Here is a 56313-nt window from a genome sequence, read left to right on the forward strand (position 1 = left end):
CTTTTGCCAGTCGCTGGCCGCAGTAGCGGCCGTCGTCGTAATCGCGCAGGCCTATCGGGTCGGAGAGCCCGCCTTTGTCGCGGTCTGCGAATACTCTTTCCTCGTCTTTGCGGCGATCTGGACCTTTCTGCTCTGGGGAGAAACGACCAATGACCTCGCTGTCGGAGGCATCATTGCCATCCTCGTCGCGGGTATCTCGATGTTTTTCCTAAGCCGAAACGTCAAAGCAAACCCGGCAAACACATCACCGAATACCTAGGAGAATAACCATGGAACTCAAGTTTTCCGAACGCGCATATGTCCCGTTCGTCTCGGTCGAGAATATGATCCGGCTTGTACAATCTGTCGGCGCCGAAACATTCATGTCCGAGCTGGCCGATGTTATCGAAGCTGATTTCAAAAGGTGGGAGCTTTTTGACAAGACCCCGCGCGTGGCGTCGCACTCCGACGTCGGCGTGATCGAGCTGATGCCTACCTCAGATGGTGAGCTTTATGGCTTCAAGTATGTCAATGGTCACCCCAAGAACACAAAAGAGGGGCTTCAGACGGTGACCGCGTTTGGTCTGCTGGCAAATGTCGACACCGGCTACCCGATTCTGCTGACTGCCATGACCTTGCTGACCGCACTTCGCACGGCTGCGATGTCGGCGCTTGTCGGGCGTCATCTGGCGCCCAAGGGCGCTACGACGATGGCTATGATCGGCAACGGCGCGCAATCCGAATTTCAGTGTCTGGCATTCCGGGCAATCTGCGGTATCGAAACGGTCCGCCTTTATGACTCCGATCCGGCGGCCACCGAAAAATGTGCGCGCAATCTGGCTGCGGCGGGGATGAATGTTGTGTCATGTAAAACTGCCGAAGAAAGCATGGAAGGCGCAAAGATCATCACGACCTGCACCGCCGACAAGCAATATGCCACGATCCTAACAGGCAACATGATTGGTGATGGGGTGCATATCAACGCGATCGGCGGCGACTGCCCCGGCAAGACCGAGATCGCGCCAGACATTCTGAACCGTTCGGATATTTTTGTCGAATACCCTCCTCAAACCCGGATCGAAGGTGACATCCAGCAGATGGCTGACGATCATCCTGTGACCGAACTATGGCAGGTGATGCGCGGTGAAGCGGCTGGCCGCACCGGTGAGTCCCAGATCACCATGTTCGACAGCGTCGGGTTTGCAGTCGAAGATTTCAGCGCTCTGAAATATGTGCATGAGAAAATCAAGGATACAGATTTCTTTGAAAATCTGGACATGCTGGCAGACCCGGAGGATCCGCGTGATCTGTATGGAATGCTGATCCCGTCCGGGACCTGACCCATGGAGTTGTCTGCGCGCGAGATACTACAGAATCTGATCGCTTATCCGACTGTAAGCGATCAGAGCAATTTCGATTTCATCAGCTTTGTCGAAGAATATCTGTGTTCACATGGTATCGATGCGGTTCGTGTTCCGGCCAACAATCAGCACAAGGCAGCGCTTTATGCGCATGTCGGCCCTACAGTCGAAGGAGGTGTGGTCCTATCAGGTCACTCCGACGTGGTACCGGTCGAAGGGCAGAGCTGGAGCAGCGATCCTTTCTCGCTGACCGAGCGGGACGGCAAACTGTTTGGGCGCGGCACATGTGATATGAAGGGCTTTGTCGCTTTGGCATTGGCGGCGGTTCCAAAGGCTCTGGCAGCACCCCTCAAACGTCCGCTACAAATCGCCATCAGCTATGACGAAGAGGTTGGTCTGACCGGCGCCGCGCCGATGATCGACCATATGTTGAACTACGGTATGCCAAAGGCGGACGCTGTTATTGTCGGCGAGCCTACATCCCTTGATGTCGTCCATGCGCATAACGGCGGGTTTGGCTACGTGGTGCAGTTTCATGGTTATGAGGTGCATTCTTCGATCATGCACAAAGGAGTTAGCGCGGTGATGATGGCCGCGCGGCTGATCGAATGGGCCAATCAGATGAATGAGCGTGGGGCCAGCCGCACGCCCAACGATCTGGCAGCTGCGTTCGACCCGCCATACACCACCATCCATGTGGGCAAGATCGCAGGCGGTACGGCGCTTAACATCACGGCGAAGGACTGCGGCTTCGTTATTGATTTCCGGGTTGTTCCGGGCGACGATTTTGCCGAATGGATTGCCGCGTTCGAAACGGAAGTCGCGCGGTTGGATGAGCAAATGAAGTCTGTCCGCGCCGAAGCCGGCATCACCTGCGTCCGCGATTTCTATGCGCCTGGCCTGATGCCGGAAACCGAGGGCCCAGCAGAAAAGCTGGCACACAGGTTGACCGGCCAGACCGCATCAAGGGTGGTGAGTTTCATGACAGAAGGTGGTCTGTTTCAAGATCGCGGCTATTCAACCGTGGTCTGCGGGCCGGGGGACATAGCGCAGGCACATCAGCCCGACGAATTTATTTCGCTCGATCAGTTTCGGCAGGGCGAAGTCTTTATGGACAAACTGATCGGAACACTGACGGAATAAACCCAGCCTTTGAACGCAACCGAACGGAAATCCGGTATGACAATCAAGCTTCTTGGTTTGCCGCAGGACAACAATTCGAGCTTCTTGCTAGGACCGGCCCTGGCGCCGGATCGTATTCGCGAAGCGTTGCACAGCGACAGCGCCAATATGTTCACGGAAACCGGTCACGACCTGGGGGATGCGTCGCTCTGGTCTGATGCGGGAAATGTTTTGCTGGCCGGACTTGAAGGGCTGGCAGCTTTTGAAGCGATCCATACCAAGGTGGCACAGCTGATTGGAGCCGGTCATCGGGTTCTCAGCCTCGGCGGGGATCACTCTGTCGCCTACCCGGTTATCGCTGCCCATACTGCCGCCTATTCCGGATTGAACATCCTGCATATCGATGCGCATCCGGATCTGTACGACAACATGCTGGACAATCCGTATAGCCATGCCTCGCCATTTGCACGTTTGATGGAAAGCGGTGCGATTGCGAAACTGGTACAAGTTGGAATTCGCACACTAAACGCCCACCAAAGAGAGCAGGCCGAGCGGTTTGGTGCTCAAATCCACGAGATGCGAGATCTAAGTGGCGTGGCCGGGATTGCCTTTGATGGACCGGTCTATCTGAGCTTTGACCTTGATGCGCTTGACCCGGCCTTTGCGCCCGGCGTGTCGCATTTCGAACCCGGCGGGCTGAGCACGCGTGACGTTCTGTCGCTTGTTCAGCGGTTCAGGGGCAATCTGGTCGGCGCTGATGTGGTGGAGTTGAATCCTCACCGTGATCCTTATGGTGTTACGGCCATGGTCGCGGCCAAGGTTACCAAAGAACTGATTGGCAGACTGATCGACACGAAAGGACACTGACATGGCCTGGTTCCTGCTTCTGATTGCCGGAATACACGAGGTTGGCTGGGCCGTTGGGCTGAAGTATTCCGAAGGTTTCACGCGCCTTTGGCCATCGGTATTCACTGCGGGTTCGATGACGCTCAGCATTGTGTTTCTGGGATTGGCACTGCGCAGCCTACCGCTTGGCACTGCCTATGCGGTCTGGACCGGGATCGGCACCATTGGCACGGTGATCTACGGCATCCTGTATTTCAGCGAGCCGACCGAAACGCTACGCCTGATCTGTGTCGCACTGATCGTGGCCGGGATCGTTGGTTTGAAACTAGTGAGTTCCTGAAATGAGAGTTTTTACGACCAGTGCATCTAAATAGGTCGCTGAGCGTAGGATATTTCTTGTCCGGCCAATCCATTGATCATGCGATGCTGTGGTGGTCAAACAGAACAGACCCGTTGGGCACTACTACTGGGAGTTGAATGAATGCTGAGTAATTCCGATCTGATCGAACTGACTGAGTTTCGCCGGCAGTTGCACCGCCGCCCTGAATTGTCGGGGGAAGAAGTTGAAACCGCGAAGTCGATCGTCGGTGCGCTGGAGCCTATGAAACCGTCCAAAATTCTGACTGGTCTGGGCGGTCATGGTGTCGCGGCGGTGTTCGACAGTGCGGTCGACGGTCCCACCGTGCTGTTTCGAGCGGAACTGGATGCGCTGCCGATCCAGGAAATTTCGGACAATCCATGGATCTCGGAAATCCCCGGCAAAGGGCATCTGTGCGGCCATGACGGGCATATGACCTTTCTGTTGGCGCTTGGCCGGATGATTTCCCGCGAACCGGTGGCGAAGGGCAGGGTGGTGCTGATGTTCCAACCCGCTGAGGAAGATGGCAGCGGCGCCCGGGCCGTGGTCGCAGACCCTGCTTATGAAGAGATCCGCGCCGACTGGGCCTTTGCGATCCATATCGAGCCGGGCCGTCCGTTTGGCTATGTGTCGACGCGCGTCGGGTTGATAAACTGCGCCTCGCAGGGTCTTGAGATCAAACTGACCGGCAAGACGGCACACGCGGCCGACCCGGAGGATGGGGTGTCACCGGCCGGAGCCGTCGCAAAGCTAATCCCGGCGCTGGACGACCTCGGTCATGGCGGTAAGCTTGACGATGATTTCCGTCTGGTGACGGTGACCCATGCGCAGCTTGGCGAGCCATCATTTGGTGTGGCACCCGGCGAAGCGGTGATCTATGCCACGCTGCGGACCTCACGCGATAATGCGATGGAGGCGATGGACCGCGACGCGCGCGATCTTGCCAAAGCAGCGGCTGCAGAATACGGGCTTGAAGTGTCCTTTGATGTCTGTGATGCGTTTGCAGCTTCGATCAACGATGCCGAGGCAACCGAGGTCGCGGTTGCGGCCATGGACGCGCTTGACGTCGAGAATGGCGATTTTGGTCTTCCCATGCGCGCTTCCGAAGATTTCGGTGTATTTGGCTGGGACGCCAAGGCTGCGATGCTTTGTATGGGGCCAGGAGAAAACTACGCCGCATTGCACAATCCCGATTATGACTTTCCGGACGATCTCATTCCTGTCGGGGCGAATATCTTTGAACGTATCGCGCGAGATATTCTTGGGAAAGCCTAAGATTTCTCGCGTTTGTTACGTCAATCTGTTTACTCAGCAACTTGAAGTTTGACGCCATCGCCGTGTGGAATAGAAACACTGTTGAGGTGTTTCCCTTCGACGCGGCGACAGCATCATTGGCAGGTAACTCGGCTCCGTGAAAGATATTTGTATCTCCGCTCAATTGGAGTAAGCAGGTCCGAGATGTAGTCTTCTCTTTTATTTGCAATCGAATGGCTTCCCGTGATGCGACGCTCTTGGGTTCAATACTGCACGACCCCAGCAACTATCGACATACCAACGACCACATATATCTCTTTATTCCGCAAAGATATTTTCCAGCAGGTCCTAGTTATTCAGCGACGGGCGGTGCAGTTTGCGGACCGATGAATGAAAAGTCCCAATGTACTCTGGCTGTTCGACTTTCCGAGTGAAGCATCATCGTAGATCTTTTCGACCCAATATTCGCCAGAATACTGTGACGAGATTCTTCGAAAAACATTTCTGGATATTTGCGCGTTCTGAACCTCAGGAATGCTCTCAAACTGCTTCCGAAATCGATGTCCTTAAGGGCGGGCATATCCGATGGCGCCAGATCGTTTGAGAAACCAACCTGACCGTGACGTCGCACGGAAATTAGTTGATTGATCCCACGGTTTGATACTGCGATCCTTTCTCAAGCCTGGAAGGATGCAATATGGGACAAGATCGTCACGGGAGCGCCACGAGAAGTGCTGTTGCGATCGGCGTCTATGGACCGACGCGCGCCGAAGGAGTTCGTGATGTATCGAAAGCATTGGACGAAAATCTACGCCCCGGAATCTGACGGCCCAAATGGTTACCCCCACTCTGCGCGTTAAAGAGATAGCGGTGCTAGCGTAACCTCAAAAAGGTTACGACCCGCGTGTCAATCAACAAGCTGGATACATGTGAGAGACTTCAGAGAATATGTGAAGTAGTTAGTTGCGGACAGTTGCCGGTACATACAATTGGGCCGCAGCTGCCCATACTGGTCAGAGATAGTGCGGTGGTACGAAGGTTGAGCCGAAAACGTACACATAACACTGAAGAAATCTCGAATGTTGCAGTGCATCGATATTTCGAAACAGCTTTATACTTGGACAAAGAAAACGACTCTAGTCAACAGATTCATTCTTCGCCGTTCGTATGCTGATGCCACATATCGGTGACGATTTCCCAGCCATCGTCTTCCGGGCGCAAGACGAACAGGTAGGTGCCCGTGGCATCCATACCGACGGTTTCGATTTTAGCCTCAACGAACCCGATCATGACCGCCAGGGTCTCGTCGTCTGAGACATATAGGTGGTCAATCGTATGAGTAACATCACCTTTATTGGCGGTGACGAATTCGAACAGCTCCCGTGGGCCCTCCAAGCCTTGACGCACAGGCTTGCCCTGTTCGATCCAAAGCGTGTCCTCGGAATAGAGTGAGACCAACCCAGCCGCGTCTTGGTCGGCAGCGAAGATGTTGAACTGATCGTTGACAGCGTTCAGGCTGGTGGTTGCGTCATCCGCAACGGCCATGCCGGTCGACAACAAGACGGCTGCGATAGTGGTCATTATTCGCATAGTGCGTTCCTTTTTTGTGGATAGGTGTCAGGTAATCGGCTCTGGGTCAGGGCGCGCGAAGATCACCTCTCGCGTGACCTGCCAGCGGTTGTCTTCGAAAATCAGATCGATGCTGAGCTCAAGCACTTTGCGGGCATCACCGATTGGCACACGTCGCGTGATCAGGACATGTCCTTGGTCTCCATTGGCTTCAACGGTGTTGAAGCGTGCCCATTTGTGATCATCCGGGTTGGTGTCTTTGATTGAGTTGGCCATCAGCGCCATGAAACCGGGTTTGTCAAAACGTGCCAATTCGCCACTGATGTCCAGCATCAGGATTTGCATGTCATTATGATAAATGCGGTCAAGGCCGCTGGCATCGCCGTGGACCGCGACATTCATCAGGTCCTCAATCGCGGCGCGCACGCCTGTTTCTGTTCTGTCTGTCATAGTCGATCTCCTTCAAGCGTGAGTGCCGTTGACGGGGAAGTCACCTGACAACCCACGCAGGAACCGGATGCCCATCACAAGGCTTGTCAGGCTGGGGCGGGCGAACGGAACATTCGAAATATCGACAATCTGCAGTACGCCCTGATCGTTGATGACGAACAGACCGGGCTCGGCAAACGGCCCTTCGACATCCATCCCATTGCGCGGTCCGGAGATGTACAGACCCAGCGTCTGCATCTGCTCAACGCTCAGACCATAGCCGATATCGAAGGTTGGTGAGACCTCTTGCATCTGTGCGGTGGCGCGCTCTGCGCTGTCGGCCGAGACCGCCAGGACATCGACGCCCAAAGCGTTCAGGTCAGGGAGCGCGCTGTTCAAATCTCGCAAGTAGGTCGTGCAAAGCGGGCAGTGTTTACCGCGATAGACGACGGTCAACATCCAGTCGTACCCGTCCCTGGGAGTGGACAGGCTTCGGGTACGGCCTCCAAGCACAGGTATATTGATCGCCGGAAATGCCTTTCCGACGGCAGGTTTGGGGCTGGTCATGAGGAACCTTTCTGATTATATATCGAATGATACATAACTATCATGATCACGCGAGAGTCAAGGAATTATATATTGACCGATACAAAAAAATTGGGCCGCCCAAGAACCTTCGATTACGACGAAGCCCTTATGCAGGCGATGTCGGTCTTCTGGACCAAGGGATATGACGGTGCGTCGCTGCGTGATCTGACGCAGGCAATGGGGATTACCGGGCCCAGTCTGTATGCGGCCTTCGGTGACAAGCGAGAACTATATCTCAAAACCATCGACCTTTATGCGGACGTGGATGGTTGTGCGCCAGTCGTGGCCTTTGAAGCAGAGGAGGACATCACCAAAGCTATCAAAGGATTTCTGTCCGAAGTGGTCCACTATGCAACGGAGCACGAAAGCGGGGCAAAGGGTTGTTTTCTGGCATCCAGCGTGGTCACGACGGTCGGGCAGGTCGAAGGAGTTGCTGAACGCGTCGAGGCGGCGATTGACGACACCGAGAAACGCCTCGCTGCTCGGTTTGATCGAGAAATCGAAAAAGGCACGTTGCACGAAGATTTTCCCTCCCGTGAACGGGCTGCACTTCTCTACGATCTGAGGCAAGGCTACATGTTCAGAGGGCGCGCTGGTTGGTGTGGCGAGCGTATGCAAAAGGATATCGATTCTCGAGTACAGATGCTGCTCGCTTTTTGACGGCCAAAGCTTAAGCGTTTTTGAGAGATCTCTGTTAACCCCGTACAAAAGGAGCCTTTGAAATACCTTTTTCACTACGTTCGTCTTGTTGAAATCAGATGCAAATAAACGTCTCTTTTGCAGTACCGCGTAGCAAAATTGCTTGGCACAACGAAGTTGGGAATTTGGTAGATTCTGTGGAAAAACAACGTGATGCTGGCGCGGAAAGTGTCTTCCAGTACACGGCGCAGAGGTCTTTCCTATCAGACATTTCACGATTGCTGTGGTGCAGGAAAGATCTTAGCCAGTTTCCGGAGGTTTTGAGCGGTTGCGGCGAGGAAGAATTTATCATTTGCGCGACATGGGCCAACTGATCTGAGGCGTCCTGGCCCGAGGATGCATTTGAGGTGGGTGAAGAGCATCTCGACCTTCTTTCTGAGTGTTATCGAGATGTCGTACTGGAAGGTTTTTGCGATATCACGAGCGACTTGGCGGGTGTCTTCGTTTTCTTCGCGGGTCATGTTGCAGGGATCTGCGCTTGGGCAGCACTTGGTTTCGGATAGGTAGGTTTGGTAGGTCAGCTCAATCAACGACGGCCAGATCACTGTTTGCGGCGTCCCAGATTTCCCCCCTGCGTCGAGTACTGTTTGCTTCAGATTCGGTCAAGTTGGCTCCAGTTGCTATGCGCCGGTCCCTGACCAAGCCTTTTTTGATGCGCACCATAGTCTAGGTCACAAACTTATTTGCAGCGAATGGCTGAACAAGCGCCCTCTCCAAAAAATCTAATCGATCTTGGCCATAGAACATGTCTCCATCCAGTATGAACGTCGGGGACCCCAGAACTCCGCATTCGATAGCGTCTTTTGCATTCTTGGAATGAATATCTTGAACTCCGGCAGACAATGCCGCCTCTAGTAGAGCGTCAGGATCAATGTCGACATTGCGAGCAACCTTCGCCAGCGTTGCGCAATCCGAAATATCCGCATTGTCGCGCCAGTGTGACTGCATAATCGCGAATGCGAGCGTATTGACGTCAACATTAGATTGAGACGCAGCTATCAACATACCATTCGCAAGACCAAGTGGTTTCCAGTGATGGGTTGGGGTATGAGAGAGAATCTCCACCTCCCGAAACTCCGCCCACCGTTCTATTTCCCGACCGAAATAGTAGTTTTTGTGAGTGGAGCTCCGCTCTTCGTATTGTTGCGCACCTGATGCATATACGACCAAATCCAAGTCGATCGGCCGATGCCGTAAGACAGCATTGTGAGCTAAGCAGATTTCTTGCAATCGCCGATACCCAATATAGGCAAAGGCCGAGTGCGCAGAGTAGAAAAATTCAATGTTGCATGTATCGCTCATCAAGGTCACAATCTCTTTCCTCATTTTTCTCAAAAAGCTTAAATATAGTTTGTCAATCCACCTTCGAAAATTGGTATCCCGGAGTAAATATTGTTTGTTTGGTTTGGCGGCTTTAGGCCGATTACGGGGTGTAACCTATGTATCATTTCACACACTGGACAGAAGAATACTGGTTTCACTGTTTACAACACCATCAATCAGCCGCACCTCGCGCAGGGTACGGTCGAAATCAGAAAGTGTAGTTACGGTGACTTCCGCGATTAGGTCCCATTTCCCGCTGGTCGTGTGCATCATCGTCAGCTCAGGTAATCCGCGCAACTTGCGGATTACCTGAGATGTGTTTTTCCCCATTACCTCAATCATCATGATGGCGCGGATCTGGTCCACCTCGTAGTCTTCTCGCACGCGGGCAGTGAAGCCCAAGAGTGCACCGCTTTCCAGCAATCGATCCAGTCGCGTTTGCACCGTACCACGGGATACTCCCATGATCTCAGCTAGTTTAGACACAGAAGCGCGCCCGTCCTTACGTAGCAGGCTGATCAACAACCGGTCGTAATCGTCAAAGATGTGTTTTGCGCGGTTGCTGTGTTTCATCGCCGATTTCTACAGATTGTACAATATTTAGTAGCATAATAACCAAAAATGCAGAAAATTTGTAGCAAGTTTTGGATGGGGTCTGCAATTTGAAGATTGGATAGTGGGGCAGTTCAAACAATAACAGGATTACCCATGTTTGCCCCTGCACCTTCCGAACGCGCCTATGTTCCCTTTGTCAGCGTCGACAACATGATGCAGTTGATCCACCGGATCGGAATTGAACCGATGCTGGCCGGGATCGCCGGATATATCGAAGAGGATTTCCGCCGTTGGGAGTTATTTGACAAAACCCCACGTGTGGCCGCGCATTCGAATGAGGGCGTGATTGAACTGATGCCCACTTCGGACGGCAGCACGTATGGGTTCAAGTATGTCAACGGCCACCCCAAGAACACCAAAGAAGGCCTGCAAACCGTTACTGCTTTTGGCCTTCTGGCGGATGTCAATACTGGCTATCCGGTGCTTTTGACCGAGATGACCGTGCTAACGGCGCTGCGCACCGCGGCGACTTCGGCCGTGGTGGCGAAATATTTAGCACCCAAAGGTGCCCGCACCATGGCGATGATCGGCAATGGTGCGCAATCGGAATTCCAAGCGATGGCAATGAAGGAAATATGTGGCATCGACAACATCCGCCTTTACGATATCGATCCAAAGGCAACTAAAAAGCTCATGCGCAATCTGGAAGGACGCGGTGTGACAATGGTGGCCATTAGCTCCGCCGAAGAGGCCGTGCAGGGGGCAGACATTATCACCACTTGCACTGCCGACAAGCAGAACGCAACAGTGCTGAACGACAACATGGTCGGTTATGGAGTACATATCAACGCCATCGGTGGCGATTGCCCGGGCAAGACGGAACTGGCAGGTGCGATCCTGACACGTGCGGACGTGTTCGTGGAATATCCACCGCAGACCCGGATCGAAGGAGAAATCCAGCAAATGCCTGATGATTTCCCTGTGATTGAGATGTGGAAAGTCATCACCGGTCAGTCTGAGGGGCGCACCAGCGATCGTCAAATCACTCTGTTTGATGGAGTGGGCTTTGCGACCGAGGATTTCTCGGCGCTGCGCTACATTCGCGATCGGCTGGAGGGCACCGGGCTTTATCAGGATCTCGATATGCTGGCCGATCCTGACGACCCGCGCGATCTATTTGGCATGGTCTTGCGGGCGACTCCAATGAAGGCGGGCGTGGAATGATCCGCTCTTCAGTTCAGGCCCCTGGTGCTGTCGTCATGATACGCCCGCACCATTTCACCGTGAACACAGAAACTGCCGCTGACAATGCGTTTCAGGCGGCAGTGAATGCTGGCAATTCGGATAAAGCAGATTATGCCGCCCGCGCTTATGAAGAGCACACGCGTGCAGTCAAAGTGCTGCGGGAAAACGGAGTAAGTGTGCATGTGTTTGAAGGTGAGGATCTCGCCACTCCTGATTGTGTCTTTCCCAACAACTGGTTCTCGACACATGCGGGCGGTCATGTGGCAGTCTATCCGATGAAGGCAAAAAACCGGCGGTTGGAGCGGCGTCAGGATATCCTTGAGATGCTCAAGGTTGAATACCGCGTTCAGGATATCATCGATTATTCGGGGCTGGAGCCGGACGGTCTTTTCCTAGAGGGAACCGGGGCGATGGTCCTCGATCACATTGATCGGGTGGCATATGCAGTGGAAAGCGACAGGACCAATCCAATCGCGTTGGAACGATTCTGCACACACTTCAATTTTGAGCCCATGGTCTTTGCTGCTCAGGATGACAAGGGCACATCAATCTATCACACCAATGTTTTGATGTGCATCGGAACCGGTTTTGCCCTGATCGGGGCCGAAATGATCCCCGATCTCGCGCGCCGGGCTGAGGTCTTGGCCCGGCTGGGGGAAACCGGACGCGATGTAGTTGTGCTCACTAACAATCAGATTGCCGGTTTTGCGGGTAATGCAATCGAGCTGATGGGACGGGACGGATTGATCCTGGCGCTGTCTCAGGCGGCTTATGAAGTGCTGACCCCCGAACAGCGTTTGCGTATCGAATTCTATGCCAAGCTGGTGCCTCTGGCCATTCCAACCATTGAAATGGCAGGCGGCTCGGTGCGGTGCACCATCGCGGGGATACATCTGTCACCTCGAGCCTGATGCGGTGATGAATACGCACTCGATGTTTATGAGGTGAGCGGGCTTAACTCGGTAATGGAGGAGTTATGGGAGCACGGATCGCATCTAGAGGAGTGCAACAGTGACCTGCTGCCAAAGGAGTATTAGTGACAGACTAGGTGTTTACCGCCGGGATCTGGTTGATCGGCTTCAAAAAGGATTCTGTTTAGCTCTATTGTTCATATGTATCTGATAGGTGTGGAATTCATCCGGTGTTGCTAAGTCAGGTGAATGCTTCAGGAAGCTGGCGAGATCCTTGACCGCGCGAATCTTCGCCTTCTTGGTTTTGTTGCCGTGCCATCAATGCATATATCCTTCAATACCCGCTCCCGTAGCGGTGTGGTTCTTTCCACTCTCCTTAGAACTACCTTGATCGAATGAGAAAGCCCAAATCGACAGAAGGGCCAGAAGAATCGCAGATCGTGCGCGCTCACTGGATCATTGGATGCCGAAACCACAAGCGCCTGTGCCGTGGTAGCGACTTCTTCTTTGTTTCGTATTTTACCATTTCGCGCTACACGCAGCGAAGGTCTACATTTGTTATGTTGGCAATGTTCGCTGCGCCAGTTCTTAGAACGGGTTTTAGGATCACGATCAGCTTAGCATGATTACATTAATCGCGACCTTTACCAGTCTTTTACTAGCGAAAGCTCGGAGAGGCAGGATGCAGTCGGTGTATGAACATGTCTATCGAAGATAGGGGATCCCAAGGCGGAAACAGAACTAAATCCAGCCATGTCTTGCTCGGTATCTACTGCAATCGAGTTTCGGTCTTCGCCAGATCAATGAACGCCCGCAGCCGTCGGGGCATGTGCCGCTTGCTTTGATAGTTAATCGAGTAGCGGGGCATAGAAGCCAGATGTTTACCCAGGACTTCGACAAGATCACCTTTGGCAACGTAAGGCGCAGCAATTTCGCCATAGACATAGGCGAGGCCCAGCCCTTGGGCTGCGTAGTTCAGCAGCGAACGCATGTCATTAGCCACCATCCTTGGTTTGGGCTGCATAACATAAGCTCCTTCTGGACCGGTGAATCCCCAAGGAGCAAGCCGATCGCCGCGACCGAACGCGTAACAGATCGTGTCGTGATCCAAGACCTCCCTCGGGTGCTTTGGGGTTCCGCGTTCATCGAGATAGCTGTGCGCCGCGACAATCGTCATATTGAGTTCCGGGCCAACAGGTAGGGCGTGTGTGTCTGCGGCCATCATGGTCTGTGACCTTATCGCTGCATCGATGCCCGAGGTCAGAAGGTCCACCTTTTTATCGTCATATATGACTTCGACCTGAACGGTCGGATAGGTCATGGCGAACCTTGCGAGTAGATCGTCAAGAAAGAAGGGACCTGCGCTATACGGCGCGGAAAGACGTAACGTGCCGCTTACCTGGTCTTTCTCTTCGTCCAGTGCGCTTAGTGCGCCTTCGAGGTCCGTGACGGCCGGGAAGCTACGTGCATAGAGCTGTTCTCCAACGGTGGTCAGGGCAACCGACCGGGTTGATCGCTCAAAGAGTCGTACACCCAGCCTGTCCTCGAAACGCTGAATGGCTTCACTCACTGATGCAGGTGATTGATGCAAATGCTCAGCAGCTGCGCGGAAGCCACCCCGGCGAGCAACTTCTACGAAGACACGGATTTCTCCAAAATTGTTCTGGCTCATTGTTCGAAATTTCGATCAGAGTGTCAGGAAAATAGGTGGTTATCCTTACGATAGCAGCAGATTAAGTTCTTCACAAGCCGGACAACCAGGGAGCTTTCAATGACCGCGATCACCGAGATATTCGTTCTGAAAATGAAAGAGGGCGCTGATGTTGACGCCATCCGCGAGGCGGCCCGCGCAGACTTTGTAGCGCTCGAAGGCGTCACATCCTGGGAAACGCTGGTTACGACCGACCGGTCGCGCGACACCCTTTATGCCGAAATTTTCACCTTCCCCGATCACGAGACGGCAAAGCGCGTGACGCCCCAATTTGCTAAACGCCCTGCCACCAAGGCGTTCCTTGGCCAAATCGAAGAAATGATCGTTGGTCAGTTTTTCACACCCCATCAACCCAAAACATCGGAGTAAGACCATGACTGAACGCGAAGAAATCCAGGGCGCCATCAACGAATGGAACGAAGGCCTCAACAGCGGCGATATCGAGCGGATGGTAGCTTCCTGTCACCCAGACGTCATGACGGTCAATGAACGCCAGCCCGTGACCGTTGGCACTCAGGCGATCCGTGACAAGTACAATCCGCGCATCGCTGCTGCAGAAATCACCTCCGGCTACGACATCGAGGACCTGCAGTTTTACGGCGACACGGCCGTCGTGTCCGGCCGCTTCTACGGCACCATGAAAATGCGCGACACTGGCGAGGTCAAAGAACCCGAAGGCCGCCTGGTTCTTGGCTACAAACGTGACGAATCTGGCGCCTGGAAGATGTTTCTCGACATTGACAATAACGGTCCTGCTTAAGCCTTCCCCTGGTCGTGTCGTCCAGGTGCGACCAGACCTTTCACATTCATCAACAGGAGATGGACAATGACCACTTTGGAAACCGTCACGAGCGAAATCGTCGATCTGCATGATTTTTTCACTGAATGGTTCAACGGGACAGCGGATCGTGATCAGCTTGGCCCTCAGTTCTTGTCGCGCCTGGATGAAAACGTCGTGTTCATCCCACCAGAAGGTCACATCCTGACCGGTGAGATGCTGAAAGTCGGTTTCGACAGAGGCTTTGGGACGAACAAGGATTTCCGTATTCAGATTCGCGATGTGACCGTCCGACAGGAACTCGGGGATCTGGTGATGGCCACCTATACCGAATGGCAGGTGGGTGCCACGCAATCCGAGCACAAGAATGCCCGCGTCACCAGCGTCTTGTTGAAGATGACCAGCCCCGTCACTTGGCTGCACATCCAGGAAACCTGGCTGCCTGACAGCGTGCGCGATGCTGGCTCTTTTGATTTTTGATCACTCACCAAAAGGACCCGCTTAAACATGACCCAACATATTGCAAAACGCCCCCGCGACATCGCTGATTGTGTCAGCGCTTATCTTCAAGATGGTGATCTTGAGGGCATCACATCGCTCTTTCACCCTGACTGCCAAATCTATTTTCCACCTGACCAACCACCACTCACGGGGATAGAAGGCGCGCGGAAGGCCTTTGAAGGCTTCCTGGGCCTGAAGCCAGAGATCAAAAGCGATGTGTTCTGCGAGGTGATCAATGGAGATGTGGCCATGTTGCGCGCCAACTGGAGGGTAATCGGGCCTGATGGGACGATCATGGCTGAAGGACAGTCCATGGAAGTTGCCAAAAAACTGGAAAATGGAGGCTGGGGCTACTTGATCGACTGCCCGAACGGCCCGCCCACAGTTTCCTGATCCACGCAAGCCCAGAGGTTTCCCATGACCAACAAGCATTTCCACTCTGGTGAACTACGCCTGCAAAACCAAGCCGGTATGCGCGCTAAAATCGATGTGATGACGCAGCATCTGATGCGTGACTTCATGCCGGATCAGCATCGTGAGTTTTTTGAGGATCTGGAATACATCTTTCTGGGAACCATTGATCAACAGGGTCTATCGCACGCCTCCATCGTCACCGGGTCAGTTGGGTTTGCTTCCTCTCCGGACCCCAAGACGCTGATTGTCAGAACGGGTCCTCGCCAAGACATTCGCGCATTTGATGCACTCGACATCGGCCAACCTGTCGGTGTCTTGGGGCTCGATCTGGCGAACCGTCGTCGCAATCGGATGCATGGTCGAGTTTTCGCTATGGACGAGATGTCGATCAGCATTACCGTTGTACAGAGCTACGGCAATTGCCCAAAATACATCAACCTCCGGGAAATAGCTCAGCGTATTCAATCATCCGGGCCAATAGAGACAACGCAATATGCAAGTTTGTCGCTCCACGATTATGACCTGATCACAAACGCCGACACGTTTTTTATCGCTTCGTATGTGCGGGATGGGTCAGACGCGCCTTATGAGGGTGTCGATGTGAACCATCGCGGCGGTCAACCCGGGTTTGTTTCGGTGGATGGTTCGTCTCAAATCACGATCCCCGACTACAAGGGCAATGACCTTTACAACACCTTCGGCAATCTCCTTCTGAACCCGCAGGCGGCGCTGCTATTCGTGGATTTCGAGACCGGGGATCAGCTGCATGTTCAAGGGACCGCTAGCCTCATTGAGGACGCAGATGAGGTCTCACGTTTTCCCGGCGCACAAAAGCTTCTGCGTATCGAAATAACCGATGTCATACGAAAAATCGCTAGCACCGCACTTCGTTGGCGGTTCATCGAAGCATCGCCGGTTAGCCCGGAACTCAAGTCACAACCCGAGAAGGACTGATCCCATGACACTCAGGATTCTTGCCTATGGTGCAAATGGTGCACAGATGACGGCCGGCACGCAGGCGCTGGTCGACGCGGGTCACCATGTGCGGGCTTTTACCCGCTCCTCGAATGGCGCAGAGCGCTGGCAAGCCGCAGGCGTTGATGTTGTCACAGGTGATATGAGTGATCTGGGCGCCTTGCGTCGCGCAAGCGAGGGGCAGGATGCTTTATTCCTGCACGTACCGCTCATCACAGACCCGAACGATGATCGCAATCTATACGGTATGAATGCCCTGGAAGCCGCGAGAGAAGCGGGCATTAAGCGGGTTGTTTGGAACACGGGTGGACCGATCATGGACCCATCGTCGGAGACTGATACCGGCGCCGTAGTCCTGCGTGCCTTGCAGGAAGGCGACTTTTCATTCCTTGGGCTGGTGCCGGTCACTTACATGGAGAACCTGCTTGGACCTTGGACCGTAGAGGGCTTGGCGGAGGGCAAGCTGTCATATCCAACGCCCAGCCGTTTCAAGATGCAATGGGGCGCAGCAGCCGATTTTGGTCGCGTCGCGGACAAAGCGTTCCAAGGCGATCTTCCGAATGAAGTTTTGCCTCTAGGAGGACCTGCGGCCCTAGATGGCGACGAACTCGCCGGTATCATGGGGGAGGTGCTGGGGCATAGCCTTGCTTACGATGTCATGACGGCACCAGAGTTCGAGCGTCAGCTTGGCGCACTGGCCGGACCTCATGTCGCGGAAATGATCGCGGGCATGTACGGCGGTGTGCAGGCCAACCCAGATCAATTTCAGCCCGGTTTTCTGGCCGATCCATCGCACATTGAAACGCGTTTCAATCTGAAACTGACATCTTTTGCGGACTGGGTGTCAGATCATCGCAACCACTTCATCCAACAAGGATAATCTCATGAAGCTCTACACACACCCTTTGTCTGGACACGCCCATCGTGCAACTGCCATGCTTTCGCTACTGAACGTTGATCATGAGGTGGTCCTGATGGATCTCCAAAGCGGGGCGCACAAGCAACCGGACTATCTGAAAATCAGCCCTTTGGGTCAGGTGCCCGCGCTGGTGGATGGAGATCTGGTTCTGCGGGATTCCACCTCGATCCTGACTTATCTAGCGATGGAACACGACGCCGAGCGCACTTGGCTACCAGCGGACGCGGCCGTTGCAGCGCAGGTTCAGGAATGGCTGACCACCAGTGTCAAAGAAGTATTCGAGGGCCCGTGTGGTGCACGCATCTCCAAATTCTTCGGCGCGCCGATCGACTATGACGGGGCAGTCGAGAAAACCCATACCCTGATGAATACTTTGTTTGAGCCGCATCTGGCTCAGAACGACTGGCTCGTCGGTACCACCCCGACCATCGCGGATGTGGCCAACTACGGTTACATCTCTGCGGTTGAGGAAGCAGGTGTATCGCTGGTTGACTATCCGAATGTCCGCGCATGGCTTGCTCGGATCGAAGCTTTGGACGGGTTTCCGAAAATCCAGTCCGTCGCCGAAATTATGGGTTCAGCCGCTTGAATCTGTCCCGGAGCAAAGGACTTTTACATGAGCAAGATCAAGATCATTTACGGACATGACACTCTGTGCGGATGGTGCTTTGGCTTTACGCCGACGCTTGATGCTTTCGTGAAATCGCATCCTGATGTCGAAATCGATATCGTTCCCGGCGGTCTGGTCAAAGGGGACCGGGTTGGAAGCTACGCTGATATGGCAGACTACATTGCCGAGGCAGAGACCAAAATGACCCGCGTAACAGGGCGAGCAATCGGTCAGCCGTTCCGCGATATGTTGCAACGAGAGAACGCGCCTCTCAGCATCTCGGCTCCGCCCAGCCACGCCATTTTGCAAATGAAGGACCGGGCCCCGGACCGGGCATTGGAATTTGCACATGTCTTGCAAGACGAGCACTTCCTGAATGGAAAGGATCTAAACGTCGCTGCGACATATGACGAGATATGTGAGGCTCACGATTTCCCCAAACTTGACACTTACGCGATCGTTGTTGCCACAGAGGAAACGCCTGTCGTCGCTGAGAGCTATGCCTTTTCCTCGTCGTTTGGAATTCAGTCTTACCCGACGATCCTCATCCTCTCTGAGGAAGACACGTTGCTTGGACAGATCAACTCTGAATATGAACCAGAGGCATTCCGGGTGCGGTTCGAGCAGATCATTGAAGCGGCAACGGGCGACAAAGCCCACGCCATCTAGAGCTAAAATCTTCAATCAACAGTATGTTGATCTTTGTCGTGGCCATTTTTATTGGCCACGACAGATCTGCTTTTGCAAATGTGCCCGGTAAGAGAACCGCGATCACTCAAAGGACAACGGGCCTATCACATTGCAGCGTGAATTCGGATATGACGACCTTGCGTCAATCCTTGCACCTTCTCCACAATCGAGCGGGCATCAATCCCGTGATGCTTGTAGAGATCGCCAATGGTACCGGTTTGGCCAAAATGCTCGACCCCGAGCGAGATCGTCTGGTGTCCGGCGACACCCCCAAGCCATGCGAGAGTGGCCGGGTGGCCGTCGATGGCGGTGACAATCTTGCAATGAGGTGGAAGATCGCCCATCAAGGCTTCGGCATGGGATCGGGCATGCGCGATGCCACGTGAACGGGCCCGCTGCGCCGCCGTCCATCCGGCATTGAGGCGGTCGGCGGACGTGACGGCCAGCACACCCACGTCGCGGCGGCCCTCACCGATGATACCCGCCGCTTTTATTGCTTCAGAAGCCACCGCCCCCTGATAAGCGATGACAACGTCGCAATTGGGCCCCGGCTTGCGCAACCAGTAGGCCCCATCGATGGCCCCCTGTCGGAATGCGTCATCGTGCCGTTTTCCAGGCTGTTCGATAGGGTTGGTGGTCAGGCGTAGATAGACGCTGCCACCGGTTTCGTCGCGCAGCCATGTCCGTTCATCCGGATCACCTTCGCCGTCCCGCTGCATGTAGTCGAATGCCCATTCCATGATCACCGCCAGCTCATCAGCAAAGCCCGGTTCGAATGCTGCAAGACCGTCCTGGCTCATTCCGATCAGCGGCGTGCCGATGGATTGGTGCGCACCGCCTTCGGGCGCAAGCGTTACGCCCGATGGCGTGCCCACGATCATGAACCGCGCATCCTGATAGCAGGCATAGTTCATCGCATCGAGGCCACGGCACACGAATGGGTCGTAAACCGTGCCGATGGGCAGAAGACGCTTGCCAAAGAGCGAGTGGGACAGGCCTGCAGCGCCCAACAGCAGGAACAGGTTCATTTCAGCGATGCCAAGTTCGATATGCTGTCCTTCTGGCGAAAACGCCCATTTTGCTGTCGATGGAATACGGTGTTCAATGAAGGCATCAGCCTGTTCGGATCGGGCGAAGAGCTTTCGCCGGTTAACCCAGGAGGCAAGGCCCGTGGTGCCGGTCACGTCGGGTGATGTGGTGACGATGCGCGCCGCAAGTTCGCTGTCGCCTTTGGACAGATCATCAAGAATCTTGCCAAAGGCCGCCTGGGTCGAGATTTCGCGATCACTGCTGAACTCGACGGCAGGAACCGGCACTTTCGCATCGCTGAACCTGCGCGGTCCATCCGCGAAGAACGGAACGGTCTTCAGGAATCGCTCCAGCTCGGCAACATTATCCACCCCAGCGAACCGCTCCCATTCCTGACCTTCGGTGACACCCATGTGCTTTTGCCATTCGGCAAACTGGGTCTTGTTCATCAGCCCGCCGTGATTGTCCTTATGGCCTGCGATGGGTGTGCCCCAACCTTTGACAGTGTAGGCCAGAAAACAGGTCGGGCGGTCGTGGTCGACGGCGTCGAACGTATCGGCCATGGTCTCAACGCAGTTGCCGCCGAGGTTCTCCATAAGTGCCGCCAGTTCGTCATCGCTGCGCCGATCTATGAGCGCTGTCACATCGCCTTGATCCCCCAGATCATCCATGAGCCGCTTGCGCCAGACGGAACCGCCCATGAAGGTCAGTGCGGAATACTCCTGATTGGGGCAATCGTCGATCCAGTCACGAAGTTTCTCGCCACCCGGTTCCTCAAATGCAGCTCTTTGCAATGCGCCGTGCTTGACGCGAACGACGTCCCAGCCAAAAGCGTCAAAGATTTTTTCGATGCGCTCAAACAGGCCCTCACGCACAATCCCGTCGAGCGATTGCCGGTTGTAATCAATGATCCACCAGGTGTTGCGCAGGTCGTTTTTCCAACCTTCCTGCAAGGCCTCGTAGATGTTGCCTTCGTCTAATTCCGCATCGCCAACAAGCGCCACCATGCGGCCCATAGGGGCACCTTTGCCCCAATCTTTTGCGGCGATGTAGTCCTGAATAATCGATGCGAAGGAAGTAATTGCAACGCCCAGACCCACTGATCCAGTGGAGAAATCAACGTCGTCGATATCCTTGGTTCGTGAAGGGTAGCTTTGCACACCGCCCAGACCCCGGAAATCCTCCAGTTTTTCGCGGGTCTGATTGCCCATCAGGTATTGGGCTGCATGGAAAACGGGTGAGGCATGAGGCTTGACAGCCACCCGGTCTTCGGGTCGCAGCGTGGAGAAGTAGAGCGCTGTCATGATCGACACCATCGAGGCAGATGATGCCTGATGCCCGCCGATCTTGATCCCGTCCACCTTGGGGCGGACGTGGTTCGCGTGATGGATCATCCAGTGCGAATGCCACAGCAAGAGCTGTTCAACGGTTTTCAGATGCGTACGCGAAACGGACATAGCAGGTCTCCCCAAGTCGGGTGTTAGTCTTCGATTTGTGTGGTGACGATCTCACCAGACAGCGCGACTGGATTGATGATCGTTTGTGCGTTGGGGCTGTGTTTGACGGCCTTGTTGTGCAGCTCTTCGAACTGTTCCGGGGTGCCGTCGCCTGTCACGTGGATCGTATAACGGATTTCCGGGAATCCCACTGGTGCATTTGTGCCAAGACCCATGAAGCCGCGCAGATCCAGCGTGCCGTCAAAGTCGATCTTTACAGATTCCAGTTGAATGCCTTCCGCAGTGGCACCAGCTACAAACGCAACCATCATGCAGGAGCCAAGGCCAGACAGCAGCAGTTCCTGAGGGTTGGGCCCATGGTTGTTGCCCATAAGTTGACGCGGTTCATCCGCCTTCCAGGTAAAGGAGCGGCTGACTTTGTGTGGGCCAACCAACATCGGTTTGGTCGACGACCGGGCGCGGGTGCCGCTTTCCCAGTCGATCTCGATGCCGTAGCTCATCAGGCCCTCTTCGGGATCACCCGAAACTTCATTGACGAATTCGCTCAGGGCAGCGGTTGGGATAGAGTTGCGCATTATGCAGCACCTTTCATGGTAGAGATAGCGTTGAGAGCTTGGTCAAAGTCGGCGATCAGATCGTTTGCGTCCTCGATTCCGACAGACAGGCGGACGCAGCCGGGGTAGATGCCAATATCTGCGCGTTGCCGCGCCGTCATAGTAGCCTGCGAAGAATTGAAGGGCAGGCTGATGAGGCTTTCAATTCCGCCAAGACTGGTTGCCTGTTTTGGTAGGCGCAGATGATCCATCAGGTCGAGAGCCGCTTGATCGCCACCCTTGACAAAGAAGGTGACGTTGCCCGTGCCCATCTTCATCAATTCCTTTGCACGCGCATGATCTGGGTGACTGGGCAGCATCGGGTAAAGCACTTTTTCCACTGAAGGATGGGTTTCCAGGAACTCAGCCAACGCGGTCGCCGAGGCCTCGTGTGCCTTCATTCGAATGTCGAGCGTTTTGAGACCACGCTCCAGCAGGAAGCAGGCGTGTGGATCAAGCGAGCCGCCATAGTTCAGCAGGCGCGGCCAGATCATGTCCACCAGCTTGCGTGGGCCGCAAACGACGCCGGCAATAAGGTCCGAATGGCCGTTGAGGTACTTCGACGCTGAGTGCACCACCAGATCCACACCCAGTTCCAGCGGCTTCATGACGGGGGGCGGGGCGAATGTACTGTCAACGATCAGGCGCAGGTTATGGCGCTTGGCGATATCGACCAGGGCAGGGATGTCGACAACCTTCAGCACCGGATTGGTGATCACCTCGAAATAGAGGATCTGGGTGTTGGGTTGGATCGCCGCTTCGATGGCTTCAAGATCATAGCTGTCCACGAGAGTGGCCGACATGCCAAGCGACGGAAATTCCTGATTGAAGAGGTTGTATGTGCCACCATAAATATCGCTCGCCGCGACGACATGGGCACCTTTGTCAACAAGGGCCATGACCGCTGCCGTGATGGCGGCCATGCCCGAGCTGAACACGATCGCGCTTTCGGCGCCTTCGAGCGTTGCGAGCTTTTCTTGCACTGCCCATTGCGATGGGTTTCCATAGCGGGTGTAGATGAAACGATCCCGGCCAAACCCTTCTTCGATAGACCCATAGGTTTCCTCGTGCAGGATGAAGGTCGAAGTCTGGTAGATCGGTGTCCCTACGGCGCCGGTGCGGGGGTCGTCATGTGTGCCAGCATGAACCGCCTTGGTCGACATACCCATGCGGTCCATCGGATGCGCATCCAGAAACGGTCCGGATTTCCGCGCGCGGTCCAGTTCGTTGATCCAACCGCCTGAATTGCGTGTCGCAGCTTGGCTGGTGGCATCGCCGTAAAGTGGTTTCTTAGTCATCTTATCCTCCAGTCAGGGCGGGTTATTCAGCTGCAATGGCGTTGTGTTGAGACAAGGCCGCCATCAAGTCGTCGATCAAGTCGTCCACGGTTTCCAACCCGACGGAGAGGCGAACGAGGCCTTCCGCAATGCCGTGCTCGGCGCGTTCTTCAGGCGTGTATGTGGAGTGGGTCATGCTCGCGGGGTGTTGGATGAGGCTTTCCGCATCACCAAGGCTGACCGCTCGTTGAATGAGCTTCAGGCGATTCATCATGGCGATACCGCCTTCCTTGCCACCGACGACCTCAAATGGGATCATGCCGCCAAAATCCGACATCTGACGGCGTGCAAGATCAGCTTGCGGGAAACTGTCGAGACCCGGGTAGTGCACCATCGCAACCGCGGGATGGTCTTCGAGCATTTTCGCGATTTGCATCGCCGACCGACAATGTCGCTCGACCCGCAGTTCGAGCGTTTTCAATCCTCGCAAGAGCAACATTGCGGTGAAAGGGGACATGACCGAGCCCGTCATGTCTTTCAATCCTACCAGCCGAACCTGCTTCATGTCTTCGGTGGAGCCCGCGATGAGGCCAGCCACCAGATCTCCATGACCGCCCAGATATTTCGTGGCCGAATGCAGAACGATATCCGCGCCATGTTCCATGGGACGTGTCAGTACGGGCGTCGCATAAGTGTTGTCGACGACAACTTTTGCGCCGTTTGCATGTGCGATCCGAGAAACGGCCTCGATGTCCACAAGACGGTTGTTGGGATTGGCAGGTGTTTCGAAATACACGATCTTGGTGCGGTCCGTGATCGTGCTCGTCAGGTTTGCGGGGTCGGTAAGATCTACAGGTGTGACCTTGACGTCGAACTTGGTCAGCCCGTGGCTCAGAAAGGCAAAGGTACAGCCATAAAGCGTTTTGTCGATGATGACTTCATCGCCAGCCTCTACGAAGGTCCAAAAAACGGAAGTAATCGCACCCATGCCGGACGCTGTGGCGAGCCCGGCTTCGCCGCCTTCCAGGTTTGCGATACGTTCCTCAAGCTGATCGAGTGTCGGGTTTGAGATGCGGCTGTAGAAGTGTCCCTCCTGTTCTCCAGCGAACATCGCACCGCCAGCTTCAGCAGTGTCAAAAGTGAAGGTGGAGGTCAGATAGACGGGCGGGTTCAATGACCCTTGGTGCTCTGAGGCGTCATACCCGTGATGGATGGCGCGTGTTGAAAACCCGGCAATGTCTTTCTTCATGAGAACCCCTCCTGATTGCATGGCACTTTAGGATAGATCGGAGGGCATTTGGTTGCTATCTTCACCCTTGTAGTAATAGAAATTGGAATATAATGCCAAAATCTGTAAAAATTGACGCCACAGATCGCAAGATGATCCGCGCCTTGCAGGAGAACGGGAGAATAACGAATCTCGATCTGGCAGAAGCGGTCAATCTCTCACCGTCGCCCTGTTTGAGACGACTTAGAAACCTCGAACAGAAAGAGGTCATCAGAGGTTACAGCATCGACGTGGACTCCGCAGCTTATGGTCTTCCGATCACCATTTTCGTCCGCGTGACATTAGATGGGCATACGGCAAGCGTTGTCGGTCTGTTCGAGGAAGAAATACGCAACATCCCGGAAGTTCTCGAATGCTACGTCATGACAGGGGCTGCCGACTATCTGTTGCGTGTTGTTGTTTCGGACCTCGAAGACTACGAGCGGTTCGTTCGGCAGCGCCTGCATAAAATTGGGCACATCAGGTCAATCGACACAAGTTTTGTCTACGGTATTGTGAAGAAAACGCAGGTTTTCCCTGAGCTTGATAGCTAGTCTACGGAAGACAAGGGACGGCGCGCCATCCGATCAGCCAGGCTTTCTCGGCGTGGAAACTCGGCTAGCACACACCTTACCTCGTCTGGTGTTGTCAGATGTTTCAACCAGTTATCGCCAGTAATGACCTCTGCATAGTACGGGATCTGCATAAGCCGCTTGTCGGGATCTTCTTCAATTCGCATCGTATAGTAGCCGATCTGATGATAGTACATCGTGCGCGCTCTTACCAACGCCGACATTGCGTCGTGACCAAATCCTTCGAAAACCCACTGATAAAGCGAAATCCGTTTATAATCGATAAATCGCAGGGTGCGCGCTGCCAGCTTTGATGTTTTGCTCCACTCCCGAACCGCCACATCAAGAGGGGCATCGAATTGGGGGCTCAGAACCCAGACATAGGCCAGTGCCAGATATTGGGCGCGGGGTTCATCGGCTGCCTCTTCAAGTGCTTCAAAAAATGGGTGAACGTTGGTCGCCAACCAATCCTTCAGCAAAGCGCGATACAAGGCATCTCGGTTTTTGAAGTGCCAATAGAAGCTCCCGGGCGTCACTTTCAGTTTGCGCGCCAGCGGCTCGATTTTAACGGCCGAGATGCCACGTTTGACCAACACCTCTCGCGACGCTGAGATCCAGTCCTCTGCGGAAATAGACCCTGCCTTTGGTGCTCTTTTCTTGGCGCTCAATTAGGTTTCCAATCCATAAAACTTCTGACTAGCTTGCTTTCCTTTGAAAAAGCTCACGTTGGCTGGTTGCGTTAGCTAGGTCTCCGCGGGCTAATACCAAATCTGAGGCACTATCCAATGCCGAAACTTGCCGCCTGATCATTTCCCACACGGCTTCCACATGGGCAGCTCTAACATGCATGCGATAGCTCTGAGGTTGATTATGGCGATAGAGAAGGGTCCCAAACCCGTGCCAGAGCCGTGAAACAGAGGGGGATGGGGCGTCACCCACAAATTCCGTCCCAGTTGCAATCAGTCGCTCCGCATTTGATCCAGCAAGGGATATCACCGCGTATGCAGCGCTGAAGTCGGAGACGGCTATGTTTCGGTCAACATGCCATCCATCGCTCAAACCCGGCGCGTTCACGACCAAAAGGCGATCGCGTCTTTGACGCAAGGCATAGGCGTCCCCCACAGCCATTTCGGTTCCACCAGCGGTCGCTGCATCGATGCCGCAGGCCGCAAGGCAGTCGTTAAGCGCACCACTGATCACGGTTTGCCGTTTCAATGTTACAACGCCGACTTCGATGTTTTCTGCAGTCAAGGCAGGGCGGGCATGACCCAATGCCGGTGACCATTTGTGGCGATCATCACGCATCGATCCGTGTTCCTTCGATATCAAACGCACAAGAGGACGTTATTGTTGCATGGCGAGAACTGCCCATATGGCAAATCTCCACTTTCTCACCCATGGCCGCCAAACCGCCGCTTATCAGGGCAAGTGAAATCGGGCGTTCCAATGCCACACTGTCGTGGCTCGACGTCACGTATCCAAGCGAACGCCGATCAGGGCCTTGTCCCGTTACGATGTGAGCGCCGACAGGAAGCAAAGGTTCACCACTGTCCACCGAGAGGCCTACCAGCTGCTTACGGTCTTCTCGGTTGGCATTGTCGGTGTGAAGGCTTCGGTCACCAACAAAGGCAGCCGATTTGCGGAGGCGAGGGGCGCCAAAGCCAAGGTCATGGGGCATTGTCTCGCCTTCGGTGTCTTTGCCAACGATTATGTAGCCTTTTTCAGCCCGCAAGACGATCAGCGCCTCCGCGCCAACGGGTCCAGCACCGTGCGGCTTTCCAACCGCAATAGCCTGCTGCCACAACTTTGAAACTGAACTGTTTGGCACTGAAATCTCGAAACTGGTGTCCCCGGTGAAGCTGACCCGCGCAACACGTGCCTGAACCCCTTCGAACGCACCAAATTTCAACGCCATGTGCGGGAGATCTTCGAGCGTATCTAAAACGCCAAGTTCTTCGACGATTGCTCGGGACATGGGCCCGGCTATCGTCACAGTGGACCAGTTCTGAGTGGTGTCGTGGATATGAACGCGATCCGGGTCGAAACTGTCCTGCCGCCAGTGTTCCAGATGCGCCATAACTGCATCTGCATGTGATGACGAGCATGAGATGATGAAACGCGTGTCGTCCACACAGGCCATAACCCCATCATCAAACACAAGTCCGCCCTCGGTCAGCATGAACCCATACCTGATGCGGCCCGGTTTCAGGTTTGACATTGTATTGTAGTAGACGAAGTTCACAAAAGCACGCGCATCGGGGCCGATCACTTCGATTGCACCGAGGGCCGAGCTATCCATGATCGCAGCCGCTGATCGGGCCATCTGACATTCACGCGTCACGGCGCTTTTTTCATCGTCCTCACCATACCAAGCAGGTCGCAGCCAGCCACCATATTCTCCAAGCGCGGCTCCAAGAGCACGATGGTCAGGCTCAAGCGTCAATCGTTTGAGCGGCGCAACCTGTGTGTCGCGATGCGCACCTCGGTAAGCTTCAAGCGGAATGGGAACAAAAGGCGGGCGGAACGTGGTGGTACCTACTTCCGGGATCTTCTGGCCCTTCAGTGCAGCCATGGCTGCCAGCCCAGCGACATTGGAGGTCTTTCCCTGATCACCTGCCATGCCCAGGGTGGTATAGCGTTTCAAATGCTCGACCGAGACCATGTTTTCGCGATGGGCCAACGCCACATCCTTGAGCGTGACATCGTGTTGGAAATCAATCCACTGACGCCCCTCCGTGTTGTTCGTATCGGGCAGCAGGGGTGGAATGCTATAGATCCGGCGCTTGGGCGAAGGAGCATTGAGGGCTGCGCTTCTCGCTTCCTCTTCAAGCGCGTCCCTTTCAAATGTTCCGTTCGCGGCGCCGATCACACGCATCCAATCCGGTCCGGTGGAGGGCACAAATGTCTGTCGACCCTCATCCCAGTCCAACTTCCCGCCTGCATGGCGCCAGAGATGAACCATCGGTGTGAGCCCGGCTGACGCCAGGATGGTATCGCATGTGTGGGTGTGTCCGGCGAGTTGCAGACCTTTGATAGTCTGAGACCCGATGGTTTTGGCTGCACCCGACTTCGGATCGAGCAAGTCCACATTTGCACCAGCGTTTTCCAGTTGCGCAGCCACATTTGCGGCGTCCGGGCGATTTGTCAAAATGGCAATCTGATGCCCTACCAGAACGCCATAGCGCGCAAGAAACTCGGCGCCCGCATCCAGTGACATTAGACCTGGGCGGTCATTATTAGAAAAGGTGATAGGGCGGTCCACCGCGCCTGTGGCAACGATGACATTTTCAGGGCGCAATTTTCGAACGACAGGCGCAACTCCAACCCCACGATCAGTTAAGATCGAAACCGCCTGGTGATCATAGACGCCAATCGCAGTGGTATTGCTCAGAACACGACCACCGGCATCCTCAATCGCAGATAGCTGTTCATCAACCCAATTAGACGGCGCGTCAGCGGCGTCGTTGGGATAGCGATAAGAGCTGCCGCCAAATTCGGGATGATCATCGATCATCAGGACCGACTTGCCAGCTTTGGCAGCGGTTCGCGCAGCCATAAGTCCAGCGAGCCCACCGCCTATGACAAGTGTTTCACAGTGATCGTGCAGTATGGCCGCTTCAAAGTTGTCCTGGACATCTGTGTTAAGTGTGCCAATTCCGGCCATTCTCCGGATTATCGGTTCAAACAGGTGCCAGTCTGGCCACATGAATGTTTTGTAGTAGAACCCAGCAGGTAGGAACCTGTGTGCGAAATCCAGCACTCCTTTGAGGTCTCTCTGCGCCGTCGGCCAGGCATTGACCGAGCGGACCACCAACCCTTCAATCAGTTGAGTTGTGGTCGCCTGACAGTTGGGATAGGTGATGCCGCCAAATTCGATATCGACAACCGCGTTCGGGTCGTCAAACCATGCGCCCCAAACACCGCGTGGCCGGTGGTATTTGAAGCTGCGGCCAAAGATGCGAACACCGGACGCTAGCAGCGCCGACGCGACGGTGTCACCTTGAACGCCATGATACGTTTTGCCATCAAAGCGAAAGCTGAGCGGCTTTGAGCGGTCGATCAACCCGCGCGTTTCGATGCGATGCCCGGTCATGCCACGTCCTTCCGCATTGGCGTTGTATCCAGGACTTCCATCGTGGCGCTGTCGCGCTCCATGACGAAGTATTCCTGACAGGTTGTATGAACCCAGATCTCGCAGGTTGGACCCTTAGCGTTTTTACAAAAAAACAGGTAGTTGGCCCACTCTTTGTCGCTGACCTCTTGAGTAGTGTCAGGACGTGTTTTTCCGGCCTCGCCCGCGAAACGGAACTCTCGTTCGTCGCGAAGACCACAAAATGGACAAGGGAAGCGTTGCATTCATTTCTCTTTCTTCAGTGTGCAATGCCTGAACCAGCGGCCTCGTCCAGGAGGCGACCGGTGCGAAAACGATCGGGATCGAAGGGGCGGCTGATATCGTGGTGTTGGCCAGTCGCAAGCAAATGGGCAAATACGTATCCACCACCCGGGATTGCCTTAAACCCACCCGTGCCCCAGCCGCAGTTGATGTAGATACCCTCGGTGCCTGAGGGCCCTATGAGCGGGGAACTGTCCGGGCTGACATCCACATTGCCCGCCCAGTGGCGAAGCAGTTTGACTTTGGCCAACGCGGGAGCCATCTCGATGATGCCGGACAGGACTGTTTCTTGCATTGGCGTATTGCCACGTTGGGCATAAGACGGGATACGATCCAACCCTCCGCCAATGACCAGTCCACCCTTGTCGGACTGACTAAAATAGCTGCCTGTCATTGGCGAGAAGGCGACGGTATCCATCACTGGCTTAATCGCCTCAGTGACAAAGGCCTGAAGGGCATATGAATGGATCGGCAAGCTATACCCGCCCATTTCGGCCAGCACCGAGGAGTGGCCGGCAACGGCGACCCCAATTCGGTCAGATCGGATTTTTCCCAGCGTCGTCTCGACACCTTTGCAGACGCCGCCCTCAATAATAAAGCCGGTGACTTCGCAATTCTGAATGATGTCAACGCCATGCTGATCAGCTGCACGAGCATAGCCCCAAGCCACAGCATCGTGGCGCCCAGTGCCACCGCGCCCTTGGTAAATGGCCCCATGGATCGGATAACGGGCGTCACTGCGGTAATTCAGGATCGGTGCTTTCTTCTGCACGTCTTTAACGTCAAGAAGTTCAGCATCAACCCCATTAATTTGCATCGCGTTTACAGTGCGCGAAGCAATCTCCATCTCGGCCTCGGAATGGGTCAAGACCATCATTCCACGCTGCGAGAACATCACGTTGTAATTGATGTCCCTTGAAAGCTTTTCATACAGCCTGACCGACAGATCATAGAGCTGGGTGCTTTCAGGATAGAAGTAGTTCGACCGGATCACCGTCGTGTTTCGACCGGTATTGCCGCCGCCCAACCAACCTTTCTCGATCACGGCGACCTTACGCACACCGTGATTTTTGGCCAGATAGTAAGCGGTCGCCAGACCATGGCCGCCTCCACCAATGATGATCACATCGTAGGCGTCCTGGGGGGCTGGGCTCCGCCAGAGCGGAGCCCAGCCCTTGTGGCCCCGCAAACCCTCGCGGAAGACCGAAAATGCCGAATAGTGGCGCGACATTGTGTATCCTTTGTGTTGTCAGCCCAGCAGAAGTTCCGGCAGCCACAATGCGATGCCGGGGATGAATGTCGTCAGAAGCAGGGTCGGCAACCACGCGAAGCCGATGAAGATCATGGTCGGGCCAAGCATCTTCTGCACGGGTGCGTTAGTGACGCGCGCGCCAAGAAACAGCAAAGGTGCTGTCGGAGGCGTGATGTTTCCCATGCCCAAGTTGACCCCAAGGATCGCAGCAAAGTGGATTGGATCCACGCCGACGCTTTTTGCAATTGGCAAAAGCAGCGTCGCACTCAGGATTAGGCCGCTGAAATCGTCCATGATCATGCCGATCAAGATCATTGTAAGGTTGATCATCAGCAAAACCACAATGGGGTTGTCCGAGATCGAAAAGATCAGGTCCTCAGCCATACCGGGAATGTCTTCGAAAATCAGAAACCGGCTGACGATCAGAACCATGAAGATCATGACCATGACAACGCCAATGGTGACACCGGATTCTTTCAGCGTATCCAGGAAAATTTTCCACGTCAGGCCTTTGTAGACGAAAAAGCCGATAGGGATCGCATAGATCACCGCAACACCTGCCGCTTCGGTTGGGGTCATAATGCCGCCGTAGATGCCGCCCAGAATGATGATCGGCATCATCAACGCCGGGAAAGCCACCAGGGTTTTGCGACTGAAGGCCAGGATGAGCTGCTCACGCTCTTCAGGTAACACAATGTCGGTCTGCTTACGCATCATGATCAGGTTGATGATCACAAGAAGCGAGGCGACTATTATTCCAGGCACGACGGTAGCTAAAAAGCACTTGAGAACCGATTGCTGGGTGATCCAGGCATAGATCAACTGCGCCGAGCTTGGCGGGATCAGAAGACCTAACGGGCTTGCAGCCACCAGAAGCGCTGCCGAAAATCCCTCTGGGTAGTTGGCTTTGCGCAAATGCGGCATCATTACCGAGCCGATGCAAGTCAGTGTAGCTGCGCCGCTGCCCGAGATTGCACCGAACATCGCACTTGCGACCACGGATGCGCCGGAGAGACCACCCCGGATGCGGCCCAGCAGCATTTCAGCCAGATCGACAATCGGAGAGGCGATCTTACCGTTCTTCATGATATCGCCCGCAACAATGAAGAGGGGAATCACGAGGATTACGACCGTGTTCATTTTCCAATGGCCGGTTGGCAAAAAGCCCGACACATCATGGCCGCCGGTATAAGCCAGAAAGATCAGAACGCCGCCAAAGGCGATTGGAACAGCAACACCCGCAAAGAGCAGGGCGCAGATGAGTAATACGGAAATACCGATAATCATTATGGATGTCCCTTCCCGGGATTGCCGGTAATGCCGCTCTTATCCATCTGAGCAATCACGCCTGCAGTTCCGAATTTCAGAAGTACGTAGAGGTGGAGCGCGCTGTAAAAAGCCATGAACGAAAACCCGACGAATATCCCGAGCCGTGGGACAAAGAAGGGAATGCGCAAAGCAATCGTGGTCTGCCACTGCGGATACGAGGCGATCTCATCCCGAAGCATCAGGATCGCCCAATAGACCAGAAAACAGGTTACAACCAACTCAACCGATGTGATGATGACCTTTCGCCACCAGACGATCGTTGGGTTAGTAAGCCAGCTTTCCAGAATATCAGCTTTGATCTGACTGTCTTCATATGTGCCAACAGCGCTGCCGAGAAAGAACAGCCAAAAGCACATCGGCATCAGCCACTCTTCATAAGCAAACAGGTCGGTTTTTAAGACGTAGCGCAGCAACACGACCATAAAGAAGGTCAGCGCCAAGATGAAGGTCGAGAGCATCAGGAAGGCAGATTTTATCTTTATCAGCCGTCTGACGGTTTGCCCCAATTTGGGGGGGAGTTGATCGGCAAGTTCTATCACAGCAACCGCTCCGGGATTGGCGAAGTGGGCCGGGGAGAAAGGCCCACTTCGCTGGGCTTCAATTGGCGGTCAGGCGGTCAAGAATGTCCTGTCCGACGACGTCCGCCACGTTCGGCCACACGGTTGCCTGTATGTGCGCCTTAATGGCATCCCGCTCTTCTTGCGAGAATTCTACGATTTCCCAGTTTGCATCGACCAGCTGATCCACAAAGCCCTGGCTGCGTTCCCACGCCAGTCGGCTAATCTCTGCAGCAGCTGCGGCGGTTTCTTTGTCAACGACGGCGCGCTGTTCATCATTCAGCTCATCATAGAACCCCTGGTTGGCATAGATCATCGTGCTTTCGATGAAGGCATTGTAGGGTATATAGGTGTTGCCTACGTCACTCGCTGCAAAGGTTGTGTAGGCCCATTCCGGCGTACAGCAGATAGCACCATCAATGGTGCCGGCCTGCACGGCTGGGAACACTTCAGCCCAGTTCAGGGTTGTTACCTGATAACCCAGCTCTTCCATGGTTTGCTTTGCGATCTGTGAAGACCACGCGCGCACGTTCATTTCCTGGTTGCCCAAGCCGGTTGGGTCCGCAGGCCGCTCGGTCGCGATCATGCCGATCAGGCCCTCGCCAATGGTCGCCAGCGGCTGGATACCAAATGATGTCAGGATCTCTTCAAGAATTTGGTTGTATGTAGAATTTGGATCGCCATAGACCGCATCCAGTTCTTCCTTTGTGGTGACAAGGAAAGGGAGGCTATTGATCTCCAAGCGCGGATCTTTCTGCGCATAGACCGTAGCATGAACCATATCCACATTGCCGCGGATGGCACTCTCAAGAAGCTCTTCTCCAGACCCGAGCTGGCCCGCCGGGAAGTATTTGACTTTGAGGCCGACGCCGGCGTTTTCCATGTTCTCCGCCATTTGTTCTAGCACGGCGTTGCCGAAGTGTTCTGCAGGTACTGTACCAGCGATGCGAAGGCGCACATCTTGAGCAATAGCGGCTGACGCAGCCAACGTCGCTGCGGCAGTCATCATCATGAGACGAGACGTGAATTTCATTTTTGTTCTCCTGTTGGTTTTAGAATTTGCTAAACAGCAACTCTTGAACATAGGTTGCCCTATGGTCAAACATAGGGAGGCAAATGGCATCATGGCAAGTGTTAGTTTTCTGGCCGACTCCCAATAGGGCGGTGCTTACACAACAGCTAGGTCTCCAAATCCCTGCCAATCCAGACTAGGTTATTGATAGAAAGAGCTATTCTCGCAGGAAAACGGAAACGCCTTTGGTGCTTTGGGGGTCACGATGGTAATCAGTGAAAGCCCGTTTACACCGTGAATGTCTTGCGAGGGCCCGAATCAGTTGCGAGGTATTCGAGCAGGGCAGCCTGACATTGAAATTCTTGCCTCACTCAACACGTTTTGGACAACCGCCCGAGAAATGAAAGGTCTCAAAACGTGTCGGAGGCCCAAGCAGCAGAACTACTTGCAACACTTGCAGGTCAAAGACATATGAGCGTCTTACCCGGTTGACGACACCGACACCCATGACCGCAGTACTTTGAATGATGCATGAATCTACAACAACATTCGAAATCTTTGTTCAGAATAAGTTTTCTGATCTTGAAGTGTCGTCGGTGGCGACTGTTCTATCAATGGCCAACCAAGTCTTAAACCGGAATTGCTTTCATTGGGTTTTTGTATCGGACACACCGGGTTTGGTGCAAAGTCGCAACGGGATGATCGTGAGGGCTGAGCCGTCTGTTTTTGATCATAACCTTAAAGACTTTATGGTGGTCGTCGGTGGTGACAGAATAAGTTCAAATGCTTGGTCTCCGAGGGCAAGAGCGATGCAACGAAGCAATCGTCCTGTTGTGATGCTGTCAGAGGCAGCGACCGCATTTATTCGGGCCTATCGAAGTACAAGCCTACGCGCGACCACTCACTGGCGCGATGTTCAGGTTTTGAAGGAATTGGGCGTTTTTCCAAACGTATCGCTTCGATATGCAGAGGATTCCGGAGGTTTTATCACGTCGGCAGGGGGAAACTACACAGGCGAGCTGGTCATTGATCTCATAGCCAAAAGTCTATCCCACCAAGAAAAGGCGGAACTCGGCAGTCGACTGGTTCTGCAATCGATTCGCGACAGAAAATCCAGTCAGCCCTGCGGCACAAGCTATTTGATGAACGCTTTCGGTCCACAAATTCTGGGAGCCATTCGGATTATGGAGGACAACGTCGAATTCCCGATTTCGACACGTAGTATCTCCATGACATTAGGATTGTCGGTGCGTCAGCTTGAGCGACTGTTCACGAAATACACCGGTACCTCTCCCGGCCGATATTACAAAAAGATTCGGGTCGGGAGAGCACACAATCTCGTCACAGAAACCAATCTGAGTCTGGTCGACGTCGCGTTTGCTACCGGTTTCGGATCTGTTGCGAGCTTAACCAGTGCATATAGATCGGAATACGGGAAAAGCCCGCGAGAGACACGAGTCAAAGATGCGCACAACATAAAATAGAGCTATGTCCTGGCCGAACTTGCGGCTCAAACCAACAAAAAAGGCTGCGCGAACTAATGTTCAGCGCAGCCTGTTCTTGATCGAAGGTGTTGGACGTTGACCTGTATCGTTAGGTCTAGCCAATACCTACTCTCTGAGAATTACAACATCATAAGCGCGACGTTGCCGGTTACTACGGCGATTGTCAACGCGATCATGATGGAAGCATCCTTCATAATTTTCATGCTGTTAGGCATCTTGGTGACTCCGAGATTTGCAGGTGTTTCTGAGGTGCAGTTAGACCTCATTGTGAGTCGGTAGAAGTGCCATTTTCGCATGCCAGATATGCAGTTTCGAGATAGATCGCCGCATCAGGATATGCTGCAAAATAAAGCTCAGGAAGCCGCAATACTGAGGCGCGTGAACAACCAAGATCACCCGAGGCCCAGGCTCAAAGATTCGATTACTATCGCTTCCCTTCTGAAGTACTGTCGTCTTTGCCTTATTTGGTTACGATCATTGTCTTGATGTCGATTTTGCAAAATCGGCAAGCTATAGCGCAGGACTTCCCGGTGTCTTTGGCGCAGCCATTTCGCACCGGACCGCCTTGGAGCCCAACTCCGTTCTCAGCAACTCCAAAAATGCTTCGGTGACTTTGGAAGTCGGTTTGTCCTGGGGTGTCAAAACGCCAATCTGATATTGGATTAGCGGCTCAAATGGTATCCTAACCAACTCGTCATCAAAACCCCGACTGTTGATCGGGTCAACAAGAGCCACCGCGCTACCCGATTTTATGAATTCAATCAGTGAAGCAAAGTATTGAGCTTCCAGGATAACGTTCCATTGAGCTTTCGCATTCGAGAAGGCCCGGGTGATTTGATATGTGGTCATGTGATCGCGAAACAGTGCCACGAACGGCAAGCGATCCAAGTCTCGCGGCGTAAGAAGCTTGTGCTTAGCCAATGGGTGATTTCGCGCAACGATGCAATGGCAGGCATAGGTAAATTCTTCCGCATCGACACCTGCAAACTGTGATGGCTTCTCTGCTATTGCGATATCGAACATCTGGCTGGGAAGCTGTTCAATGACGACGTGTGAACTTCTCGATAACAGCCGTACCTTTACATTTTCTCGGGTCTCCAGAAATCGATTGATGAGCCCCGGTAGGAACTTGAGTGAAACGCCGGGAAAGGCAGAGATGGTCAGATGGCCTGTCTCCCCTTGCCGCAACCGTGTTGCGGCTTCGTTTGCCCGGACGACTGCCTCTAGCAATCTTTGAGCATCCTCGTAAAAGATCAGCGCTTCGGGTGTTGGTTGCAGACGTCCTGATTTGCGCAAAAACAGCTGAAACCCCAACCGATGCTCCAGCGTGGCGATCGTATTGCTGACCGCAGGCTGCGAAATACCCAACATTTGCGAAGCCCGCGTCATGGTTCCGGCGGTCATAATCGCTTGAAAGCATTCAATTTCTCTAATTTGCATACGAAGCACTATAATTAACGTTTATAATCGATCCAACTATAATTATTAGATTTGATTGCCTGCAAACCGTAATTTTCCCGCGTATCGGAACAAAACACGTGGGAGCAAACAATGAAGATTCTTCTGGCTACAGCGTCAATTGCTGCACTGATATCGCTTGGAACGTCCGCGCCTGCACAGGCTGAAACCAAGTTCATCACGATCGGAACAGGTGGCCCGACCGGCGTATACTTCGTTGCGGGCAACGCGATCTGCCGAATGATACACAAAGAAGCCGCTGAGGGCCGCAAGGAAGGCCGAAAACATGGCTTTCGTTGCGCCGCGCCGTCAAGCAACGGATCAACTTACAATCTCGCGCAAATATCGCAGGGTGAGTTTGAGTTCGGCGTTTCACAATCTGACTGGCAGTACTACGCCGTTAACGGGACATCTGACAAAGTTGTCAACGACGAAGGATTTCGAGCGGTTTTCTCAGTACACCCTGAGCCGTTTCAGCTGATTGTTGCCGCTGACTCCGGCATCAATTCCTGGATGGATCTTGAGGGGAAAAAATTGAACATCGGCAACCCCGGCTCCGGTCAACGCGGTACGACCGAGTTGCTGATGGAGCGATACGGGACGGACCGGGACTTCTTTGGCCTGGTAACAGAAATGACGTCCTCAGAACATTCTAATGCGCTTTGTGACGGCAACATCGATGCCTTTACTTACGTGGTCGGCGTACCGAACTCGGGCGTGGCCGTGGCGACTGAAGGATGCGGTGCACAAATCGTAACGCTCGACACGGAAGTAGAACAGACCTTGATCGACGAGCGCCCCTTCTATGCCGCAACCAGCATCCCGGCGAGCGTGTATTCCTCCCAGAAGGAAGATGTGACGACCTTTGGCGGCTACGCAACGATCGTGTCGCATGAAAGCGTTGACCCAGACGTGGTTTATGAAGTCGTACGCGCGGTATTTGAGAACCTGGACGACTTCCGCGCACTTCATCCCGCCTTCGCAAATCTCGATCCGGACAGCATGATCAACAATGGGAATTCTGCCCCGCTACACGAGGGCGCAGCGCGGTACTACCGTGAAAAAGGCTGGATCGAGTAACTTCTCCCTCCCGTTCGATCCGCACAGGTCTCTGCCGATTAGGCAGAGACCGAACAAACTATCTAGGGATCCGTCATGTCTGCGAAATCACTACAGCAAGAAGCTGTTGATGAAGTCCTCAAAGTCGAACGTCAAGATTACTTCGGCGCCTGGCCCAAAACATTCATCACATTTGCCGCCCTTTGGTCTCTGTACCAGCTTTGGATTGCCTCACCGATCCCCTACGCGCTTGGCTGGGGCATCTTCGTAGACCTGCCCGCACGGGGTATTCATCTGGCGTTTGGGCTATTCCTTTGCTTTCTCTTGTTTCCGACAAAATTCGAAGAAGCAAGAAAGGGTAAGGCTTGGTTCAGCCTGATTTTGGCAATCATCGCAGCTGGTTGCGCGCTGTATGTATTTCTGGGCTATGACGGCATAGTTCTCAGGGCTGGTATCTTGGATAGCGTTGAATTCCTGGGCCTGAGCATTCCCTACGAGGTGATTTTGTCAGCCGTCGGGATGATCCTATTGCTTGAAGCAACGCGCAGGGGCGTCGGGTTGCCGCTGGTGATTGTCTGCGGCGTGTTCATGATCTACTCGCTGTTTGGACCCTACATGCCCGAGATCATCTCTCACCGTGGTGTCTCAATCTCTCGTATGGTCGGGTATAACTGGCTGACCAGCGAGGCTATATTCGGCATCCCGATCGCGGTATCGCTGAGTTACGTGTTTCTCTTCGTCCTATTTGGCGCTTTCATGGATACCGCTGGGGCTGGGAAGTTCTTCCTTGATCTGTCCTTTGCCGCCGTCGGCAAATACAGAGGCGGGCCCGCAAAGGCAGCCATCCTGGCATCCGGATTGACCGGCATGATTTCAGGATCGTCGATCGCTAACACCGTCACAACGGGCGCATTCACGATCCCGGTGATGAAAAAGACCGGGTTCCCGGGAGACAAGGCGGGAGCCATCGAAGTCTCGGCATCGATCAACGGTCAGCTGATGCCGCCAATCATGGGCGCGTCAGCCTTCATCATCGCGGAATTCATCGGGATCTCGTACTACGATGTTATCGTGCACGCGATGATCCCGGCCTTCATCGCCTATATTTCGCTCTTCTATATCTCTCATCTTGAAAGCCTGAAGATGGGGCTTGTGGGCCTGCCAAAACCCGACCTGCCTGCGATTGGAAAAACGTTCCGGGAAGGCGCTTATTTCCTCGTGCCAATCGGCATGCTGGTTTATCTGCTTCTGGTGAAACGCTGGAGCCCTGGTAGTGCTGTTTTCTGGTCGATCATGATGATGGCCGGCATCATCCTGCTCCAGCAGGTGGTTCTTGCGCGGCAACACGGCCTGACGGTAGCAAAGGGACTTCGTTCGGGCGGGACCATCGTTTTCTATTCGCTGGTGGCCGGGGCCAAATCGATGACGGCCGTCACAGCGGCCGTCGGTGCGGCCGGTATCATCGTCGGTATTGTTTCGTCGACCGGCCTGAACAACGCTATGCTTGGAATTGTCGAGGCACTGTCGCAGGGCAACATTTACATCCTTCTGGCACTGGTGGCCGTGGTAAGCATCATTCTGGGGATGGGTCTGCCGACAACCGCGAATTACATCGTCGTGGCCTCGCTGATGGCCGGGGTGATGGTCGAGCTTGGCAATGCGTCGGGTCTGGTTCTACCGCTGATCGCCGTGCATCTTTATGTGTTCTACTTCGGTCTAATGGCTGATGCCACGCCACCAGTTTGCTTGGCGGCATTCGCGGCTTCCGCGATATCTGGAGCGGACCCCATGAAAACTGGCGTTCAATCTTTCAAATATGCGATCCGCACAGCCATCCTTCCGATTGTGTTCATTTTCAATCCTGAGCTTTTGCTGGTGGGAGTAGAGAGTGTCTGGCACGGCATAATGATCTTCGTTGTCGCGCTCATGGCTATCTTTGCCTTCTCGTCTTTGACGCTGCAGTGGATGTTCGTGCGCCTAAAACTGGTCGAAGCAGTATTGCTGGTATTTGTCGTCATCAGCCTGTTCCGTCCAGACTTCGTACTGGACCGCTTTAGCCCCGCTTTCAAAGTCGTTCCGTTGACCCAATTGATGGCAAGTGAAGGTTCAATCGAGGCAGGGCAGAAGGTGCGTATCTACGTGACCCGCGAAACCGAATACGGGGATCGCTTCAAACTATTCACAGCGACTGTACCTGATGCATCCGACAATATCCTGAAAGCCGTTGGGGTCTCGCTTGATGCCGAAGGCGATGGCCGCATCAGCGTATCGGACATTGCTTTCAACGGCCCTGCGGAACAGCTTGGAATAACCTGGGGTGACTACGTGACTTCGGTTGGCCTGGAACAATCCGGGCGTATGCCCAAGGAGATCATCTATATCTTCGGTATCCTGGCATACGCTGCGGTGATCGTGATGCAACGCCGTAGATTGAAAAAAACCAAACAGCCAAATCTGGTGGAAGCGTGACAATGGACGTAAATCTGACCGAGAAGAATCTGCGTAACAAGATTAGGTTCTGGCTCAAAGATAATCGCGATCAAGTTGTTGATCTGACCTTGCGCCTGGTCAGAATCAAAAGCCAGCAGCCCGAAGGAGACGTTCGGGCGATGGCCAATGAGATCGAAGCCTACGCGTCCACAATCCCAGGGGCGGAGATCGAGCGTTTCGTGTCGGAAGAACCCGTGCACAACTTGGTTATCCGGTTGCGCGGCAACCGGCCTGGAAGGCGCCTGATCTTCAACGGCCACATGGATACCTTTCCCGCCGGCGATCTATCCAATTGGACACGCGATCCATTGGGGGAAGTGGATGGTGACAAGGCATACGGGCTGGGTATTTCCGACATGAAGGGCGGTATTGCGGCCAGCCTGTTGGCGATGAAGTGTCTCGCCGAAACTGGCGCGGACTTTCCCGGCGAAATCGTTGGCACTTTTGTCGGCGATGAGGAAACAATGGGGGTGCTTGGCACGCAGCATCTTCTCGACAATGTTCCGCACGCCAAAGGAGATGCCATGATCAGTGGAGATGTCGGGTCTCCTCACATTTTGCGGTTTGGCGAGAAGGGCATGATCTGGGCAAAGGTGACGGCGAAAGGCAGATCGACACACGCGGCGCATGTCCACAAGGGAGAAAGCGCGATTGAAAAGCTGACGGCGGTCATGGAAAGCTTCAAATCCTTGCGTTCGTTTCCGGTTGATGTCTCGGGCAACAATGTCGTGTCAATGATTGACCTTTGGTCCGACAAATCGGAAAGCCTGTCGGGAGAGGGTGAAACCGATGTATTGAAAAACGTGACAGTGACCTTTGGCACCATGGAAGGTGGTAGACTGTCAAATCTGGTTGCCGATCGGGCAGCTTTTACCTGCGACATCCGCCTGCCGGTTGGTGTCTCGGTCGAAAAGATCGAAACAGAGGTCACGCGCATCTGCGATGCGGTCGACGATCTCGAACTTGAAATCACGCGCCGCTACGAAGCCAGCTGGACTGCGCCGGACCATCCGGTGATAGAAGCAGTACGTCAGAACTGCACCACTGTTCTTGGGGAAGAGCCGGCGGTAACCATGCGTGTCGGGGCATCGGATGCGCGGCTTTATAGATATGCAGGTGTCCCAACCGTTGTGTGCGGTCTGATGGCCTTTAACCTCGGTGCCCCTGACGAGCACATCATGCTCGATGAACTATATGCTCTCGTCGATATTTTCGCATTGTCAGCGCACGATTACCTGGTGGGCAATGCTTGATATCACAATTATTGCAATCGCTGCGTTTTTTGCGGGCATCCTGAATGCAATTGCTGGCGGAGGCAGCTTTCTTACATTCCCGGCACTTGTTTTTGTTGGTGTGCCTCCAATTCCTGCGAACGCAACAAGCGCTGTTGCGGTTTTCCCAGGGTATCTCAGCAGCGCGGCTGGTTTCCTCGCAGAAATTCGGGATTTCCACCGGCGTGAGCTCTACTTCTTTCTGGGCTTATCCGTACTGGGCGGGGTGTTGGGGGCGGTTTTGCTGCTTGTAACACCATCCGAGGTGTTCAGTTTTATCGTTCCTTGGTTGCTGCTCTTAGCGACGCTTCTCTTCGCATTTGACAAGAAAATACGTGCTTGGGCCAAGAGTGACGAGCACGTGAACCCTGTCGGGAAAACGGCAGCTACATTGGCGGTGACCACATACGGAGGTTACTTCAACGGTGGATTGGGCATTGTCTTGCTTTCCCTGTTTTCCGGGCTGGGTTTTCGCGACATGAATCTGATGAATGGGCTCAAGAACATTCTATCCTTCATTCTGTCCGGCGCCTCTGTTGCAACGTTTCTGATTGCAGGCATCGTCTACTTAAAAGAAGCGTCGATCATGATGATAGTTGCGGCCTTGGGCGGCTATGTAGGGGCAAAGATATCCCGGAAATTGCCAGTATCCGTGATCAGAACAATCGTCATCGTCGTCGGCTTGGGAATGACTTTGATTTTTTTTGTGCAGACTTAGTACATGTGACCTAACGAGTATTCTCAAACTTGGCTAAGATGAAGCGAAAAGGACCCTTTTTGCGGCACCGATAGCTATTCGCGCAACATATTGATTTTCTGAATACGGGACTGCCGCAAAAACGCTGTGCAAAACACTTTCGCAAAAATCGAAATGATCGGCGTAAGCGAAATTATGTGAACTTGCACCTGCCAAAGTTGTTACAAATCGAGCGGTGCATGTTGGCCGAATTCAGAGATGCCTGATCCACAGGCATTGATCCCGGTTGAGCCCAAGTTCTTCAAGGGTCCTTTCAGCATCTAAATTGAAGTCGTTGGCAACTTCTTGGACCTGAACCGCCTGAAAGCTATCCAGATTCCGCACCGTTCGACCATCTTCGAAGGTGATCACCTCGTGTGATCGGCCAGACCAACGCACGATCCCGCCGCAAAGGGTCTGTCCTTCAGCATCCGCAAGTTCGGCGACCGGGTCGGCAAAGAAATCGGTCCATTTAAGAATACCTGTGCTGACAGCTCTCGCCACTGCTTGTTCCGTTGTCCGGCACTTGAGTTTTGTGACGATCGAAGACGTCAAAGCATGCACCATTCTGGAGGAGAGCCCCGTCTGGCCAGCAACTACGGATGGGATCAATCCCGATGCGAGCATTTTCAGCACATCCATCTCCTGGTCAGATAGAGCGTCCGTGGGAAAGTTGAAGACCGTATCAATTACATCGAGCGCAAGCAGGTGCAGGACCTGAGCCTCATGGCGCAGGGCAGGGAGCATCTTTGCTACCAAGGCGTCCCAATCTGCACGGGTTAGATTGGACGTAACCGTAAAGACGCCGCGCTCACCAAACGGGTTGATAACCGGAATCGACAGTCCGTTCTGTCCAACACCAAATTTTCTGGCGGCATCAAATAGCGGTGCGTGTTCACGCTGATCATCAAACACAGCCCAATCGATTGGTGCGATCATTGTGGCGCCAAACCGAATGAGGGGATCGGCCAGAACCAGATCGTTGTCGACGTAATACCTGACCCATTCGGCCGGGAAGGTGGTGCATCCGTGAACAACGTTATGATGCTTGTCGATGTGGGCGTAGGAGGCATTCTCCAATCCAAACCTTTGACAAATCTCCTGGAGGCGCGCCTCCCCGGTTTGCCGAAAATCCAGTTCAGAATTGCCAATATCCGCGATTTTCATAGACCGTCCTTCTGTTCCGCGTTGCCGTCGAAGTCGCATAGCAACCTAAAGCTGAACGAACTACTCGGGAATTCCCGTAGCCAATCGCAGATTTGAATACAGCTCTGTTCTGGAGACGGAAACAGAGCGGAAACTTGCTGATGAGACACGTGAATTTGAGAAGCCGGCGACGTACGCACCTCCAAACCAATAGAAGTTCCCACGGTCCTAACGAAGCCCATCTTCCTCCTCCCGGGCTCTTCGCGCCAACAGCCCCATGAAACTGGAAATCATGTTCAGTTCACCTCGTTCATCGGCCTTAACCATGCCCCGGAGATATCCTCCCGGATTAACCACCGGCGGCAGTTTCGGGTCACTCAGCCTCGCATCCGTGATCACTCCAGCCAGGATCGCTCCCATGACGGTCAGACGATCAATCGCCGCGTGCCAGGCGGAGATATTGGTGCCGATCTCTGAAAGCCGGGACCAAACGCCAGTCTCAATCGCAAAGAGGGTAGGGGCGAAGGTCTGGGCGCCGCCTCCAGCGATGTCGATATGCATACGAAGCTCGGGAGATGCCAGGTCATACAGGATGCGATTATTCACCCGAGGCAGTTTTTGGGACTTGTGTGGCACCATGTCCGTCGGATGATTGCTTTCTAAGCAATGCGCAGGGCCGTCAGGCCCGGAGCCCGAAAAATCTGGTTCCGAGGCTTTAGCCGAGGGCATTGAAATCTCGCCATCGGCGTTACAGGACAGAATAGTTTCTTCAATTTGATCTTGTATATGGCACCCGAAACTGGCTTCGGGTCTACCGGAAATTTCACCACCTTTTGCGACATGCCCTTCGATCCTTTTCCAAAGGTCATGAGCTGCCTGAACATGTGCCCTGAGCTCATCCAACAACAGGTATTTCAGCTTGTCAGCACGCGGCCAGGATCCAAACTCATCCATCATGTCACCGGCGCCGTCAGGAGGGCAGGGGAGTGAATGAAGCACCAACAGACTGTGTTTCACATATCGATAAAGCCGTGATCGATCACCACGCAGCTCATCATGTTCTTTCTTTTCGGCCTTGCTTCGCACCTCCGCGTCGAGCATTTCGGATATGAGGTCCAGGGCAGGGGTCAGGAATAGACCAAGCCCCTTGCGCTTGCATCGCGCGCCATTTGCCCCAAGCCTGCGTTCGATCAGGCCAATGGATTCCAGTTCCCGTTCATGGTTGTGAATGGTCCGATCTGTCACGCCACGCCCGGCGATCAGCGTTTCCTGACGGGCGTAGCAAAAGGGTTCCTGGGACGGGTCGCAAAACGCGCAGGGTGAAATCATGTCGATGATGATTTCAAAGGTGCGAATACACTGAGCCGATGCACCTCTGATCTGGGCGTAGCACACGCAAAGCTGTCGAAACCTGTCTCGGTTCCAGCCCTCGGGAAGACCGTTGTGGAAGCGTGAATTTTCGCGGTGATGGGCGGATGCGATCTGCCGAAAGCTCATTGTATTGGCTTCCCTTGGCAAAGGTCAGTATTGGCATCGCGGCTTCGTGGGGCAGGGTATTCGAAATAGTTCAACGGTCTCATGGTCTGCTTCTCATTGGGGAAGCAAGGCGGCTCGAACCTCAGCGAAAAGACACAGAAAAACCGTTCGCACAAATGCGTTTATCCTTGTCAGAATTTTGGGAGTTTCCTATAAATCAGGTGATCAAACTTGACTTAAGAAGATCCCCGCTGAGGCCCCGCCTTGCGGGGGTTTTTTGTTTTGGGGCTAGGTTTTTCCTTTGGGCCAAACGGCCTGGTTTCCAACCGTGGCTGGCAAATTCACTGACATTTGCAGGAGAAACGCGTCCTCCTGCCGAGCCAACCACGTCAGTATTTGACGAGCTCGTAGTCGCTAAACCCAAATGTATCTGTCCACTCGACACCAACGCCGCGGAAATAGCTGGGAGGTTCGCAACGATTGCCGAGTGGCAGCCAGGCTGGGATTGGCGCAGGAGCGCGATCTGACCATTGAAAGCTCGTATTGTCGTCGTAGGTGCCAACCACAAGATCAAGCGAACGCTCGCAGTCGCCCTCTCGCGAACGACGGCGAAAGCTGTAATGGCGCACATCCCAAACTCTGATGGACCTGACAACGTCGAAATCGGGTGAGGAAAGATCGACGCTGATCGGTGTGGCTTGAAAGCTATCGCCGGAGTGGCCATGAAATGGCTGGATCTCTTCTGTTAAGATCGCAGCATCTACCAGCAATGGCTCTGTCGTATCGTCAGATGGAAGCTCTGGAATAGGGCTGGCACTGTTGCGCTTGATGGCTTCCAGCCTTTCCGTGGGGCTCAAGCCTGAGAAGCTCTCTGAAGCGTTCATTGGACAGCGCCACAGTTGCAGCGGCGGTTCGACCGGGTAGGGTGTGATGCGCCGAATGAACTCCGCCTTGGCAGCGACGCAATCAGGCGAACCTGGCCAACCTCCGGCGAGGCAAAGGAATATGGCACAGTCAATTGGATAGGCACTGGCCTGCGTGGCCGGCAGTGCAGCGAGTGCAATTGCAAGGGCCTTTGCGCGAGTTCGATTTCCGGATTTTGAGTGTTTCAAGATGGTCTCTCCTGCTTGCGAATCGCCTAAGCAATATCCGGCCAATATATTTCTGACAATCCAATATCGTATATCGGCGTACTTTCTTATATTGACGTAGATTGTGTTTTAGTCCACAACTTTTGGATGTAGAAGACGGCCCATAGGGGGTCGTCATGGCGGACAACAAGAGACAATACACTGTGGTAACCATCGAGATGGTCCGGGGCCTGAAAGAAGATCAGGTTCCCTTTACATGCCGCTACGAATTTATCGGACTCGCTTCCCTTGGACGACCTAAGTACCACTGCATTTACAGCTCGCCGAACTATGTCGGAGCCTTGTGCAAGTCGAAGATCTCTCGAGCGGGCGCTGAGCCCAGAGAGTTCGATCTTTGGCCGGGGCTTTTTAAGCATCACCAGGAATTTGGCGACGGGCGCATTCTCTGCGTCAAATCAGACTACACGATCGAGTCGATCACTCCCGAAGGTCTCGAAGCAGCTCAGGCCCTGGACGCGAAATCCAAAACCTGATCGGTCACGTTCGAGAACCCGGCTCATCAAAATACTGGGGCAGAGCACATGAAACGGCTCTTGTTTCTCAGCGCTACACTCGCGTCCTTGTTCTTTGTTGCGGTTTGGATTGAACCATCAAAACAAACAAAGACCCTGAGCGCATCCGAGGTGATTGCCGTTGATGGTGACACGATCGACCACGGCGACGACCGCTACCGGCTTGTTGGCTTCGATACGCCTGAGACCTACCGGCCGCAGTGCCGTGCGGAAAAGACTCTGGGATTGGAAGCGAAAGCAAGGCTGACAGAGCTCATCCAGTCGGCGGACCAGATAGAGCTGGTCATCCAACCAGATCTGGACGTGCATGACCGCTTCCTGGCGGTTGGGCGTGTGGCTAGGCAGGACGTCGGGGCCATCCTGATTTCCGAGGGTCTCGCCCGACCATACAACGGTGGTAAACGCCAGTCCTGGTGCGGCTGAAGGAAAGGATCAAACAACGATTTAGTGACAACAGAACGAAACCACTGAGCAATAAGCGGTCCTGTCGATTGCGCCAACAACCGACAGGACAAGAAACGCCCCAAATCCATCCGGGCATTCCTCCAACATCAAGAGAGAACTGTACTATGGTAAAAACAGTAGTCCTAGATGCCGATCCTAGATCGGACAGCACCGCGCCAGAGTCAATGGGTGCGACCCTGAACAACGTGTCTGAGCTTGCGGCGGCACAGCACTGACCGCGACAGCGCCGAGCAGAACATCCCCGACACTTTGGTCAGACCTTCCGGCTGATTGATCCAAGCTGACCGCTGGCTGTCTACGAAGCCCGCGAAGGGCTCAGTGCTGTGTCCCTGCACCCTATTTCCTGCTGCTCAGATGATCTGATATCGAACCCCCATAATAGTAATTATGTAAAAACTACTGACCTATTTAGAAGAACGGAAAGGTGATCTCCTTGGCCTTCGAATCTTGGCTGAACTACATAACAACGAGTGATGTTCTCCGCGGAGAACTCTCTTCGATGCATGTGGTGCTACACCGAAGAGAGAACGTGGTGAGCTCCAGATGGGGCTGTACCCACCACCTATCCGACTCCGCCAATCAAAGCGAAGCGGCACCATCAAAACTACCCAAGCCAATCTGTTCAAAACAACGCGAAATCAACTCCGATCACGGGTTTGTTAACCAACTCCTTTGGACGCTTTTCAGTCGCTCCACCTCGGTTCTCTTGCTGTGGTTTGCAGCGACAAACCCCGCTGTTGCCCAGGTCATCGAGTACGAACCCGATGGGAGCGTGTTCCTGAACGGTGCGCGGGCAGAAATCGTTGATGGCGTGGTGAAACCAATCCAGATGCGGGAATACGAGCTAGACGAACAGCCGCAACCGCTCAAAGCGAAGCGCACGACAAAGATCGAGATTGCGGGAAAAGCACCGCGGCCTCGCAAAGCCTCTGGTGGCTGGTCGCAGGAGCGGATCGTCAAAGAAATCCACGCAGCGGCAAAACGGCACGACATTCCGGCCGAGCTGTTCATGGCTTTGGTCTGGCAAGAAAGCCGGTATCGGGCTGATGCCCTGTCGCCCAAGGGTGCCATCGGTTTCGCGCAGCTCATGCCGGGAACGGCAAAAGACCTGGGCGTGAACCCAAAGAACCCTGCAGAAAATCTCGACGGTGGCGCTCGCTATTTGGCAGCGCAGTACCGTGAGTTTGGAGACTGGAAACTGGCGCTTGCCGCCTACAACGCCGGTCCCCATCGCGTCGCCCAGTATGGCGGCATCCCCCCGTTCACCGAAACCCGCGACTACGTGCGGATCATCCTCAGCAAAGTGAGTAAGGAACTATGAAAAGACCCCCCATGAAACGGCACCACTTCATCCAACAAGTGGCGTTCTTTGCGCTGACAATGACCATCGTCAGCGCAGCACCGGCCTCCGCTGGCTGGCTGCAGGATGCCATTGGCGATTTCATCAACGAGACACTGGCCGACTCGAAGGTCGTAGGCGTGAGCCTTGCAGCGGTTGGCTTCATCTGGGGCTGTCTGGCCTACGTGTTCGGCTGGGGTTCGCTGAAAGGCCCCGTGATCGCAATCGTCGTCGGTGCTGTCATCGGCCTGGCTGATACGTTCATCGGAGCCTGATTGATGCCGCGCCGCAATACGGTCTTTCGCGGGTTGAGCCGCCCGGCAGAATGGGGCGGCCTTCCCGTGATCTATCTGCTGGGGATCCTGGGGATGACCATGCTTGCGTTCTTCATGTTCGGGATAGCGCCAGCAATCATTGCTGGCTTTGTTTTCTATACCGGGCTGCGCCTCTTTTACGAATGGGAACCGGCATTCTTCCGCATCCTGTCCGTGACGCTCTCCAAGACACCACGCACCAAAAACCGTCAGCACCACGGGGGAGATTTCTATAGTGCCTAAGCCTGCTTCAAAGGATCTGTTTACCCTCGCCCGCTCGTTGATCGAGCCGAGCTGGCGCAAGGATGAAATGTACCTCTTTCAGATGTTACCTTATGGCTATGTCGTGGACGATGAAGTCATTTCCACACGCAACGGCGGACTGATCGCCGCTGCAGAAATCACCGGTATCAACGCAAACACGCTGGACGAAAACGAATTCGAGTTTTTGGCCGAGCGTTTTGAACGTGTATTGCGGACCACTCCAAATGAGGTCGCATTCTACGTTCATCGAGTGACCGTCCCCGCTGAGACAGGGCATGTCATCACAGACTCAACCGGCTTTGCTGGTGCTGTGGCTGAAGCCATGCGGTCAGCCTCGCTCGATGCAGAGTTGAAAGAGCGCAAAATCATCATCAGCGCCATTCTGCAGAAGCGCCAGGATGAACGCGCCAAGCAGATCTTCGGCATGTCGTCAGGAATGATCGACGAGGAACGCCGCAAAATGATGGAACAGCTCGACGGTGTGTTCACCACACTGGCGGGCACGCTGGGCGAGGCCCGCGTTAGCCGGCTGAAGCTCAGCGAGGGTCGTTGGCTGGGTTACTATGGAATGCTGTTGAACGGGCGCTATCAGCCAATCGTTCATACAAACATCGCAGAGCCGATTGCCTTCAACATGCCGCAAGAGGATGTGCTGTTTCAGGGCAAGACGGGTAAACTCCTGTCTGGCGATGACCAGGAACGGTCAATTCGCGTTTATTCCCTGAAGAACTATCCGATGGCGTCATTCCCCGGCATTTTCGACGGGCTGGACCTGCCGGTTGATGTCGTGATTTCACAATCCTTCCTGCCGATCAGTCGTTCGCAGGCGCAAGAAATGGAACGCCGCAAATCGGGTCAGATGCGCTCGGCTGGTGACAAAGCGAAGTCGCTGGAAGAGGACTTGTCCATCCTGGCTGATGGCATTGCTTCGGGCACGATGTCTCTGGGCAAGCATCACCTATCGATCTGCGTGTTCGGGACAGAGGAAGATCTGAAAACCGCCGAAAAACACATCATCGGTGAAATTCAGATTTCAGGCGGCACAGTGAAGCGCGAAGCGATGTCGGCCCGTGCGGTGTACTTCGCGCAGCACCCCAGCAATTTCGCGTTCCGTGCCCGTGAAGAACTGATTACGGACCAGAACTTTGCGGACATGGTTGCGTTCCACATGCGGCCCAAAGGGCTGGACGCTGAAAAGCTGCCCTGGCCGGGGCCGTTGGCGACTTTCCCGACAACGCACGGGGACAGCTACGATGTTTCGCTGCACCTTCCCAAGACCAGCAAAGACGCTGAAAACCTGCCCTCCGGCCACACAATCGTTCTAGGGCCGAACGGATCGGGCAAAACTGTGATCGCGATGCTGCTGGCGACAATGGCGGTGGCACAGGGCGCGCGGATCATCGCGTTTGACAAAGACCGGGCGATGGAAGCCCCCATGCGGGCACTTGGGGCACAGTACACTCGCGTTCGGGTTGGCGAACCCACTGGCATGAACCCGTTTCAAACGGAAACGGATGAGGCGGGGCAAAGCTGGCTGGCAAATTGGGTTACGGCTTTGATGAGCTATGACGAAAAGCTGACCGCCGAACAGAAAGACGAGATCACTCAGGCCTGCCAAGCCAACGCCACCCTGCCCCCACAGCTTCAGAACTTCGATTCACTGGTGGATCGGTTCAAAGCCTTTGATGACGGCAAGAACCTGTTCAAGCGGGCCAGCGAGTGGGCAGGTGACGGGCGGTTGTCATGGATGTTTGGTGAAGGGGGCTCAGATCCGTTTGCGTCCGGCGACCGGCATCTTGTGTTCGACATTTCCGAGGTTCTGGATGACGCGTTGGTCCGGCTGGCGTGGATCAGCTACGTCATGCGCCAGATCGAGCGCCGGTGTGCCTCTAAGGTGCCAACTGTCTTTGTCATTGATGAAGCATGGGTGATCGCTGGCAATCCCTACGGCGCGGACATCCTCAAGAACGCCTACACCACATATCGGAAGCTGAACGTCATGATGATGATGATGACGCAGATCCCGGATCACATCCTGTCATCGGCGGCCAGTAAGTCGATCCTGGAAAACACCAGCACGCAGCTCTTGTTCCCGTCCCGATCCGGCAATGCAGCGGACTACCGGGCAATCGGTTTGAACGATGCAGAGCTGGGCGCATTGCGAGCTCATTTTGGCGACCGCGTGATGCTCATGAAAAAGGGTGATGAGAGTGTCTGGCTCGATGTCGATGTCGGCGCACTCGGCCCCTTGCTTCGTGTTCTGAGTGGATCAGACGGCAAGTCGTTCCCTGATCCTGAATGGCGTCAAAACCCCAACTTCTGGAAGGAAATCACATGAAATCACGTCTTATCCTCGCCCTCGTTGTTCTGGCCGCTGTTGCCGCCTGCACCAACACCTATTCGGGCTATCGCAGCAAATGCGCCTGCGACTTTGAGCGCATGACCCTCCCTGAAAACATGGAGCTTGTCTAATGAACGTCCTGAAAACCCTTCGCACCACTGTAGCCGTCACCGTTCTGGCCGCCCTGCCCGTCATGACGTCGGCCCAGGGTGTTCCGACCATCGACGCCACAGCCATTACACAAGACGCCGCCAACTCGGCAAAAGAAGTTGCTGAAATGGTTCGCCAGTATGAGCAACTGTTGCAGCAGTATGAGAAGCTCGAGCAGCAGCGCGTCATGCTGGAGAACTCGTTCAAGGCCATTTCTGGTCTGACGGATCTCGACGAATTCAACAGCCGCAGCTTTTTGAAACTGGCAACCGCAGCTGACACGCTCGGATACGCTTTGAACGCGACCGAAGACACTATTGGCGATCTTCCAGGCGTGGCAGGGTTGGCGATGGAACGCCGGTCAATCAGCCTAGGGCTGAACAATGGCATCCTATCGGAGTTCAGTGGATCAGACGTGCCAGCCCGTCGCATTCTCTCAGAGAGAGGAGCCGCTGGCCTGATGGCATCCGCTCTGGGTGAACAAGGCTACGACATGGCCGGTCAGTTGGCCGAGGATGCGGAAAAACTGCGTGGTGAAGTCGGCCAGCAGGAAGATCTGAAAGCAGCCATCGACTACAATACGGCGGTTCTCCTGAAACTCCTCCAAGTTGAAATTGAAATCTTGCGCGCAACCTCGGCTAATGCTCTGGCGTCGGGCACGGATCTGGCAGCAAACGCAGCGGATCTAAAGACGCTTAGCAATTACGCAAGAGGAGAATCCCAATGAAAAGCCGCACAACATTCGCCCTGACCACACTGACGGCGGCGCTTTTAGCGTCGTCGGCCAGTGCTGAGGCCAGACTGCCGTTTCCCCCCAATGTTGATTGGACATTCGGGGAATATCGGACCTGTCTTGGTTATTCGGGCGTCCGAGCGTTCAAAAAGCCTTTGAAGGAATACGGCGTTGAACAACTCGCCAACGCTGGTCAGGGCGCAGATCAACAGTATGTCGTCGGCAACTGGACCGATGCCATTCTGAATGAGCAAGTGATTGCTGCACATGAATTTGCCATTGAGCAATGCCGCCTGCGCAAAGCCGATGAAGCATTCAGCACTGAATGCCCGCTCGGGAACCTTAGCCGCGAAGCTGCAATCGAGTTGGCGGGCGCGGACCAGGACGGTTTCTGGTCGAAGCCATCCAGCGAACTCAAAACGCTCAAAGACGCGCAGCAAGAACGCTTGGAAGCGCTGCGCCCTGTAATTGAGGAGGCTTGTGGGCCGTGATTCAGGATTTCGTCAGCTCGATTGAAACAGCAATCAGCAACTTTTCTCAGCAAGCATACACCAGCCTTGCGGCGGATCTCGCATCCGCCCTCTGGGCTATTGCTGCGCTGATCTTCGTGGCGATGCTGATCAACGGCGTACTTCAGATCAGAGAAATAGGGTTCGGTGGTTATATCGGCTGGATCATTCGGGCGACGATAATCATCGGAATGGCCTCAAGCTGGTCCTTTTTTCAGCCAATCTATCAAGGCGTTCAAACCTTGCCGGACAGCATTGCCGGGGCGCTCACTGGCACCACAAATGTATGGCAGGCGCTCGATGAGATTGCGCTTCAATGCTTTATTATGGGTCAAACAGCCATCGAGAACGCCACATGGGGCTTAAGCATCACTGGCGCAATCTTGTGGGTCGTCGGGGCCATTATCGTGGCCTTTGGTACTGGCATGGCACTCATCGCCAAAGGCGGCATGGCGGTTTTACTCGGACTAGCGCCTGTGTTCATCGCAACGCTGCTCAGTTCGGCAACAGCAAACATCTTCGCTGCATGGGCGAAAACGACTGTTGGTCTCGTCATGGTGATTGTGGTGTTGACCGGAATTGTCTCGCTGATCCAAACCCTGTTCGCTTCTGAACTTGGCTCGTTGTCTGATGTCAATGACATGGAAGCCAGCGGACGTTTCCTTGCAATCTGCATCGTCGCTATCGTCATGCTCACCCAGATCCCGTCACTCGCTGGCGGCATGTCTGGAGCGATAGTTTCGGCGTCCTCTGGCATTGCAGTTGCTTCGGGGGCTGCAGCCGCCGCCAGAAACGTAATGGGCACGACTGTTGATGCCGGACGCAGCACAGTTGCAGGGGGCAAGACTGCAGCCGCGATGGCCTCCGCAGCCCGAGACGGCACCGGGGTTCGTGACAGCGCATCCCGAGCAATGCAGGCGCGTCGGGACATTGCACACAGATCCCGCAATCAGGATAGCGCCGCGCGCCAGAGCTATGCCGCTGACCGTTACCGGCAGAGCATTCAAGCCGCTCGCGCAAACCCCAAGAAATCTTCGTAAACTGAGGTACAGAGCAAATGTCACATGTGACAGATCACGAGAAAGAACTTTTTCTGGGCGCTCGGCGCGATGCCTTCAAATGGCAGGTGTTTGGTGCGGTCGGTATGGCAATGGGTGTAGCCTCGATGGTCGGTTGGGCAGTGATCCTGCCATTGAAGGAAATTCGCGCGGTTCCCTTCTCTATTGACCCAGATACAAAACTGCCGGTCTTGCTGACAGAGAAAGTCCAGGAACTCGAACCGTCCGAAGCGATGGCCTTCCGCGAAGTCGCAAATTATGTGCGCGACCGGGAAACCTATGACGTCCAAGACAACAACGAGCGCCTGAAATCAGTTCTGCGTCGCTCCGATGAACTGGCGGAAGCATCCTATCGGGATCTCTGGGACGGTTCGAACGACAACCATCCGGACGAAATCTATACGCCCAAGACAAAAGTGCAGACCGAGGTTCTGGGCGTGTCGCCGGTCAACGGTGAAACGGTTCAGGTTGAGATCCGTAAGTCCCTGATTGTTCCAAACCAAGAAACGGCCTCAGCCCGCTACGTGGTCACAGTGACCTACGGGTTTGAAGAGAAAATCGTGACGTCGATGGATGAGCTTCTGGAAAATCCATTCGGCTTCGTCGTCACCAACTACCGCGTAGACGCCATGGGGAACATCTGATGCAGCGAACCATTAAGACACTCACAACCGCCGCTGCCGCAGTCCTGGCTCTCTCTTTGCCTGTTCTGGCGGAAATCACGCCAACACCGGACGGAAAGAACGCGGATCACCGCATCACGCATTTCCATTATGTCGAAAACCAAGTGTACCGCATCCCTGTGGGTGAACGCCTGATCACATACGTCCACTTTCCGCAGGGCGAAACCGTCCGCAGCATTGGTGCGGGCGACACTGAAAGTTTTCAGATCACCCGTCTGCAAGAAGGTCGCGTTATTGCGTTCAAGCCGGAAATCCTCAACTCGGATTCAAACCTGACGGTTCTGACCAATCGCGGATCGTACAACTTCTATCTGGTTCCGGCTGAGACTGCCGCAGAGCGCAGGAATGTGCCGTTCCGGGTTACGTTCTACTCAAACAACAGGGGTGGACCCACAACGACCCGAGGTAAGGTAGCGCGAAGCGAACCCAAGCCAACCGGGCGGTTCGTGAACCAAAACTATTCACGGTCGGGCAAAGCAGATTTTGCACCTACTGCCGTTTGGGACGATGGCGTTCACACTTACATGCAAATCCCGCAGGACGAGGAACTACCGGGTATTTTCCGTGTATTGCCGGATGGCCGAGAGCTGATGGTGAATACCACTGTGAAAGAGCGCGGCATTATCCAGGTGCAGGGTCTTTCCGATCTCTGGACGCTGCGCATCGAGGACGACTCGATTTGCGTTCGGAACGATGGCGACAATTACCAAGAGGCAAGCGCTCGCGGTCAAACTGGTAGACCGATCACCTCGCAAACAGTCAAACCGGGGGGCAGCAAGTAATGAACCGCGAGCAGACAATTGCGGCACGGGTGGCGGCTGAACAAACGCCTCAACGAATGAGGAAGAGGTTCGAGACAAAAAAACTCATTGCCGTTGCTGTCGCTAGTGCGGTGTTCGTGGGCTTCGCGCTGTTTGTCTTGGGGGATGACAGCAAAGCCAATCATGCAGGCGTACGTGTCGATGCTCTGCGACCAAGCGGCGGTGAGCATTATGGGCTTTTGACAGCGCGTGGACCCGATGTGGATGAGAAGGAGGCTGCACCGGGGGGCATTAAGGTCACAACTGTGGATACAGTTGTCCCGGTGCAGCCCGTTTCCGAAGGACTGAAACAAGCTCTCGCTTCCGTCGAAAACCTTAGTAAGCGCCTTGCTTCAATGCAAGACGAGCTGACCGAGGCAAAGGTGTCTTTGTCTGAAAAGGATAGTGAAATCGCTTCGCTCAATCTGACCAACGAGCGTTTGGAGGTCAGATATGATGAGCGCGAGAAGAAGTTTCAGACAGAGCTTGCCCAAGCTGTTGCTGACGCCGAGGCACGGGCACTCGCCAGCATGAGCCATCTGCAAACCCAAGGTCTGACCGAGGACGAACGGCGCAGGCTCGAAGAACTCAAGCGGATGCGCGAGCGCCAGAACCAGTCGGACGGAATTGTGTTCGATGAAAACCCATATGGCAGAAACTAATGGAGCTGACGATGAACAGAACAGCACTCTCCCTCGCCCTGGTCACGTTGGCCTCAAGTGCAATGGCCCAGGAACAGAATTACCAGCCCATCAACAGTGGATCGCAGCCGATCATTTTCCAGCCCGTGCAACCGGCCCAACAGCCTGTGCAGGTCCAGCCGGAAAGCACTCGCCTGCCTGAAGAACAGCGCGGCTACCAGGAAAACCCGAACACGACATGGCAAAACAACTTGGTCGAAGAATATCCGCCCATCGTGGGGGCCTCGATCATTGACGATCCGTCCCGCACGCTGACTCAGGGCACGGTTTTGACTGCCGTGTTTGGCGGGGCCGTAAGCTCGGAACTTCCGGGTAGCGTGGTGGCGACGATCACGCGCGGCGTCTATTCGATGGATGGGACAAGACTGCTCTTGCCACGCGGATCTAAACTCTATGGCGAATACCGCGCTGATACAAAGCTGGCGCAAACAAGGATCGCTGTCGTTTGGAGCCGGGTTATCACGCCGGATGGTTTGTCTGCGCAAATCGGCTCAGCCGGGACAGATGGTCAGGGCCGGTCTGGCGCAACCGGACGCGTTGATACGCATTTCGGTGAACGGTTTGGGACTGCCGCGTT

The 56313-nt window shown here is 54.5% G+C and carries 58 protein-coding genes and 2 pseudogenes (2 of these 60 only partly in view); 37 read left to right on the plus strand and 23 right to left on the minus strand.

What is annotated here, in order from left to right; all coding sequences use genetic code 11:
* The 6 genes from Q1B46_RS16350 to Q1B46_RS16375 form a co-directional block, all read left to right on the plus strand.
* A protein-coding gene (locus Q1B46_RS16350) for a DMT family transporter (RefSeq protein ID WP_299949584.1) crosses the window boundary here: on the plus strand, positions 1 to 259 show its final stretch. 674 nt of this gene lie to the left of the window's left edge; the window shows 259 of its 933 coding nt (coding positions 675–933); the start codon falls outside the window, past its left edge; its stop codon occupies positions 257 to 259.
* Between the two features lie 10 nt (positions 260 to 269).
* A complete protein-coding gene (locus Q1B46_RS16355; protein WP_299949586.1) occupies positions 270 to 1319 on the plus strand; it encodes an ornithine cyclodeaminase in 1050 nt (349 codons plus the stop codon).
* 3 nt (positions 1320 to 1322) lie between these two features.
* Positions 1323 to 2483: an acetylornithine deacetylase gene (gene argE / locus Q1B46_RS16360; protein WP_299949588.1), complete on the plus strand. Its 1161-nt coding sequence runs from the start codon at positions 1323 to 1325 to the stop codon at positions 2481 to 2483.
* A 36-nt stretch (positions 2484 to 2519) separates the two neighbouring features.
* A complete protein-coding gene (gene speB / locus Q1B46_RS16365; RefSeq protein ID WP_299949589.1) occupies positions 2520 to 3329 on the plus strand; it encodes an agmatinase in 810 nt (269 codons plus the stop codon).
* A gap of 1 nt (position 3330) precedes the next feature.
* A complete protein-coding gene (sugE, locus tag Q1B46_RS16370; protein ID WP_299949591.1) occupies positions 3331 to 3648 on the plus strand; it encodes a quaternary ammonium compound efflux SMR transporter SugE in 318 nt (105 codons plus the stop codon).
* A gap of 141 nt (positions 3649 to 3789) precedes the next feature.
* The gene (locus Q1B46_RS16375) at positions 3790 to 4941 is read left to right on the plus strand and encodes an amidohydrolase (RefSeq protein ID WP_299949593.1); all 1152 of its coding nucleotides are present in this window, start codon (positions 3790 to 3792) and stop codon (positions 4939 to 4941) included.
* Between the two features lie 1128 nt (positions 4942 to 6069).
* On the opposite strand, the gene Q1B46_RS16380 is transcribed toward Q1B46_RS16375, so the two are convergent.
* From Q1B46_RS16380 to Q1B46_RS16390, 3 genes are read right to left on the minus strand one after another with little or no spacing between them, the layout of a single operon-like run.
* Positions 6070 to 6510, minus strand: a complete 441-nt coding sequence (locus tag Q1B46_RS16380; protein WP_299949595.1) for a nuclear transport factor 2 family protein — start codon at positions 6508 to 6510, stop codon at positions 6070 to 6072.
* Positions 6511 to 6537: 27 nt separating this feature from the next.
* Positions 6538 to 6939 (minus strand): nuclear transport factor 2 family protein, encoded by a 402-nt coding sequence (locus Q1B46_RS16385; RefSeq protein ID WP_299949597.1) that lies wholly within the window; start codon positions 6937 to 6939, stop codon positions 6538 to 6540.
* Between the two features lie 12 nt (positions 6940 to 6951).
* A complete protein-coding gene (locus tag Q1B46_RS16390) occupies positions 6952 to 7485 on the minus strand; it encodes a peroxiredoxin-like family protein (protein ID WP_299949599.1) in 534 nt (177 codons plus the stop codon).
* 72 nt (positions 7486 to 7557) lie between these two features.
* Between Q1B46_RS16390 and Q1B46_RS16395 the strand changes: the two genes are divergently transcribed.
* On the plus strand, positions 7558 to 8166 hold the full coding sequence (locus tag Q1B46_RS16395; RefSeq protein ID WP_299949601.1) for a TetR/AcrR family transcriptional regulator: 609 nt from the start codon (positions 7558 to 7560) through the stop codon (positions 8164 to 8166).
* A gap of 251 nt (positions 8167 to 8417) precedes the next feature.
* Here the strand turns inward: Q1B46_RS16395 and Q1B46_RS16400 are convergent.
* From Q1B46_RS16400 to Q1B46_RS16410, 3 genes and pseudogenes are all read right to left on the minus strand, one after another.
* Positions 8418 to 8732 (minus strand): annotated as a pseudogene (locus Q1B46_RS16400) (transposase); the annotation flags it as partial.
* Between the two features lie 139 nt (positions 8733 to 8871).
* The gene (locus Q1B46_RS16405; RefSeq protein WP_299949702.1) at positions 8872 to 9507 is read right to left on the minus strand and encodes a 2-hydroxychromene-2-carboxylate isomerase; all 636 of its coding nucleotides are present in this window, start codon (positions 9505 to 9507) and stop codon (positions 8872 to 8874) included.
* 147 nt (positions 9508 to 9654) lie between these two features.
* Positions 9655 to 10101 (minus strand): Lrp/AsnC family transcriptional regulator, encoded by a 447-nt coding sequence (locus Q1B46_RS16410; protein WP_299949603.1) that lies wholly within the window; start codon positions 10099 to 10101, stop codon positions 9655 to 9657.
* Between the two features lie 135 nt (positions 10102 to 10236).
* Between Q1B46_RS16410 and Q1B46_RS16415 the strand changes: the two genes are divergently transcribed.
* A complete protein-coding gene (locus Q1B46_RS16415; RefSeq protein WP_299949605.1) occupies positions 10237 to 11307 on the plus strand; it encodes an ornithine cyclodeaminase in 1071 nt (356 codons plus the stop codon).
* Entirely contained in the window at positions 11304 to 12239 is a 936-nt protein-coding gene (gene ctlX, locus Q1B46_RS16420) for a citrulline utilization hydrolase CtlX (RefSeq protein WP_299949606.1), read from the plus strand. Before Q1B46_RS16415 ends, ctlX begins: the two co-directional genes overlap by 4 nt.
* A 769-nt stretch (positions 12240 to 13008) precedes the next feature.
* On the opposite strand, the gene Q1B46_RS16425 is transcribed toward ctlX, so the two are convergent.
* Complete coding sequence (locus tag Q1B46_RS16425; RefSeq protein ID WP_299949608.1) at positions 13009 to 13911, minus strand: LysR family transcriptional regulator; 903 nt, start codon at positions 13909 to 13911, stop codon at positions 13009 to 13011.
* Positions 13912 to 14010: 99 nt separating this feature from the next.
* Here Q1B46_RS16425 and Q1B46_RS16430 point away from each other — a divergent pair, with 99 nt between their 5' ends.
* From Q1B46_RS16430 to Q1B46_RS16465, 8 genes are all read left to right on the plus strand, one after another.
* Positions 14011 to 14319, plus strand: a complete 309-nt coding sequence (locus tag Q1B46_RS16430; protein WP_299949610.1) for a hypothetical protein — start codon at positions 14011 to 14013, stop codon at positions 14317 to 14319.
* A gap of 4 nt (positions 14320 to 14323) precedes the next feature.
* Positions 14324 to 14710 (plus strand): DUF4440 domain-containing protein, encoded by a 387-nt coding sequence (locus tag Q1B46_RS16435; protein ID WP_299949611.1) that lies wholly within the window; start codon positions 14324 to 14326, stop codon positions 14708 to 14710.
* Positions 14711 to 14776: 66 nt separating this feature from the next.
* Complete coding sequence (locus Q1B46_RS16440; RefSeq protein WP_299949613.1) at positions 14777 to 15208, plus strand: DUF4440 domain-containing protein; 432 nt, start codon at positions 14777 to 14779, stop codon at positions 15206 to 15208.
* Positions 15209 to 15235: 27 nt separating this feature from the next.
* A complete protein-coding gene (locus Q1B46_RS16445; protein ID WP_299949615.1) occupies positions 15236 to 15622 on the plus strand; it encodes a nuclear transport factor 2 family protein in 387 nt (128 codons plus the stop codon).
* Positions 15623 to 15646: 24 nt separating this feature from the next.
* Positions 15647 to 16597 carry a pyridoxamine 5'-phosphate oxidase family protein gene (locus tag Q1B46_RS16450; protein WP_299949617.1) on the plus strand — a complete coding sequence of 317 codons (951 nt, stop codon included), beginning with the start codon at positions 15647 to 15649 and terminating at the stop codon, positions 16595 to 16597.
* A gap of 4 nt (positions 16598 to 16601) precedes the next feature.
* Entirely contained in the window at positions 16602 to 17498 is an 897-nt protein-coding gene (locus tag Q1B46_RS16455) for an NmrA family NAD(P)-binding protein (RefSeq protein WP_299949619.1), read from the plus strand.
* Positions 17499 to 17502: 4 nt separating this feature from the next.
* Positions 17503 to 18126 carry a glutathione S-transferase family protein gene (locus tag Q1B46_RS16460; protein WP_299949621.1) on the plus strand — a complete coding sequence of 208 codons (624 nt, stop codon included), beginning with the start codon at positions 17503 to 17505 and terminating at the stop codon, positions 18124 to 18126.
* Positions 18127 to 18153: 27 nt separating this feature from the next.
* The gene (locus Q1B46_RS16465) at positions 18154 to 18816 is read left to right on the plus strand and encodes a hypothetical protein (RefSeq protein WP_299949623.1); all 663 of its coding nucleotides are present in this window, start codon (positions 18154 to 18156) and stop codon (positions 18814 to 18816) included.
* 125 nt (positions 18817 to 18941) lie between these two features.
* Here Q1B46_RS16465 and Q1B46_RS16470 read toward each other — a convergent pair whose 3' ends face one another.
* Genes Q1B46_RS16470 through Q1B46_RS16485 form a run of 4 tightly spaced genes read right to left on the minus strand, consistent with a single transcriptional unit; the run spans position 18942 to position 24442 of the window.
* Positions 18942 to 21323, minus strand: a complete 2382-nt coding sequence (locus tag Q1B46_RS16470; protein WP_299949625.1) for a 1-deoxy-D-xylulose-5-phosphate synthase N-terminal domain-containing protein — start codon at positions 21321 to 21323, stop codon at positions 18942 to 18944.
* 23 nt (positions 21324 to 21346) lie between these two features.
* Complete coding sequence (locus Q1B46_RS16475; protein ID WP_299949627.1) at positions 21347 to 21898, minus strand: OsmC family protein; 552 nt, start codon at positions 21896 to 21898, stop codon at positions 21347 to 21349.
* Positions 21898 to 23214 carry an aminotransferase class I/II-fold pyridoxal phosphate-dependent enzyme gene (locus tag Q1B46_RS16480; protein WP_299949629.1) on the minus strand — a complete coding sequence of 439 codons (1317 nt, stop codon included), beginning with the start codon at positions 23212 to 23214 and terminating at the stop codon, positions 21898 to 21900. Before Q1B46_RS16480 ends, Q1B46_RS16475 begins: the two co-directional genes overlap by 1 nt.
* A gap of 22 nt (positions 23215 to 23236) precedes the next feature.
* On the minus strand, positions 23237 to 24442 hold the full coding sequence (locus Q1B46_RS16485; protein WP_299949631.1) for a methionine gamma-lyase: 1206 nt from the start codon (positions 24440 to 24442) through the stop codon (positions 23237 to 23239).
* Between the two features lie 92 nt (positions 24443 to 24534).
* Between Q1B46_RS16485 and Q1B46_RS16490 the strand changes: the two genes are divergently transcribed.
* A complete protein-coding gene (locus Q1B46_RS16490; protein WP_299949633.1) occupies positions 24535 to 25014 on the plus strand; it encodes an Lrp/AsnC family transcriptional regulator in 480 nt (159 codons plus the stop codon).
* Here Q1B46_RS16490 and Q1B46_RS16495 read toward each other — a convergent pair.
* Genes Q1B46_RS16495 through dctP form a run of 8 tightly spaced genes read right to left on the minus strand, consistent with a single transcriptional unit; the run spans position 25011 to position 33575 of the window.
* Complete coding sequence (locus Q1B46_RS16495) at positions 25011 to 25700, minus strand: TetR/AcrR family transcriptional regulator (RefSeq protein WP_299949635.1); 690 nt, start codon at positions 25698 to 25700, stop codon at positions 25011 to 25013. The two genes, Q1B46_RS16490 and Q1B46_RS16495, sit on opposite strands and share 4 nt — an antisense overlap.
* A gap of 28 nt (positions 25701 to 25728) precedes the next feature.
* Positions 25729 to 26337 carry a hypothetical protein gene (locus Q1B46_RS16500; protein ID WP_299949637.1) on the minus strand — a complete coding sequence of 203 codons (609 nt, stop codon included), beginning with the start codon at positions 26335 to 26337 and terminating at the stop codon, positions 25729 to 25731.
* Positions 26330 to 29125, minus strand: coding sequence for an FAD-dependent oxidoreductase (locus Q1B46_RS16505; RefSeq protein WP_299949639.1), 2796 nt, complete (start codon positions 29123 to 29125; stop codon positions 26330 to 26332). Before Q1B46_RS16505 ends, Q1B46_RS16500 begins: the two co-directional genes overlap by 8 nt.
* Entirely contained in the window at positions 29122 to 29388 is a 267-nt protein-coding gene (locus tag Q1B46_RS16510; protein ID WP_299949641.1) for a sarcosine oxidase subunit delta, read from the minus strand. Before Q1B46_RS16510 ends, Q1B46_RS16505 begins: the two co-directional genes overlap by 4 nt.
* 14 nt (positions 29389 to 29402) lie before the next feature.
* A complete protein-coding gene (locus tag Q1B46_RS16515) occupies positions 29403 to 30656 on the minus strand; it encodes a sarcosine oxidase subunit beta family protein (protein WP_299949643.1) in 1254 nt (417 codons plus the stop codon).
* Between the two features lie 18 nt (positions 30657 to 30674).
* On the minus strand, positions 30675 to 31964 hold the full coding sequence (locus Q1B46_RS16520) for a TRAP transporter large permease (protein WP_299949645.1): 1290 nt from the start codon (positions 31962 to 31964) through the stop codon (positions 30675 to 30677).
* On the minus strand, positions 31964 to 32545 hold the full coding sequence (locus tag Q1B46_RS16525) for a TRAP transporter small permease (protein WP_299949647.1): 582 nt from the start codon (positions 32543 to 32545) through the stop codon (positions 31964 to 31966). The genes Q1B46_RS16520 and Q1B46_RS16525 overlap by 1 nt, the downstream gene beginning before the upstream one ends.
* Before the next feature lie 58 nt (positions 32546 to 32603).
* Entirely contained in the window at positions 32604 to 33575 is a 972-nt protein-coding gene (gene dctP, locus Q1B46_RS16530; RefSeq protein ID WP_299949649.1) for a TRAP transporter substrate-binding protein DctP, read from the minus strand.
* A 524-nt stretch (positions 33576 to 34099) separates the two neighbouring features.
* On the opposite strand from dctP, the gene Q1B46_RS16535 reads away from it, so the two are divergent.
* Positions 34100 to 35059, plus strand: coding sequence for a helix-turn-helix domain-containing protein (locus Q1B46_RS16535; protein ID WP_299949651.1), 960 nt, complete (start codon positions 34100 to 34102; stop codon positions 35057 to 35059).
* 531 nt (positions 35060 to 35590) lie between these two features.
* Here Q1B46_RS16535 and Q1B46_RS16540 read toward each other — a convergent pair.
* Positions 35591 to 36520 carry a LysR substrate-binding domain-containing protein gene (locus Q1B46_RS16540; protein ID WP_299949653.1) on the minus strand — a complete coding sequence of 310 codons (930 nt, stop codon included), beginning with the start codon at positions 36518 to 36520 and terminating at the stop codon, positions 35591 to 35593.
* A gap of 111 nt (positions 36521 to 36631) precedes the next feature.
* Between Q1B46_RS16540 and Q1B46_RS16545 the strand changes: the two genes are divergently transcribed.
* From Q1B46_RS16545 to Q1B46_RS16560, 4 genes are all read left to right on the plus strand, one after another.
* Positions 36632 to 37618 carry a TAXI family TRAP transporter solute-binding subunit gene (locus Q1B46_RS16545; protein ID WP_299949655.1) on the plus strand — a complete coding sequence of 329 codons (987 nt, stop codon included), beginning with the start codon at positions 36632 to 36634 and terminating at the stop codon, positions 37616 to 37618.
* 75 nt (positions 37619 to 37693) lie between these two features.
* Positions 37694 to 40066: a TRAP transporter permease gene (locus Q1B46_RS16550; protein WP_299949657.1), complete on the plus strand. Its 2373-nt coding sequence runs from the start codon at positions 37694 to 37696 to the stop codon at positions 40064 to 40066.
* 2 nt (positions 40067 to 40068) lie between these two features.
* The gene (locus Q1B46_RS16555; RefSeq protein ID WP_299949659.1) at positions 40069 to 41340 is read left to right on the plus strand and encodes a M20/M25/M40 family metallo-hydrolase; all 1272 of its coding nucleotides are present in this window, start codon (positions 40069 to 40071) and stop codon (positions 41338 to 41340) included.
* On the plus strand, positions 41246 to 42076 hold the full coding sequence (locus Q1B46_RS16560; protein WP_299949661.1) for a sulfite exporter TauE/SafE family protein: 831 nt from the start codon (positions 41246 to 41248) through the stop codon (positions 42074 to 42076). Before Q1B46_RS16555 ends, Q1B46_RS16560 begins: the two co-directional genes overlap by 95 nt.
* Before the next feature lie 231 nt (positions 42077 to 42307).
* Here the strand turns inward: Q1B46_RS16560 and Q1B46_RS16565 are convergent, their stop codons facing one another.
* From Q1B46_RS16565 to Q1B46_RS16575, 3 genes are all read right to left on the minus strand, one after another.
* Complete coding sequence (locus tag Q1B46_RS16565; RefSeq protein ID WP_299949663.1) at positions 42308 to 43261, minus strand: autoinducer binding domain-containing protein; 954 nt, start codon at positions 43259 to 43261, stop codon at positions 42308 to 42310.
* 207 nt (positions 43262 to 43468) lie between these two features.
* The gene (locus Q1B46_RS16570; RefSeq protein ID WP_299949665.1) at positions 43469 to 44737 is read right to left on the minus strand and encodes a helix-turn-helix domain-containing protein; all 1269 of its coding nucleotides are present in this window, start codon (positions 44735 to 44737) and stop codon (positions 43469 to 43471) included.
* A 368-nt stretch (positions 44738 to 45105) separates the two neighbouring features.
* On the minus strand, positions 45106 to 45828 hold the full coding sequence (locus tag Q1B46_RS16575) for a hypothetical protein (RefSeq protein WP_299949667.1): 723 nt from the start codon (positions 45826 to 45828) through the stop codon (positions 45106 to 45108).
* A 155-nt stretch (positions 45829 to 45983) separates the two neighbouring features.
* On the opposite strand from Q1B46_RS16575, the gene Q1B46_RS16580 reads away from it, so the two are divergent.
* The 14 genes and pseudogenes from Q1B46_RS16580 to Q1B46_RS16645 form a co-directional block, all read left to right on the plus strand.
* Complete coding sequence (locus tag Q1B46_RS16580) at positions 45984 to 46340, plus strand: hypothetical protein (RefSeq protein ID WP_142638830.1); 357 nt, start codon at positions 45984 to 45986, stop codon at positions 46338 to 46340.
* 48 nt (positions 46341 to 46388) lie between these two features.
* A complete protein-coding gene (locus Q1B46_RS16585) occupies positions 46389 to 46802 on the plus strand; it encodes a thermonuclease family protein (protein WP_299949669.1) in 414 nt (137 codons plus the stop codon).
* Between the two features lie 1015 nt (positions 46803 to 47817).
* Positions 47818 to 48165 (plus strand): annotated as a pseudogene (locus Q1B46_RS16590) (lytic transglycosylase domain-containing protein); the annotation flags it as partial.
* Positions 48162 to 48458: a hypothetical protein gene (locus tag Q1B46_RS16595; protein ID WP_271951197.1), complete on the plus strand. Its 297-nt coding sequence runs from the start codon at positions 48162 to 48164 to the stop codon at positions 48456 to 48458. The pseudogene Q1B46_RS16590 and the gene Q1B46_RS16595, both read left to right, overlap by 4 nt.
* A gap of 3 nt (positions 48459 to 48461) precedes the next feature.
* A complete protein-coding gene (locus tag Q1B46_RS16600; RefSeq protein WP_299949671.1) occupies positions 48462 to 48740 on the plus strand; it encodes a VirB3 family type IV secretion system protein in 279 nt (92 codons plus the stop codon).
* Positions 48733 to 51099, plus strand: a complete 2367-nt coding sequence (locus tag Q1B46_RS16605; protein WP_299949672.1) for a hypothetical protein — start codon at positions 48733 to 48735, stop codon at positions 51097 to 51099. Before Q1B46_RS16600 ends, Q1B46_RS16605 begins: the two co-directional genes overlap by 8 nt.
* Positions 51096 to 51233, plus strand: coding sequence for a hypothetical protein (locus tag Q1B46_RS16610; RefSeq protein WP_185956723.1), 138 nt, complete (start codon positions 51096 to 51098; stop codon positions 51231 to 51233). The genes Q1B46_RS16605 and Q1B46_RS16610 overlap by 4 nt, the downstream gene beginning before the upstream one ends.
* Positions 51233 to 51979, plus strand: coding sequence for a type IV secretion system protein (locus tag Q1B46_RS16615; protein ID WP_299949676.1), 747 nt, complete (start codon positions 51233 to 51235; stop codon positions 51977 to 51979). The genes Q1B46_RS16610 and Q1B46_RS16615 overlap by 1 nt, the downstream gene beginning before the upstream one ends.
* Positions 51976 to 52476 carry a hypothetical protein gene (locus Q1B46_RS16620; protein ID WP_299949678.1) on the plus strand — a complete coding sequence of 167 codons (501 nt, stop codon included), beginning with the start codon at positions 51976 to 51978 and terminating at the stop codon, positions 52474 to 52476. The genes Q1B46_RS16615 and Q1B46_RS16620 overlap by 4 nt, the downstream gene beginning before the upstream one ends.
* Positions 52473 to 53534: a type IV secretion system protein gene (locus Q1B46_RS16625; protein ID WP_299949680.1), complete on the plus strand. Its 1062-nt coding sequence runs from the start codon at positions 52473 to 52475 to the stop codon at positions 53532 to 53534. Before Q1B46_RS16620 ends, Q1B46_RS16625 begins: the two co-directional genes overlap by 4 nt.
* Positions 53535 to 53551: 17 nt before the next feature.
* On the plus strand, positions 53552 to 54196 hold the full coding sequence (locus tag Q1B46_RS16630) for a virB8 family protein (RefSeq protein WP_299949681.1): 645 nt from the start codon (positions 53552 to 53554) through the stop codon (positions 54194 to 54196).
* Positions 54196 to 55017: a TrbG/VirB9 family P-type conjugative transfer protein gene (locus Q1B46_RS16635; protein ID WP_299949683.1), complete on the plus strand. Its 822-nt coding sequence runs from the start codon at positions 54196 to 54198 to the stop codon at positions 55015 to 55017. The genes Q1B46_RS16630 and Q1B46_RS16635 overlap by 1 nt, the downstream gene beginning before the upstream one ends.
* Positions 55017 to 55697 carry a hypothetical protein gene (locus tag Q1B46_RS16640; protein ID WP_299949685.1) on the plus strand — a complete coding sequence of 227 codons (681 nt, stop codon included), beginning with the start codon at positions 55017 to 55019 and terminating at the stop codon, positions 55695 to 55697. Before Q1B46_RS16635 ends, Q1B46_RS16640 begins: the two co-directional genes overlap by 1 nt.
* Positions 55698 to 55708: 11 nt before the next feature.
* Positions 55709 to 56313, plus strand: the 5' portion of a protein-coding gene (locus Q1B46_RS16645; protein WP_299949687.1) for a TrbI/VirB10 family protein. The gene runs 220 nt beyond the window's last position; the window shows 605 of its 825 coding nt (coding positions 1–605); it begins with the start codon at positions 55709 to 55711; its stop codon lies off the right edge, out of view.

The sequence above is a fragment of the uncultured Ruegeria sp. genome (genome assembly GCF_947500045.1).
GTDB lineage: Bacteria > Pseudomonadota > Alphaproteobacteria > Rhodobacterales > Rhodobacteraceae > Ruegeria.

What these genes read in the sequence shown, in the direction of transcription:
- Q1B46_RS16475 (WP_299949627.1), bottom strand. Translation starts at nt 21,898, where the DNA reads ATGCGCAACTCTATCCCAACCGCTGCCCTGAGCGAATTCGTCAATGAA.
- Q1B46_RS16425 (WP_299949608.1), bottom strand. Translation starts at nt 13,911, where the DNA reads ATGAGCCAGAACAATTTTGGAGAAATCCGTGTCTTCGTAGAAGTTGCT.
- Q1B46_RS16555 (WP_299949659.1), top strand. Translation starts at nt 40,069, where the DNA reads ATGGACGTAAATCTGACCGAGAAGAATCTGCGTAACAAGATTAGGTTC.
- Q1B46_RS16480 (WP_299949629.1), bottom strand. Translation starts at nt 23,214, where the DNA reads ATGACTAAGAAACCACTTTACGGCGATGCCACCAGCCAAGCTGCGACA.
- sugE (WP_299949591.1), top strand. Translation starts at nt 3,331, where the DNA reads ATGGCCTGGTTCCTGCTTCTGATTGCCGGAATACACGAGGTTGGCTGG.
- Q1B46_RS16490 (WP_299949633.1), top strand. Translation starts at nt 24,535, where the DNA reads ATGCCAAAATCTGTAAAAATTGACGCCACAGATCGCAAGATGATCCGC.
- Q1B46_RS16540 (WP_299949653.1), bottom strand. Translation starts at nt 36,520, where the DNA reads ATGCAAATTAGAGAAATTGAATGCTTTCAAGCGATTATGACCGCCGGA.
- Q1B46_RS16510 (WP_299949641.1), bottom strand. Translation starts at nt 29,388, where the DNA reads ATGCAACGCTTCCCTTGTCCATTTTGTGGTCTTCGCGACGAACGAGAG.
- Q1B46_RS16630 (WP_299949681.1), top strand. Translation starts at nt 53,552, where the DNA reads ATGTCACATGTGACAGATCACGAGAAAGAACTTTTTCTGGGCGCTCGG.
- Q1B46_RS16505 (WP_299949639.1), bottom strand. Translation starts at nt 29,125, where the DNA reads ATGACCGGGCATCGCATCGAAACGCGCGGGTTGATCGACCGCTCAAAG.
- Q1B46_RS16405 (WP_299949702.1), bottom strand. Translation starts at nt 9,507, where the DNA reads ATGAGCGATACATGCAACATTGAATTTTTCTACTCTGCGCACTCGGCC.
- Q1B46_RS16430 (WP_299949610.1), top strand. Translation starts at nt 14,011, where the DNA reads ATGACCGCGATCACCGAGATATTCGTTCTGAAAATGAAAGAGGGCGCT.
- Q1B46_RS16415 (WP_299949605.1), top strand. Translation starts at nt 10,237, where the DNA reads ATGTTTGCCCCTGCACCTTCCGAACGCGCCTATGTTCCCTTTGTCAGC.
- Q1B46_RS16440 (WP_299949613.1), top strand. Translation starts at nt 14,777, where the DNA reads ATGACCACTTTGGAAACCGTCACGAGCGAAATCGTCGATCTGCATGAT.
- argE (WP_299949588.1), top strand. Translation starts at nt 1,323, where the DNA reads ATGGAGTTGTCTGCGCGCGAGATACTACAGAATCTGATCGCTTATCCG.
- dctP (WP_299949649.1), bottom strand. Translation starts at nt 33,575, where the DNA reads ATGATGATGACTGCCGCAGCGACGTTGGCTGCGTCAGCCGCTATTGCT.
- Q1B46_RS16550 (WP_299949657.1), top strand. Translation starts at nt 37,694, where the DNA reads ATGTCTGCGAAATCACTACAGCAAGAAGCTGTTGATGAAGTCCTCAAA.
- Q1B46_RS16485 (WP_299949631.1), bottom strand. Translation starts at nt 24,442, where the DNA reads ATGAAGAAAGACATTGCCGGGTTTTCAACACGCGCCATCCATCACGGG.
- Q1B46_RS16385 (WP_299949597.1), bottom strand. Translation starts at nt 6,939, where the DNA reads ATGACAGACAGAACAGAAACAGGCGTGCGCGCCGCGATTGAGGACCTG.
- Q1B46_RS16460 (WP_299949621.1), top strand. Translation starts at nt 17,503, where the DNA reads ATGAAGCTCTACACACACCCTTTGTCTGGACACGCCCATCGTGCAACT.
- Q1B46_RS16375 (WP_299949593.1), top strand. Translation starts at nt 3,790, where the DNA reads ATGCTGAGTAATTCCGATCTGATCGAACTGACTGAGTTTCGCCGGCAG.
- Q1B46_RS16380 (WP_299949595.1), bottom strand. Translation starts at nt 6,510, where the DNA reads ATGCGAATAATGACCACTATCGCAGCCGTCTTGTTGTCGACCGGCATG.
- Q1B46_RS16500 (WP_299949637.1), bottom strand. Translation starts at nt 26,337, where the DNA reads ATGCGTGATGATCGCCACAAATGGTCACCGGCATTGGGTCATGCCCGC.
- Q1B46_RS16620 (WP_299949678.1), top strand. Translation starts at nt 51,976, where the DNA reads ATGAAAAGCCGCACAACATTCGCCCTGACCACACTGACGGCGGCGCTT.
- Q1B46_RS16520 (WP_299949645.1), bottom strand. Translation starts at nt 31,964, where the DNA reads ATGATTATCGGTATTTCCGTATTACTCATCTGCGCCCTGCTCTTTGCG.
- Q1B46_RS16640 (WP_299949685.1), top strand. Translation starts at nt 55,017, where the DNA reads ATGAACCGCGAGCAGACAATTGCGGCACGGGTGGCGGCTGAACAAACG.
- speB (WP_299949589.1), top strand. Translation starts at nt 2,520, where the DNA reads ATGACAATCAAGCTTCTTGGTTTGCCGCAGGACAACAATTCGAGCTTC.
- Q1B46_RS16585 (WP_299949669.1), top strand. Translation starts at nt 46,389, where the DNA reads ATGAAACGGCTCTTGTTTCTCAGCGCTACACTCGCGTCCTTGTTCTTT.
- Q1B46_RS16545 (WP_299949655.1), top strand. Translation starts at nt 36,632, where the DNA reads ATGAAGATTCTTCTGGCTACAGCGTCAATTGCTGCACTGATATCGCTT.
- Q1B46_RS16580 (WP_142638830.1), top strand. Translation starts at nt 45,984, where the DNA reads ATGGCGGACAACAAGAGACAATACACTGTGGTAACCATCGAGATGGTC.
- Q1B46_RS16445 (WP_299949615.1), top strand. Translation starts at nt 15,236, where the DNA reads ATGACCCAACATATTGCAAAACGCCCCCGCGACATCGCTGATTGTGTC.
- Q1B46_RS16565 (WP_299949663.1), bottom strand. Translation starts at nt 43,261, where the DNA reads ATGAAAATCGCGGATATTGGCAATTCTGAACTGGATTTTCGGCAAACC.
- Q1B46_RS16390 (WP_299949599.1), bottom strand. Translation starts at nt 7,485, where the DNA reads ATGACCAGCCCCAAACCTGCCGTCGGAAAGGCATTTCCGGCGATCAAT.
- ctlX (WP_299949606.1), top strand. Translation starts at nt 11,304, where the DNA reads ATGATCCGCTCTTCAGTTCAGGCCCCTGGTGCTGTCGTCATGATACGC.
- Q1B46_RS16570 (WP_299949665.1), bottom strand. Translation starts at nt 44,737, where the DNA reads ATGAGCTTTCGGCAGATCGCATCCGCCCATCACCGCGAAAATTCACGC.
- Q1B46_RS16410 (WP_299949603.1), bottom strand. Translation starts at nt 10,101, where the DNA reads ATGAAACACAGCAACCGCGCAAAACACATCTTTGACGATTACGACCGG.
- Q1B46_RS16470 (WP_299949625.1), bottom strand. Translation starts at nt 21,323, where the DNA reads ATGTCCGTTTCGCGTACGCATCTGAAAACCGTTGAACAGCTCTTGCTG.
- Q1B46_RS16635 (WP_299949683.1), top strand. Translation starts at nt 54,196, where the DNA reads ATGCAGCGAACCATTAAGACACTCACAACCGCCGCTGCCGCAGTCCTG.
- Q1B46_RS16450 (WP_299949617.1), top strand. Translation starts at nt 15,647, where the DNA reads ATGACCAACAAGCATTTCCACTCTGGTGAACTACGCCTGCAAAACCAA.
- Q1B46_RS16615 (WP_299949676.1), top strand. Translation starts at nt 51,233, where the DNA reads ATGAACGTCCTGAAAACCCTTCGCACCACTGTAGCCGTCACCGTTCTG.
- Q1B46_RS16595 (WP_271951197.1), top strand. Translation starts at nt 48,162, where the DNA reads ATGAAAAGACCCCCCATGAAACGGCACCACTTCATCCAACAAGTGGCG.
- Q1B46_RS16610 (WP_185956723.1), top strand. Translation starts at nt 51,096, where the DNA reads ATGAAATCACGTCTTATCCTCGCCCTCGTTGTTCTGGCCGCTGTTGCC.
- Q1B46_RS16355 (WP_299949586.1), top strand. Translation starts at nt 270, where the DNA reads ATGGAACTCAAGTTTTCCGAACGCGCATATGTCCCGTTCGTCTCGGTC.
- Q1B46_RS16455 (WP_299949619.1), top strand. Translation starts at nt 16,602, where the DNA reads ATGACACTCAGGATTCTTGCCTATGGTGCAAATGGTGCACAGATGACG.
- Q1B46_RS16515 (WP_299949643.1), bottom strand. Translation starts at nt 30,656, where the DNA reads ATGTCGCGCCACTATTCGGCATTTTCGGTCTTCCGCGAGGGTTTGCGG.
- Q1B46_RS16600 (WP_299949671.1), top strand. Translation starts at nt 48,462, where the DNA reads ATGCCGCGCCGCAATACGGTCTTTCGCGGGTTGAGCCGCCCGGCAGAA.
- Q1B46_RS16465 (WP_299949623.1), top strand. Translation starts at nt 18,154, where the DNA reads ATGAGCAAGATCAAGATCATTTACGGACATGACACTCTGTGCGGATGG.
- Q1B46_RS16535 (WP_299949651.1), top strand. Translation starts at nt 34,100, where the DNA reads ATGATGCATGAATCTACAACAACATTCGAAATCTTTGTTCAGAATAAG.
- Q1B46_RS16435 (WP_299949611.1), top strand. Translation starts at nt 14,324, where the DNA reads ATGACTGAACGCGAAGAAATCCAGGGCGCCATCAACGAATGGAACGAA.